The organism is Hydrogenophaga luteola (assembly GCF_042648585.1).
Taxonomy (GTDB): domain Bacteria; phylum Pseudomonadota; class Gammaproteobacteria; order Burkholderiales; family Burkholderiaceae_C; genus Hydrogenophaga; species Hydrogenophaga luteola.
The window spans coordinates 218649-274485 of sequence record NZ_JBHRXX010000007.1; the positions used below are offsets into that span (position 1 = coordinate 218649).

Sequence of the window (55837 nt, forward strand, 5' to 3'; positions counted from 1 at the left end):
CTCGCCCACCTGTGACAGCACGATGGCCAGCATGGAGCGCTGCGAGCCCGTGAGCTTGACCACCAGGCCCAGCAGCCACAGGCCCAGCGCCTTCAGAGCCACCACCAGCAGCAGGCCCACGACCACCTGCAGCGGCGCGCTGACCAGCAGACCCAGCTGCATGCTCATGCCAACCGCGATGAAGAACAGCCCGAGCAGCAGGCCCTTGAACGGCAGGATGTCGTTCTCCAGCGCGTGGCGGTATTCCGAGCTGGCCAGCAGCACGCCGGCCAGGAAGGCGCCCAGGCCCATTGAGAGGCCGACGTACTGCATGAGCGCTGCCACGCCCAGCACCAGCAGCAGGGCGAAGCCGGTGAACAGCTCGCGCACCTGCAGTCGGGCGATGAAGCGCATCACGGGGTAGGCGATGTAGCGACCCGCGACCACCACCCCGATCACCGCGCCGATCTGCAGCAGCGGCCCACCGTGCGCCGCGCCGTGGCCGGCGTCGGCGGCGGGCGCCGCGGTGCCCAGCACGGCGGCCAGCGCCAGCAGCGGGATGGCGGCGATGTCCTGGAACAGCAGCATGGCGAAGCCGGTCTGGCCCACCGGTCGCGGCATCAGGTTGCGCTCCTGCAGGATGGCGACCGCGATCGCGGTGGACGACAGTGCCAGTGCCAGCGCCGCGACCAGCGACGCCTGCCAGGTCCAGCCCAGCAGCAGGCCCACCGGCATCAGCAGCGCCGCGCAGACCAGCATCTGCAGCGCGCCGCCGCCGAACACGATGCGCCGCATCGCCCAGAGGCGCTGTGGTTCGAGTTCGAGCCCGATCACGAACAGCATCAGCACCACGCCGAGTTCGGACACATGCAGGATGGCCGTGGGGTCGTTGACCAAGGCCAAGCCCACCGGGCCGATGGCCATGCCGGCCACCAGGTAGCCCAGCACCGCGCCCAGCCCCGCGCGCACCGCCAGTGGCACGAAGATGAGCGCCGCCAGCAGGAACAGGATGGCCTGGGTCATGGGGTTCCCCGGTGTTCGATGGTGGCGAGGTGCTGTGCGAGCTGCTGAAGCAGGCCGCCGCAGTCGGCGCTGACGGCGGCCTGCGAGTTGCTGTGGCCGCCGTGCACCACGTGCGGCGGCAGCCAGTGCATGCCGCAGAAGCGCGCGGTGTGTTCGACCGGGGGCACGTAGTCGGCGAACGGCCGGCCGTGTGCGCCGCTGGGGGTGTAGTCGCCCAGCTGTCCGCCCGCGCTGGCAACCCACCAGGCGGTCTTGCCGCGCAGCGCGTCACCGCCCGGGCCGTAGGCCCAGCCGTAGGCCAGCACCTGTTCAAACCAGTGCTTCATCAGCGCCGGCACGCTGTACCAGTAGACCGGCGAGAGCCAGACCACCAGATCGGCCTCGTGCAGCGCAGTGCGCTCGGCAGCGATGTCGATGTCGAAGTCGGGATAGAGGTGGTAGAGCGGGCGGATGGTGGTGTCCGGTTGCGACGCAAGCGTGCGGCGCAGGGCCTCGGTGACGATCGAGGCGCTTGCGCGCGGGTGGGCGTGGATGACCAGGGTCCGTGGCATGGCGGTGGTGAATGGGTCACTGGCCGAAGCGCGGACCGTGGGTGAGGAATTCGGCTTCTTCGGGGGTGCTGTTGCGGCCGAGCACGGCGTTGCGGTGGGGGAAACGGCCGAAACGCAGGACGATGTCGGCGTGTTCGCGCGCAGCCTTCAGGTTGCCCTGCAGCTTCTGCTGCAGCGGGGACGGGCTCTGGCGGACCAGTGTCTCGAACTTCAGCACACACTCGTCCTGCAGCGCCGGGCTTTCGGCGTGCATCAGCGGCATGTAGAAGAACACCCGGCCGATGGTGGGCAGACCGGCGTCCTGGTCGAGCGCCAGGCTCTGCAGCACCAGCCGCTGCGCCCGGCCGTCGCCGGCAAAGGCGCGGGCCTGGCCCCGGTGCACATTGCGGGTGAACTGGTCCAGCAGGATGACCAGCGCGAGCCGGTCCAGCAGGCCGCTTTCCCATTCCACGAGCTGGCCGTCCAGCGCCTGCTCGACGCGGCTGCCGAAGCGCTCGCTGATCTGCCGGTCCAGCGCCGGGCCGCCACCGAACCAGAGCGCGCTGCGGTCGTCGCTGGGCCAGCCCATCGACAGGCCGTCGCCGAACCAGAAATCGAGAATGTCCTTGGGAGTGGCAGACATGCGGGTAAACCAGTGGGTTGTTGTTACGAATGGCTACGAGATTGACCGGCCGTGGGGTGCAGGTTACCGGGATTCGGCCTGTAATTCGGGCACCGGGTCCGAATCCAGGCCCCGACACATGGAGAACCTCACGATGAACACCCTCTCACCCAGCCTGCAACGCACCTCGGTCTGGGCCCGTGGCCTGGCCGCCGTGAGCCTGGTGGCCGGCGCCTGGGCGCTGTCCACCGCCGCCAGCCAGGCGCATGCGCGCGACGTGTACTGGTCGGTGGGCGTCAACGGCCCCGGCGTCAGCATCGGCGCTTCGAACGCGCCGGTGGTGGTGCACCAGCCGCCCGTTTACTACCAACCGCCCGCCTATTACTACGCACCGCCGCCGGTGGTGGTGCAGCCCGCCCCGGTGTACTACCAGCGTCCGCCGGCCGTGGTGTACGGCCCGCCGGTGGTCTACGCGCCCCCGCGCCCGGTGGTGATCGGTGGCCACTGGCGCGACCGCCCGGGCCGCTGGGACGACGACCGTGGCCGTGGTCATGGTCACTGGCACGACCACGGTCGCGGCCATGGCCGCGGTCACCACAAGGACCGCGACTGACGGTGGCCGCCGCGGTCTTCAGCGGGCCGCGAAGCCGCGCGCGATGCGCGCCACCAGCCGGGCGGCCACGCGCGCGGTGCGCCCTCCCTCGTCGAGCGGGGGGTTGAGTTCGGCCAGATCGGCCGCCAGCACGCGGCCACTGGCCATCACCTGGTCTACCAGCGCTTCGACATGGGCCAGCGGCAGGCCCAGCGGGGCCGGGGCCGACACGCCGGGCGCCAGCGGTGCCGGCAACACATCCAGACAGATCGTCAGATAGACCCCGTCGCAGCGCGCCAGGTCCTCGGCCAGCGCGGCCTGCGCCTGCACCAGCTGTTCGGCCGACTGCAGGTGCTCGTCCAGCCGGTGTCGCACGCCCAGCGCCGCGGCGCGGTCGAACAGCGCCTGCGTGTTGGCGAAGCGGCTGATGCCCAGCACGTGGTAGTCGAACGGCCGGCCCTGGGCCTGGCACCAGTCGGCGATCTGGCGGAACGGCGTGCCCGAGTTGCCTTGGGCGGCCATGCGCAGGTCGAAGTGGGCGTCGAGGTTGACGATCAGCAGGCGCTCACATTTGGGGCGCGCGCGCGCGAGGCCCTGGAACGTGCCCCAGGCGATTTCGTGGCCGCCACCCATCACCAGCGGCCGGCAACCCCGGGCCACCACGTCGGCGATGCGGCTGGCCAGCGCCTGTTGTGCGTCTTCCAGGCTGTGGCGGTGGCCGTCCACATCGCCCGCGTCCCACAGCGCGGGCTCGCCCAGTAGCGGCAAGTTGGCCAGCGCGCCGCGCAGCGCCCGCGGGCCTTCGGCGGCCCCGGGCCGGCCGCCGTTGCGGCGCACGCCCTCGTCGACCGCAAAACCGATCAGCGCCACGCCGTCCTGCGAGGTGCGGTCGAAGGGGCGCACCACGTGGTGCCAGCGGCGGCTGTCGCCGACTTCTTCGCTGTCGGTCCGGCCTTGCCAGACGAAGGACGTGCTGTTGTTCATGGTCGCTCCTGTCCGGCCGCCACGACGCGGCGGCAGGGGTTGTGGCCGAACCAGTAGGCCAGTTCGTTCGGGTGGTCGAGGTCCCAGGCGACGAAGTCGGCGCGCTGGCCGGCGGCGAGTTGGCCGCGGTCGCGCAGGCCGAGCGCGCGGGCCGCGTGCACAGTGATGCCGCGCACGGCTTCCAGCGGCGTGAGGCGGAAGAAGGTGCAGGCCATGTGGGCCGACAGCAGCAGCGACAGGCCGGGCGAGGTGCCGGGGTTGTGGTCGGTGGACACCGCCATCGGCACCCCGGCCTCGCGCAGCGCGGCGATCGGAGGGAGTTTGATTTCGCGCAGCATGTAGAAGGCGCCCGGCAGCAGCACGGCCACGGTGCCAGCGGATTTCATGGCCGCGATGCCTTCGCTGCTCAGGTGTTCCAGGTGGTCGCAGGAGAGCGCGCCGAACGAGGCCGCGAGCGCGGCGCCCCCTTGGTCGGAGAGCTGCTCGGCGTGCAGCTTGACCGGCAGGCCGAGCGCCCGCGCAGCCTCGAACACGCGCCGCGTCTGGGCGGGGGTGAATCCGATGTTCTCGCAGAAGGCGTCGACCGCGTCGACCAGGCCCTGGGCGTGCAGCGCCGGCAGCCACTCGCAGACGGCGCTGATGTAGTCGTCGGGCTGGCCTTCGAACTCGGGAGGCAAGGCATGGGCGCCGAGGAAGGTGGTGCGCACGTCGACGCGCCGGTCGCTGCCGAGCTGGCGCGCCACGCGCAGACAGCGCGCCTCGGCCTCCAGCGACAGGCCGTAGCCCGACTTGATCTCCAGCGTGGTCACGCCTTCGGCCATCAGCGCCCGCAGGCGCCGGGCGGCGCTGGCGAACAGCTCGTCGTCGCTGGCGGCGCGCGTGGCGGCGACGGTGGATCGGATGCCGCCGCCCGCGCGGGCGATGGCCTCGTAGCTGGCGCCGTTCAGCCGCATCTCGGCCTCTGCGGCGCGGTGGCCGCCGTAGACCAGGTGGGTGTGGCAGTCGACCAGCCCGGGCGTGACCAGCAGGCCGCCCAGGTCCACCTCGTGTGCGGGCCGGGCGTGGGCGGGCAGGCCCCGGTTCGGGCCGACCCAGGTGATCCGGTCGCCAACGGTGAGCAAGGCGCCGTCTTCGACCAGGCCCCAGCCGTCTGCGCCGTGGCTGGGGTCCAACGTGGCGAGGCGGGCGTTGTGCCAGAGGGTGGTGGTGGTCATGGGGTGATGCCTTCGGGGATGTGGTGCAGCCACCAGCCAACGGGCGCTTCGGGTGTTGCGGGGGCGTCGGGTTCGAAGCGCCAGTCGCCCGGCGGTGGTGTGTCGAACCAGAGCAAGCCGAGGGCCGGCAGGGTGAGTGCTTCCGTTCCGTTGCGCCAGCGGCCTGGCACCCGCGCGAACAGGCCGGCCTGGGCACCGACGGGGGCTTGCCAGGCGGCGCCAGGCAGCACGGCGGCCATGCCTCCCGAGCCGCCGCGGATCATCAGGTTGAGGTCGCGCACCGGGCCGCCCAGGAGGTGGCAGCTGGGCGTCAATGCGCCATCGAACACCAGCGGCGCGTTGCTGGGGCACTGTTCGATCGGCTCGCCGTCGAACGCCAGCGCCACGCCATCGCCTTCGAGCACCACAAAATGGCGGGCCACGCCGGGAAAGGCCGAGAACGGACCATCGCTGGCGATGTCCGCCACGCTGAGGCGGCAGCGCCAGTCCTGCGGCGAGGGCCAGGCCAGCAGCTCGCGCGTGAGCCCACCGCCGTTGCGCCAGGGCACCGGGGGGACTTCGCTTGTGACGACCTGCCGCATGACGCCTCAGTGGGTCCAGAGGCCGGCGAGCGCGTCGGCGTTGCCCTCGGCCGCGTGGCCCTGCAACACCAGGCCGCGCGCGGCTTCGATGTCGGGCGCGAACAGGCGGTCCTGGTCGTAGAACGGCACCTGCGCGCGCAGCGTGGCCTGCGTGGCCTGCAGGCGCGGCGAGGTGGTGAGCGGCCGGTGGAAGTCCACGCCCTGCGCGGCGGCCAGCCATTCGATGCCGAGGATGGTGGCGGTGTTGTCGGCCATCTCGGCCAGGCGGCGCCCGGCGTAGGTGGCCATGCTCACGTGGTCTTCCTGGTTGGCGCTGGTGGGCAGGCTGTCCACACTGGCCGGGTGGGCGTGCGACTTGTTTTCCGACGCCAGCGCGGCGGCGGTGACGTGGGCGATCATGAAGCCGCTGTTGAGGCCCGGGTTGTCCACCAGGAAGGGCGGCAGGCCCGAGAGCGTGCTGTCGATCAGCAGCGCGATGCGGCGCTCGGAAATGGCACCGATCTCGCTGATGGCCAGCGCCAGTGTGTCGGCCGCGAAGGCCACCGGTTCGGCGTGGAAGTTGCCGCCCGAGAGCACCTCGTGGGTGTCCACAAACACCAGCGGGTTGTCGGTGACGGCGTTGGCCTCGGTCAGCAGGGTGCGCGCGGCGTTGCTGATGAGGTCGCGGCAGGCGCCCATGACCTGCGGCTGGCAGCGCAGGCTGTAGGGGTCCTGCACGCGCTCGTCGTTGTCCATGTGCGAGCGGCGGATTTCGCTGCCCTGCAGCAGCGTGCGCGTGACGGCGGCCTGCGCGATCTGGCCCGGCTGGCCGCGCGCGGCGTGGATGCGCGGGTCGAAGGGCGCGTCGCTGCCCTTGGCGGCGTCGACGCAGAGCGCGCCGATGGCGGTGCCGGCTTCGAGCAGGCGCTCGGCCATGAACAGGCCGTGCAGCGCGAGCGCGGTCGAGACCTGGGTGCCGTTGATCAGGGCCAGGCCTTCCTTGGCGGCCAGCGTGAGCGGGACGATGCCGGCCTGCTTCAGCGCCTCGGCGGCGGGGCGGATCTCGCCGTTCACGCGCACCGGGCCTTCGCCCATCAGCGCCAGCGTCATGTGCGACAGCGGTGCGAGGTCGCCCGAGGCACCCACCGAGCCCTTGACCGGAATCACCGGCACCACGCCCGCGTTGAGCAGCGCGAGCAGGGTGTCGATGACCACCGGGCGAACGCCCGAGTAGCCGCGCGCCAGGCTGGCGGCCTTCATCAGCATCACCAGGCGCACGGTGGCGTCGCTCATGGGTTCGCCGGTGCCGACCGAGTGCGAGAGGATCAGGTTGCGCTGCAGCTGCTCCAGCTGCTCGTCGGGGATGCGGGTCTTGGCGAGCTTGCCGAAGCCGGTGTTGATGCCGTAGGCCGCGTCGCCCTTGGCGACGATGGCGTGGATCGCGGCGGCCGAGGCGGCGATCGCGGCGTGGGCCGTATCGGTCAGCGCGACGGTGACGGGCTGCTGCCAGACGGCGCGCAGGTCGGCCAGGGTCATCTGGCCGGGGTTCAGGGTGAGCGTATGGGTCATGGTGGGAAGTGTCATCCGATCATGGGGAGTTTCAAGCCTTGCTTTTTGGCGGTCGCAATCGCCAGTTCATACCCCGCATCCGCGTGGCGCATCACGCCCGAGCCGCAGTCGTTCACCAGCACGCGCGCCAGGCGCTCGGCGGCGGCGTCGCTGCCGTCGGCCACGATCACCATGCCCGAGTGTTGCGAGTAGCCCATGCCCACGCCGCCACCGTGGTGCAGCGACACCCAGCTGGCGCCGCCGGCGGTGTTGAGCAGCGCGTTGAGCAGCGGCCAGTCGCTCACAGCGTCGGTGCCGTCTTTCATGGCCTCGGTTTCGCGGTTGGGGCTGGCGACCGAGCCGGTGTCCAGGTGGTCGCGGCCGATCACGATCGGGGCCTTCAGCTCGCCGTTCTTCACCATCTCGTTGAAAGCCAGACCGGCGATGTGGCGCTCGCCCAGACCCAGCCAGCAGATGCGCGCGGGCAGGCCCTGGAAGCTGATGCGCTCGCGCGCCATGTCGAGCCAACGGTGCGTGTGCTTGTTGTTCGGGAACAGTTCCTTGATCTTGGCGTCGGTCTTGTAGATGTCCTCCGGGTCGCCGGACAGTGCCACCCAGCGGAACGGGCCCTTGCCTTCGCAGAACATGGGGCGGATGTAGGCCGGCACGAAGCCGGGGAAATCAAACGCGTTCTTCACGCCCTGGTCGAACGCGACCTGGCGGATGTTGTTGCCGTAGTCCACGGTGGGAATGCCCATGGCCTGGAAATCGAGCATGGCCTGGACGTGCACCGCGCAGCCCTGGGCGGCTTCGGCGCTCAGGCGCTGGTGTTGAGACGGGTCGCGCTGCGCGGCCTTCCACTGTTCCACCGACCAGCCCACCGGCAGGTAGCCGTTGATCAGGTCGTGCGCCGATGTCTGGTCGGTCACCAGGTCGGGCTTGATGCCACCGGCCTTCGCGCGCTTGACCAGCTCGGGCAGCACTTCGGCCGCGTTGCCCAGCAGGGCGATGGAGACGGCTTCCTTCTTCGCGGTGTGCTCTTTGATGAGTTCGAGCGCGTGGTCGATGTCGCGCGCCTGCTTGTCCACGTAGCGGGTGCGCAGGCGGAAGTCGATGCTGCTCTGCTGGCACTCGATGTTGAGCGAGCAGGCGCCGGCCAGCGTGGCGGCCAAGGGCTGTGCGCCGCCCATGCCGCCCAGGCCGGCGGTCAGGATCCACTTGCCCGAGAGATCATTGTTGTAGTGCTGCTTGCCGGCTTCGACGAAGGTCTCGAAGGTGCCTTGCACGATGCCCTGGCTGCCGATGTAGATCCAGCTGCCAGCAGTCATTTGGCCGTACATGAACAGGCCCTTGCGGTCGAGTTCGTTGAAGTGTTCCCAGTTGGCCCACTTGGGCACCAGGTTGCTGTTGGCCAGGAGCACGCGCGGGGCGTTGGCGTGGGTCTTGAACACGCCGACCGGCTTGCCCGACTGCACCAGCAGGGTCTCGTCCTCGTTCAGGTCTTTCAGCGAGGCGAGGATCTGGTCGAAGCAGGCCCAGTCGCGCGCGGCGCGGCCGATGCCGCCGTAGACGACCAGGTGCTGCGGGTTCTCGGCCACCTCGGGGTCGAGGTTGTTCTGGATCATTCGGTAGGCGGCTTCGGCGATCCAGTTCTTGCAGGTCAGCGTGTTGCCGCGCGGGGCGCGGATCACGCGGCTGGGGTCGAGGCGGGGGTCGGTGTTGGTGGTCATGTCGGTACTCCTGAAAGGTGGCGGGATCAGGCGATCCAGCCTTGGGCGAGGGCGAAGTGGCCGATGGCGGCGGCCATCAGCAGGCTGAAGACGGTGCGCACGAACCAGATGGCGACCATCTGGCGCAGCGACAGCGGGATGCGCGTGGCCAGCACGCAGGGGATCGAGCCGGAGAAGAACAGCACCGAGCTGACCGAGACCACAGCGGCGACGTAGCGCACCACCGGGTCGGCGCCCTTGAGCTGGATGGCGGGCAGGAACATCTCGGCCAGGCCCGAAGCCAGGGCCTTGGCGGTCAGCATGGGTTCGGCCAGGCCGGCGATCCAGACGAAGGGCACGAGCAGCAGGCCCAGCAGGTCGAACACCGGCGTGTAGCGCGCCAGCAGCAGGCCGATCAGGCCCACGGCCAGGATGGTGGGCACCACGGCGCTGGCCATGGCGATGCCGTCGCGCAGGTTCTCGGCGAGCACGCGCCAGATCGACGGTGCGCTGCGGGCCTGGTGCATGCCGGCGTCCCAGGCGGCCTGCCAGCGGCTGCGGCCGGCGGGCAGGTCGTCGCTCACGCCGCCCGTGTGGTCCATGCGCGAGATCGGCGGGATCCAGGCGGTGATGGCCGTGACGGCGAAGGCGATGACGAAGGTGGACCAGAAGTAGAAGTTCCACGAGTCCATCAGGTTCAGCGTCTTGGCCACGATGATCATGAAGGCGGCCGAGACGGTGGAGAAGCCGGTGGCGATGATGGCGGCCTCGCGCGCCGTGTACTTGCCTTCGAGATAGACGCGGTTGGTGATCAGCAGGCCCACCGAGTAGCTGCCGACGAACGAGGCCACGGCATCGATGGCCGAGTGGCCGGGCGTGCGCCAGATGGGGCGCATGACGGGCTGCATCAGCACACCCACCAGTTCCAGCAGGCCGAAGCCGACCAGAAAGGCCAGGGCGACGGCGCCCAGCGGCACGATCAGGCCGACGGTGAGGGCGAGCTTGTCGAACAGGAAGGGCAGCATGTCCTTCTGGAACAGCACGGCGGGGCCGGTGCCGGTGAGGTACATCAGCGCCAGCACCAGGCCCAGCACCTTGAGCACACTGAACACCGCGGTGGTGGTGCTGGCGCGCCAGCTGCCTTTGATGAAGGGCGATGCCGCGCCCCAGGCCATGAGCGCCAGCACGAAGGCAATCGCCAGCGGCCGCTGCTGCGTGGCCAGCCAGGTGGCGGCGTGGTCGAACAGGATGGTGGTTTTGCCGGCGATTTCCACCGGCAGGAAGAACATCACGAGCCCCAGGCTGCTGTAGGCCAGCATGCGCAGGACGGCGGTGGGGTTGGGGGCGTTGGCGGCGGCGACGCTGGGGTTCATGCGGTGTCTCCTGGGAGGATCTGACAGACAGCTTTTGACGCTTTCTGTTTGAAATGTATATACAACTTTATGGGCCAGAATCCGACCTGTCAAGACCATTGATCGCCAGGCGAATAAGGGAAAACCCCATGTCCGACAAGCTGCCCGCCTACGAAACCATCAAGCGCCACGTGCTGGCGCGCATCCACGACGGCACCTGGAAAGAGGGCGATGCGATTCCGGGCGAGGAGGCGCTGGCGCGCGAATTCGGCGTCTCGCGCATGACGGTGAACCGGGCGATCCGCGAGCTGAGCGAGGAGCAGATCGTCGAGCGTGTGCAGGGCTCGGGCACCTATGTGGCGCAGCAGAAGTACCAGGCCACGCTGGTGGAGATTCGCAACATCGCCGAGGAGATCGCGGCCCGCGGGCACCGGCACCTCAGCGAGCTGCACCGGCTGGAGCGTGTGAAGGCGGGCGAGGCGCTGGGGCGTGCGTTCGGCGTGTCGCCCGGCCACACGCTGTTCCACTCGGTGGTGGTGCACTTCGAGAACGACCAGCCGATCCAGGTGGAGGATCGTCACGTGAACCCCGAGGTGGCGCCGGACTACCTGACGCAGGACTTCACGTCTCAGACGCCGAACGCGTATCTGATGCGGGTGGCGCCGCTGCAGGGCGTCTCGTTCGTGATCGAGGCGGTGTTGCCGCCGACTTCGGTGGCCGAGATGCTGGCGATGCCTGCTGGGGAGCCGTGTCTGGTGTTGCGGCGGCAGACGCGGTCCATGGGCAAAGTCGCATCTGTGGCTGCCATGTGGCACCCGGCTTCGCGGTACCAGTTCGCTGGGAGTTTCTAAATACACCCCCCTGCGCCGCTGCGCGGCTTCCCCCCTCTCTGGCGCGCCTTCAGCGCTGGGAGGGGGACGCAGCCTGTGGCCCGGCTGAGCCGGTTCCACGGCTGCTCTGGATGGGAACACCGCTGTGTTGCGGCGGGGTCACATCGCCCTGAAACGCCCCGCGTACAGCCGACTGACAGGTACCCGTTCCTTCAAGCCAGCCACCTCCAGACTCAGCTTGCCCGCCTCGTCGCGAAGCGCGGTGCGGATCGCCGTGGCGCGCACCACGGTTCCGCGGTGCACCTGCCAGAACACACTCTGGTCCAGCTGCGGCAGCAGGTCCTTCAGCGGCGTGCGGATCAGCAGCTCGGCCTCACCCGTCAGCACCCGCACGTACTTGTCGGCCGCCTCGAACACCAGCACCTCGTCCACCGGCACCAGACGGATCGTGTTGCCCACGCCGGCCTGGATCACCTTCAGCGCGGGCGCGGGCGGTGCCGCGAGCAGGGCGCGCAGGCGCTCGAAGGTCGCGTCGTCTCCGCCTGCCGCCGGCACCGGTGACGCCTGCTCGCCCAGCCGCGCCTGCAGCCGCTGCACCGTGCGCGCCAGCCGTTCCGGCACCACCGGCTTGAGCACATAGTCCACCGCCTGCGCCTCGAAGGCCTGCACCGCGTACTGGTCGTAGGCGGTCACGAACACCAGCGCAGGAAAGGGGTGGTCTTCCGCCCATTCCTCGGCAAGTTCGGCCGCCGCCTCCAGCCCCGTCATGCCCGGCATGCGGATGTCCAGGAACAGCACCTGCGGCCGCAGCGCCAGCGCCTCGCGCACCGCGCTTGCGCCGTCGCACACCTGCGCCACGATGCGCAGGTCGGGCCAGGCGCGCGCCAATTCGGCCCGCAGCGCGGCGGCCAGCAGCGGTTCGTCTTCGGCGATCAGGGCGGTGGGTGTCATGGGGTGATCTGGAGGGGCAAGGTGAGACGGATCGTGGTGCCGTGGCCGGGCTGGCTGGACACCTGCACCGCACCGCTGCCGCCTGGCAGGCTGGCCATGCGCTCGCGCACCTGGGCCAGGCCGAAGCCGCCGTCGTGGTCGGTGCGCTGGGCGGCGGGCGCCATGCCCACACCAGTGTCGGTGATGTCGATTCGCAGCGTCTGGCCCTCCCGGCGGGCGACCACATCGATGCGGCCGCCCTCGACGCGCGGCTCCAGCCCGTGGCGGATCGCGTTTTCCACCAGCGGCTGCAGCAGCAGCGGCGGCACCGGATGCGGTTGCAGTTCAGCCGGCAGCTCGAAGCCGAAGGCCAGCCGCGGCCCCATGCGCACCGCCATCAGCTCCAGGTAGTCGCCCAGCCGCGCGAACTCGTCGGCCAGCGTGTGGGTGCCGGTGTGTGCGCGCGAGCCGCGCAGCGTGGCGCGCAGGTAGTCGTTGAGTCGGTCCAGCATCTGGACCGCACGCGGCGGGTCGGTCTGGATCAGCACCCGCAGGTTGGCCAGGGTGTTGAACAGCATGTGCGGTTCGAGCTGGGTTTCCAGCAGCTTGAGCCGTGCTTCGGTGGCCTGGCGCTGCAGGTCCTCGGACTTGCCGCGCAGGTAGAAATAGATCACGAAGCCCGCGCTCATGGCCAGGGTGGAGAGCCAGAAGGCCCAGAAGCGCTGCGGCGACAGCGTCAGCAGTTCCCAGGTGGAATGCCCCGAATAGGCGTCGCCCACGACGGTGCCGGCGGCGTAACCAAGGACCACCGACAGCAGGATGTGCAGCGCGGTGCGCCACGACGGCTTCCAGTAGTGCGGGCCGGTGGTGCCGAACCAGCGACGCATCAGGATGCGCAGCGGGTCGGCCAGCAGCCAGATGGAGGTGCTGATGGCATAGCTGTAGACCAGCGAGCGGTCCAGCGCGTGTTCCCCCGGGCGGGTGGCCCACTGGAACAGGGCGATCCCCAGCGCCACGCCCCAGACCACCACCGCACGCCGCGCGACCCCGGACCGGCTGTCGGCGGGCAGCCAGTGCAGCAGGGTGTCGCGAAGGGTCATGGTTGCAGGTGCTGGCGGTGGAACGCGGCGATTCTGGCATGCGCCTCGATGCGCAGCGCCGGGTCGAAGCCGGGCGTCGGCAGACCGCCGCGCACCTGCTGTGCCGCCACTTCGCGCGCCACGCTCTCGGGCCAGGGCCAGAGCACGTCGAAGTGGCCGCCGGGCAGGTCGGCGAGCCGGGTGCAGGCGCCGCAGTGCCGCAGCACATGCTCGGAGTGGAAGCGCGGCACCAGCACCTCGTCGCGCTGCGCCGAGACGATGCCGACCGGCACCCGGATGCGCGCCAGGCTCTCGGCGCTGAAGATGGCCGAGACCGGCACCGCTGCGGTGACCGAGGCAATGCGCGGGTCCGGGCGCGGGTCGGGCTGGTCGGCGCCGGGTGTGCGTCCGCCTTGCCACACCTTGATCTCGGCGGGCAGCACGAAGTCGGGCCACCACCGCGCACGGTCGAAACGGGCCTGGCGCTCGGCGCGCTTCTCCGGCGTCAGCGCGCCGTTGAAGCAGAAAGCCTCGTCGTCCCGCAGGTGCGCGTTGCAGTGGCGCACCAGGTTCAGCGTGCGCCACTGCGCACCGGCCAGCGACAGGGCCGTGACGCCGCCAGCCGACATGCCGTGCACGCCGACTTTGGACAGGTCCAGCCGCGCCGACCAGGCGGGGTCGGCCGCCAGCGCTTCGATCACGCCAACGGCTTCCTGCGGGCGCCGCTGGAACGACTCGGGACCGGCGAGGCGCTGGTCCTGGTGGTTGTCGCCATCGTGCACCAGCTGCGCCACGACGAAGCCGGCCCTCGCCAGGGTGGCGGCCAGGGCATGGTCGGGCACCGGGCTGCCGGCGGTGCCGTGCGACATCACGATCAGCCGTCGGCGGCCGGGCGATGGCGTCGCGTTCATCGCCACGTCGAGCGTGAACGGCCCGAAAGCGGTGGGGCGGGACGCAGCCTCGGTCGGGTAGACCAGGGTCACGGGTCGGGCCTGGGCGTGCCAGTGCAGCAGACCGACCTGGGCCTGGGCCGCCAGGGAGGTCATCCAGGTGGCGCCGATGGCCAGCGTGCGCAGCATGTGCGAAGGACTCATGGCCGTCTCAACCGAGGCGGCCCGCGGCCAGGCGCTGGCGCTCGGCCTCGACCATGCGCTCGCGCAGGGCCGAACCTTTGCCGGCAACGAGTACCCGCAGGCCGTGGATCGTCAGGCCCAGGCCCCAGCCGAGCGCGGCCGCCATGGGCGGGTGGCGGCCCTGCCAGAGGGTCATTGCGGTCAGTCCGCCCATGACCAGCAGGTAGACCGTGGCGTGGGTGAGCCAGCCGAGGCGGGCGCCGACGCGGCGGCGGGCCAGGCGGTCGATGTCGGTGGCGTTGGTCAACGCGGTGTTCGGTGTGGTGTTCATGAATGGCTCCTGTGGATGGAAGGGGGCTGAAGGAAGGGTGGCTCAGGCGTTCACCGCGCGGTCCTGTTGTGTGGCCATGAGCCAGAGCGCCACGGGCCGTGCCGAGAACAGGCCGGTGAGGGCGCCGTAGCCGGCGGCCATCGAGAGGGCAAAGAGCGGGTCCAGGCGCAGGCCGGGTTGCATGGCCAGCTCGACGCCGATGCCGTACTTGAGCAGGAAGATGGCGGCGATGGTCAGCAGGGGCAGGGCGCTGCCGGGCAGGGTGAACAGACCGGTGGCCGGGTCGTGGGTGGTGCCCGGCGGCAGTGCCCGCGGGCCGCGCCAGGCCAGCACCAGAGCGCCTGCGGCCAGCCACACCAGCAGGCCAGGGGCCAGCCAGGGGCCGGCGGCCAGATCGCTGCCCAGGCTGATCAGTGAGAACGCGGTCAGTCCGACAGCCGGAGCGGCCGCGCGGCGCACGCTGATGCGGCGTGTGCGCAGCTGGATCGCGCCCAGCAGCAACAGGCCGGTCAGCAGGCCCCAGACCCAGGTCGGGGTGCGTCGGAGGATTTCGACGCCGGCTTCGGGGTGGTTCATCAGCAACTGGATCAGCATGGGGTTCTCCGTCGGGTGGGGATGGGCGCACTGTGCCGGCCATCCGTGGGCCGTGCCAGCGCGACGGGACGGAACATCTGGAAACCTTCGCGAAGTGTCGCCAGGGCGGAGTGAAATGCAGGCTTCCTACAATCGCTCGAACGCCCTCCGCCCGGTGTGGCGGCCTTCGAGGACCCCGATTTCATGACGCTTCCCGTGCTTCACCGGCGCCGCCTGGCCGCCGCTTCGCTCACGCTGCTGGCCCTGGCCGGCTGCAACGCCCTGCCCACCGGCCCGCGCCAGGTGAACATCAGCGAGGCGCAGCTGCTCGAACGCATCGCCACGCGCTTTCCGGTCAAGCAGCGCTACCTGGGCCTGCTGGAAACCACGCTGGACCAGCCGCGGCTGCGCCTGCTGCCCGAAGAGAACCGCGTCGGCACTCTGGTGAACTACCTGATCGCGCTGCCCCTGCCCGGGCAGTCGGACATCAAGGGCCAGCTGGAGCTGAGCTATGGCCTGCGTTTCGAACCCTCGGACACCACGCTGCGGCTGACCCAGGCGCGGGTGGAGCGGCTGGACGTGGACGGGCTCAACGCCGCCCAGGCGGCGCAGGTGAAGAAGGTGGGGGGCCTGCTCGCCGAGGACCTGCTCAACGAGGCGGTGGTGCACCGCTTCAAGAAGGAAGATCTGGAGTCGCTGGCCGGTCGCGGCTACCGGCCCGGCGCGCTGCGCGTCGTGCCCGGCGGGCTGCAGCTCACCCTTGACCCTTTGCCGCGCTGAGGGCCACACCATGGACCTCCTGCTGCTGATCAAGGCCGCCATCATGGGCGTGGTGGAAGGGCTGACCGAGTTCCTTCCGATTTCATCGACCGGCCACCTGATCCTGGCCGGCACCCTGCTGGACTTCCACGACGAGCGCGCCAAGGTGTTCGAGATCGCGATCCAGACCGGTGCCATCTTCGCGGTGATCATCGTGTTCTGGCAGCGCATCCGCGCCACCATCGTCGGCCTTCCGTCCGAGCGGGTGGCGCAGCGCTTCGCGCTCAACGTGGTGATCGGCTGCGTGCCCGCGGTGGTGCTGGGCCTGCTGCTGGGCAAGGCGATCAAGGCCCACCTGTTCACGCCCACGGTGGTGGCGGTGGCGTTCATCCTGGGGGCCTTCGTGATCCTCTGGGCCGAGCGGCGCCCGCCCTCGTCGGCGCGGGTGCAGTCGCTGGACGAGCTGACGCCGCTGGACGCGCTCAAGGTGGGGCTGGCCCAGTGCTTTGGTCTGATTCCGGGCACCAGCCGCTCGGGCTCCACCATCATCGGTGGCATGCTGTTCGGCCTGTCGCGCCAGGTGGCGACCGACTTCAGCTTCTTCCTGGGTATCCCGATCCTGATCGGTGCCGGCGCCTACAGCCTCTACAAAGAGCGTGCGCTGCTGTCGATGGCCGACATCCCCATGTTTGCGGTCGGTCTGCTGTTCGCCTTCCTCAGCGCCTGGGTCTGCATCCGCTGGCTGCTGCGCTACGTGGCCAGCCACAGCTTTGTGCCGTTCGCCTGGTACCGCATCGCTTTCGGTGTACTGATCCTGCTGACCGCGCACTTCGGCTGGGTCGACTGGTCGGCCTGATCAGCCCTGGGGCAGGGTGAACGAAAAGGTCGCGCCCTGGCCGGGCCGGCTGTCGGCGCGCAGCACGCCGCAGTGGCGCTGCACGATGCGGCGCGCTGTGGCCAGGCCAATGCCCAGGCCGGCGAACTCGTGCGGCTGGTGCAGGCGCTGGAAGGGCTGGAACAGCTTGCTGGCGCGCGCCATGTCGAAGCCCGCACCGTTGTCGGCCACGCAGTACTCTCGCACGCCGTCGACCACGCGGGAGAACACGCGGATGCGGGCCTGTGGCACTGCGGCGGTGTACTTCCAGGCGTTGTTCAGCAGGTTCTGCATCAGCGCCTCGATCAGCGCCGGATCGGCCTGCACGAGCAGGTCGGGTTCGATCTCCCATTCGACCGCGCGCTGCGGCTCGGCCACCGACAGCTCCTCAAAGATGCGGGTGGCGACGGCGCTCAGGTTCACGTTCTGGCGCTGTACCTCGCCGCGGGCGTATTGCGACAGCTTGAGCAGCCCGTCGATCAGCTCGCCCATCTTCTTGCTCGCGCCCATGATGCGGCCCAGGTGTTCCTGGCTGCCGGTGTCCAGAGTCGGGTTGTCTTCCCGCAGGGCCTGCGCAAAGCCGTTGATGATGCGCAGCGGTGAGCGCAGGTCGTGTGCCACCGCATACGAGTAGCTCTCCAGTTCGTCGTAGGCGTCCCGCAGCGCGCGCGTGCGGTCGCGGATGCGCTGCTCCAGCGTGGCGTTGAGCTGCTGAACCTCCAGTTCGATGCGTTTGCGCTCGGTGATGTCCTGCGTCACGCCCAGCGCCCGGAGGGCACGGCCCTGGGCGTCGCGCTCGAACTCCGCCTTCACCGAATGCCAGAACTCACGCCCGTCCAGATTGACCCGGTACTCGATCTCGTAGGCCGCCTGTCCCTTGACAGCCCGCGGCCACAGCGCCATCACCCGCGGGCGGTCGTCCGGGTGGATCAGCGTCAGCATGTCGGCAATAGCGTAGTCATTGGCCGGGATCGAGAGGAACGATTCGCTCTTCGTGAGACCGGCGATCCGACCCGTCCTCAGGTCGGCCTGCCAGGCGGCGATGCTCGCCAGCTTCTGGGCCTGGTTCATGAGGTTCTGGCTGGTGCGCAGGGCGTCTTCCGCCGTCTTCTGTGCGCTCAGGTCCTGCACCACCGAAATGAGGTAGTCGGGCTCGCCGGTGGGCTTGCGCACCAGCGCCACCGTCAGCTGGACCCACACGATGTGGCCATCTTTGTGGCGGTAGCGCTTTTCCAGCGTGTAGCTGGAACGCGCGCCGGCCAGCAGTTCGTCGAGCATGCGCAGGTCCGGGCCGATGTCCTCGGGGACGGTGATGTCCTGAAAGCTCAGATGTACCAGCTCATCCTTGCTGTAGCCGACCATGCGGCAGAAGGTCTGGTTGGCTCGAAGCAGCCGGCCTGTGGTGTCGACGTGGGTGATACCTGAGGCCGCGTGTTCGAAGGTGTCCAGGAAGTGCTGCTGCGCCAGCCGGATCTGCCGGTCCGCTGCGCGCAGCTGCCGGTTGCGCGATTGCATCAGGGAAATCGCTCCGACCACCACCAGCTGGGTGAGCAGGTGCCAGGTGTTGAGCCAGAAGGCTTCCTCCATGTTCTGGATGGCGAAGGACCCGTAGGGCGGCACCATGAAGAAGTTGACCAGCACCATGCCCAGTGCGACGCTGAGCAATCCTGGGCCGAGGCCGCCGTACAGGGCCGAGAGCGCCACCGCGAGTGCCGGGGTGATGAAGCGCCCGCCGGAGTCGGCCGGCGCCAGCGCCATGCGCGCCCAGACCGCCAGCAGCGTCAGCACGATGGCGATTCCATAGCGCAGCCAGGCCGGGTGGTCGGCCCAGTCGGGGTTGGCACGGCCGGCGTTGGCCGTGTGTGGGGTGGACACAGCGCTCATGGTGCTGGCAGCATCCTACCTCCGGCGCCCGCGTTCAAGCGCCGGAATTGGCCGGATTTTTCAGCGCTTGCAGGCAGGCATCGATGGCCGCTGCGGTCTCGTGCGGGCGCTCCATAGGGAACAGGTGGCTGCCCGGCAGCATGCGCAGGCGCTCGGGATGAGGCCCCACGAGCTTGCGCGTCATGGCCATGCCGACCTGCTTCATCTCCTGCGATTCGTGGCCACCCAGGAAGCCCACGGGGCACTGCAGCGGGTGGCGGCGCAGCAGGCGGTCGAGGTTGTGCGGCAGGGTGTTGTAGATCGCGGTTTCGATGTCGCGGTCGAAGGCCAGCACGCGGCGTGGCCCCTGGGCCGTGGTCGCGTCCAGCGTGCCATGCTCAATGTAGTCGCGCAACACCTGAGGGTCCCAGGCGGCGAAGGCCTTCTTACGGGCAAAGTGGTCGAAGGCGGCCGCTGCATCGGGCCAGCTGTGGCGGCGGATGCGGCTGATCTTGCCGGGCGAGATCGAACCCACCAGCTGGGTGCGCTTGGCCAGCTCCAGCGCCCGCGCCCGCCAGCCGCCGAGCACCGGCGAGTCGATCAGCAGCACACCCTGCACACCATGGCCGCCGAGCTGCGGGTGGCGCGCGGCGCACATGATGCTCAGGAAGCCACCCAGCGAGTGCCCGACCAGCCAGGCGGGCTTGCCGTGCTTCTCGATTTCAGGGCCGGCGAAGTCGGCGAGCTGCTGCACCAGGTGCGGCCAGTTGCTGGTGACCGGGTACTTCGGGTCGTGACCGAACTTCTCCACCGCGCGCACCGCGTGCCCGCGCGCCCTCAGCGACTTGAACAGCACCGCGTAGGTGCTGGCCGGGAAGCTGTTGGCGTGGGAGAAGATGATCAGATTCATGAATACTAAAGAACTATTTTCTGATAAGCTTGCGCACCGCTTTGGTCCGTAGGAGCGGTGCGCATCGCTTCGAGACGGTGGCAACACATCACAACATCAAGGAGGTTAAGTTGGTCCGATACGCGAAACTGTTCGCTGGCGCGTTGGCGCTGGTGTCTCATGTGGTTCAGGCGGAAGCGCCCGACACCGCCAACCGGTCCCTTGAGGGATTTCCCTGTCTCTATTCTCGTCAGATCGTGCAGGCCCCTGAGCATTGCGTGGTTGGATACTTCGATCAAAACGGGCAGCTGATTCAGGAACCGTTGGATGCGTCGAACCTCGGCGACGTGCGGTATTACCGGGTGCTGCACGACCGAGACAAAAACAGCCGTTTTGTGATCCAGGCGTTTTTTGCCGACGGCCAGCGCAAGACCAATCGCATTGCGGTCGAGGCGTCGGGCGCTCTGCTGTCCAGAAGCTCCATGGCGGACCTCAAGGCAGACGGTTTTGTCGAGATGTGGGGGGCCAACGGACGCAAGCTGGCCGAGCAACAGTATTCAAGGGGCGTGCCGCACGGGCTGTTCAAGAGTTGGCATGACAGTGGGGCGCTCGCGTTCAGCGGCATGTATCGCCTGGGGGCACTGGATGGTCGCATCCTGGACTATCACCGCAACGGCGCCAGGATGCAGGAGTCGTACTACCGCGACGGGAAGCTCGACGGTCGACTCTCGCGTTGGTATGAAAGCGGCCAGCCGGAGTTGCGCGCAGAGTATGTGGATGGCGCCCTCATGGGTCGCTACGTCACCTTCCATCCGAATGGCAAACGGGCCAGCGAGTCCACCCGCTATTTCAATGCGTATGAAGGTGCCTATCGACTCTGGCATGAGAGTGGAACGCTGTCCTACGAGGCACATTACAAAGACGGTCTGCTCACCCGTGAGAGTCGCTGGTATCCCAATGGCAAACGGGCAGAGCTGTCCGGCTACGTGAGCCAGGTGCTGGACGGCGAAGTGAAGACTTGGTACATGAGCGGTGGCATCAAGTCGGTGGAGACCTATCGCAAAGGACGACGGGATGGTCCGTTCACCAGGTACTACGAGAATGGAAAGAAGTGGGTCCAGGGAACCTATGTGGATGGAGAACTCGACGGCATTCACTCGCAATGGGAGCTGCACAAGAACCAGCGGGTCGAATCCACCTATGTCAACGGCAAGAAGACGGGCCTGAAAGTGTTTCGCCCTGATGGAACCGTGGGCGAATACGACATACCGTGAGTAGGCTTCACGGGTAGCGCGCGCCTTCGGGCGCCGCGCTGCAGATGGGCGGCCCGTCAGATCAGCTTTTCCTTGGAATTCGTGATCTTCTTGAGCGGCTGGCTGCGTGTGCTGCAACCCATCAGCGGAACATTGGTCGGTGCGCTGTCCCAGGTCGGGTGCTCAATGGCGTCGAACACCTCGCGCAGCTTCTGGCCCCAGGTGTTGCGCACCATGCGGAAGTAGGGGTTGTTCTCATCGATGCAGGTGATCTTGTCGGTCTTGAGGGTGTCGGCCTCGTAGACCACGAGATCGAGTGGCAGTCCCACCGACAGGTTGGACTTGAGCGTGCTGTCCATCGACACCAGCGCGCACTTGGCCGCCTCGTCCAGCGGCGTGTCGGGTGTGATCACGCGGTCCAGCACGGGTTTGCCGTACTTGGATTCGCCGATCTGGAAGAAGGGCGTCTCGGGCGTGGCCTCGATGAAGTTGCCGGCCGAATAGACCTGGAACAGGCGCATGCCCTCGTTGCCGATCTGGCCGCCAAAGATCATGGAGACGTTGAACTCGACGCCGGCGCGCTTGAGCGCCTCGCCGTCGCGCTCGAACACGTGGCGCACGGCCGAGCCGAGCACACGCGCAGCGTCGAACATGCTCTTGGCGTTCCAGATCGTGATCGGGTCGCCACCGTCGTGGTCGGCCAGCTGTTCGACCTGCAGGATCTCGCGCACCGATTGTGAGATGGAGAGGTTGCCGGCCGAGAGCAGGCACATGAAGCGATCGCCCGGCTTCTCGTAGACGATCATCTTGCGGAAGGTGCTGATCTGGTCCAGGCCCGCGTTGGTGCGGGAGTCGGACAGGAAGACCAGGCCGGCCTTGAGTTTGACGGCGACGCAGTAAGTCATGGTTTCGTGGCGAGTTTCTTGAGGGCGTAGAGCTGGTCCAGCGCTTCGCGCGGACTCAGGGCATCGGGGTCGATGGCGGCCAGTGCGGCCAGCACCGGCGGGGTTTCGGGTTCGGGCGGGGCCGGCGGCGGGGCGAACAGGTCCACCTGCACGCGGCTGCTTTCGCTGTGGGCTTCGAGTGCGGCCAGCGCGTGTTTTGCATGCTGCACCACCGCGCCAGGCACACCGGCCAGGCGCGCAACCTGGATGCCGTAGCTGCGGCTGGCCGGGCCGGGTTCGATCTGGTGCAGGAAGACGATGCCGGCCTTGCCTCCGCCCTCGACCGCGCTGACGTGTACGTTGACCGCGCCGTGGTGGGTGGCGGGGAACTCGGTCAACTCGAAGTAGTGGGTGGCGAACAGGGTGAAGCAGCGCGCCTTGTCGTGCAGGTGGGCGGCGATGCCGCCGGCCAGCGCCAGACCGTCGAAAGTGGAGGTGCCGCGGCCGATCTCGTCCATCAGCACCAGGCTCTCAGGGGTCGCGGCGTGCAGGATCTGCGCAGCCTCGGTCATCTCGACCATGAAGGTCGACTGTGCGTTGGCCAGGTCGTCGGCGGCTCCGATGCGGGTGTGGATGGCGTCGATCGGCCCCAGGCGGCAGTTGGCCGCGGGCACATAGCTGCCCATGCTGGCCAGCAGCACGATCACCGCCACCTGGCGCATGTAGGTGCTCTTGCCGCCCATGTTGGGTCCGGTAATCACCTGCATGCGCTGCTTGCCGCCCAGCACCGTGTCGTTGGCGATGAAGCTGCCGCCGGTGGTTTCGTTCAGGCGCGCTTCCACGACCGGGTGACGGCCGCCGCGGATCTCGATGCAGGGCTCGGGCGCAAAGGTCGGCTCGTTCCAGTTCAGGGTCAACGAGCGCTCGGCCAGCGCACACAGTGCATCCAGCGCGGCCATGGCGCGGGCCAGCTTCGTGAGCGGGTCGATCCAGGCCTGCATCTCGTCGAGCAGCAGCTCGTAGAGGTACTTCTCGCGTGCCAGCGCCCGGTCCTGCGCACTCAGGGCCTTGTCTTCAAACGCCTTGAGTTCGGGCGTGATGAAGCGTTCGGCGTTCTTGAGGGTCTGTCGGCGTCGGTAGTCGTCGGGCACCTTGTCGAGCTGCCCTTGCGTGACCTCGATGTAGAAGCCATGCACCTTGTTGAACTGCACGCGCAGGTTCGCGATGCCGGTGCGCGCTCGCTCGCGGGTTTCCAGGTCGATCAGGAAGCCGTCGCAGTTGGTCTGGATGGCGCGCAGCTCGTCCAGTTCGGCGTCGAAGCCGTCGGCGATCACGCCACCGTCGCGCACCAGCGCAGCCGGCTCGGGCGCAATGGCCTGGGCCAGCAGTTCGGCGCAACCCGCGGGTGGCGTCAGGTCGGCGGCAATGCGCTGCAGCAGGGCGGGCGGCGAGGCGCCGATGCCAGCGGCCAGCACGCGCGCGAGTTGCTGCGAGCGGGCCAGCGTGGCCGTCAGGCCTACCAGCTCGCGTGGGCGCACCTGGCGCAGCGCAGTGCGGGCGGTGATGCGCTCGACGTCGCTCGATCCCTTGAGTTCGGCGCGCAGCGTCTGCCACAGCCCGCCGCGCAGCAGGCCGATGGCGGCCAGCCGCTCGCGCGCCTGGGTGCGCTCGCGGCGCGGCTCCAGCAGCCAGCTGCGCAGCGCGCGGCTGCCCATTCCGGTGTGGCAGGTGTCCAGCAGAGAGAACAGCGTCGGGCTGGTCTCGCCGCGCAGGGTGTGGGTGAGTTCGAGGTTGCGGCGGGTGTTGACCGGCAGGTCGATCAGCTCGCCGCTGCGCGCCACCTGCAGGCTCTTGATGTGGGTGAGCGCGCGGCCCTGGGTGTGTTCGGCGTAGGCCAGCAGCGCGGCGGCGGCGGCGTGCGCGTCCTTCAGCTCCTGCGCGTCCCAGGCGCCGAGGCTGGCGGCCTGCAGCTGTTCGAGCAGCTTGCGCTCGCCTAGCCCAGCGTCAAAGGCCCAGGCCGGCCGCACCACGGCCACGCAGCGCGCGCCGCTGGGCAGGGGCTGGGAGCTGATCTGCTGCAGCGATTTCTCGAATGTGGGTGTGACCTCGGCGCTGTAGAGCACCTCGCCGGGGCCGACGCGGGCGATCCAGTCGGCCAGCTCGTCGCTGGCGCACTGCGCCAGGAACACGATGCCCTGCGTCACCGACAGCCAGGCCAGGCCCAGGCCGGTGCGGGCGCCGGGGTGCACCGCCATCACCAGCGCCTCGGTCTTGTCGGACAGCAGCTCGGTGTCGGTCAGGGTGCCGGGGGTGACCACGCGCACCACCTTGCGCTCCACCGGTCCCTTGGCGGTGGCCACATCGCCCACCTGCTCGCAGATCGCGACCGATTCACCCAGCTTGATCAGGCGCGCCAGGTAGCTCTCGACCGAGTGGAAGGGCACACCGGCCATGATGACCGGCTCGCCGGCCGACTGGCCGCGCTGTGTGAGCGTGATGTCCAGCAGCCGCGCGGCCTTTTCCGCATCGGCGTAGAACATCTCGTAGAAGTCGCCCATGCGGTAGAACAGCAGCGTGTCCGGGTGCCCGGCCTTGAGGGCCAGGTACTGCTGCATCATGGGGGTGTGGCGGTCCAGCGGGGCGGTCAAGGCAAGTCCGGGAAACAGTGCACAAAAGCGATCTACTTTAGCAGTTCGGGGTCTTCCCCCGGTGCGACCCTGTGACCCACAATGGCCCACTGTTCGTTCGCAAACCCCTGTCTTTCTGAACATGCCGCCGTCCACCAGCGCGTCCCTTTCCGGAACCGTTTTGCCCGCAGCGGTCATGCCCCTGCCCTTTGAGCAGATGTTCGAAGATGCTCCGTTCGCCGCCTCGCTGTCCCGGCGGGCGGATGGTCGCCTGGTGGCGGTCAACCAGGCGTGGGAAGTGCTGTCGGGAATCGCACGTGAACAGGCCATCGGACGCACCACCGTCGAGCTGGGGCTGTGGACCGACGCCACCCAGCGCGAGGGTTATCTCGACTCGCTCAAGGAGCAGGACAAGCCCCGTTGCACGGTGATGATCGACGGCCGCGAGCGCCACCTGCGCCTGCACACCTCGGTGCTCGGCGAGGGCGAGCTGCTGCTGGTGTACCTGCTGGACATCAGCCAGGAGGTGGCGTCTGAACAGGAGCGCGACCGGACCCAGAAGGAACTGAGGGCCGCTAACCTCGACCTGCAGCACCAGGTGGAGCTGCACGCGGCCATCGAGAAGCTGGCGATGGTCGGGCACTGGACGAACTCGCCGCACGAAGAGACCGTGAGCTTTTCGCCCGGCCTGTTCGAGATCACTGGTCTTGTGCCGGTACCTTCGCTGGAGCGAACGGTAGGGCGCGGCGGCATCCATCCCGACGATATGCCGGCTTGGCTGGCTGCGCGCGAGGCGCGTGACGGGCGCGAGCTGGACTTCCGCTGGACCCGGCCGGACGGCTCTGTGCGCTGGATGCGCACCCGCATCAGCCAGACCGCTGTCAAGGGCATCCCGCAGACCGACTTTGGCGTGGTGCAGGACATCACAGGCCAGCGTGAGGCCATCGACGCCCATGTGCAGCAGCTGCAGTTGCTGCAGCACATCACGGCCAGGGTGCCCGGCGTGGTGTTCCAGTCGCGCATGCCCGTCAAGGGCTGGGGCAGCTTCGAGTTCGTCAGCGACATGGTGTGCGACTTGCTCGACTTGACGCCCGAGCAGTTGTACCAGGACGGGCGCGTCCTGTTCAGCCGGGTGCACGTGGACGACCAGCAGGCCCTGGCGCATTCCATATGGGAGTCCACGACCCGGCTGACGCTCTGGCGCATGACTTTCCGGGTCAACCACCCGGCCAAGGGCACGCGCTGGTGCAGCGCGGAGGGTTTGCCGCAGGCGCAGCCGGATGGCTCGGTGCTGTGGCACGGTTACGTCCACGATGTGACCGAGGCACGCCAGGCCGCGCTTGCGCTCGACCGGCAGCACCGGATGCTGGACGCGGTGCGGCTGGCGCAGGCCGCCTACATCGAAGCCGACGACAAGCGGCAGGCGTTTGAAGGGCTGCTCAAGGCCTTTCTTTCGGTGACGGACAGTGCCTATGGCTTCGTCGGCGAGGTGCTGTACGACCCGCAACGCCAACCGTACCTCAAGACCCACGCCATCACCGACATATCCTGGGACGAGACGTCCCGGCGCATGTTCGCCGAGCAGATGGATTCGGGCATGGAGTTCCACAACCTCAATACCCTGTTCGGGCACGCGCTGCTGACCGGGGAAACGGTGCTCAGCAACCACCCGGATACCGATGCGCGCCGAGGGGGATTGCCGCATGGTCATCCACCGATGACGGCCTTCCTGGGCATCCCTGTGGCGCTGGGCGACCAGCTGATCGCGATGGTGGGTCTGGCCAATGCGCCCGGGGGATACTTCGAGGCCGACGTCGAGTTTCTGCAGCCGCTGCTGGGCACGGTGCGCCAGCTGGTGCTGGCCCGGCGCGGGCACGAGGAGCGCCAGCGCTCCCGCCAGCAGCTGCAGGCCACGAGCGCCTTGCTGGCCGACAAGACCTCGGCCCTGCAGGTCACGCTCGACACCATGAGCCAGGGCCTGTCCAAGATGGATGCCCAGGGGCGGGTGACCGTCTACAACCGGCGCCTGCTGGAGATGCTCGACCTGCCCGACGAGCTGATGTCCCGGCAGCCCACCCAGGACGAGGTCGTCGCTTTCCAGACGGCGCGCGGAGATTTTGGTGCGGGCTACGGCCTGGTTGAGCCGGGGGCGCGCCGCTATGTCGAGGCCGATGTCGGACCTGTGCCCGACCGCTACATGCGCCGCACATCTGACGGCCGTGCGCTGGAAATACACAACCGGCTGCTACCCGACGGCGGCCTGGTGCGCACCTACTCGGATGTCACCTCCTACATCGAGGTCGAAGAGGCGCTGAGAGACGAGCGCCAGCGCCTGGAGTGGGTGCTGGAAGCCACCGGTCCCGGCATCTGGGAACTCGACATTGCCACCGGGCTGACGCTCTACAGCGACCGCTGGGCGGGCCTGCTGGGCTACCGCCTGGACGAGCTGCAACCGCCCACGCGCGAAACCTGGCAGTCGCTCGTGCACCCCGACGACCTGGTCCGGGCGCAGTCGCTGCTGCAGGCCCATCTGCGCGGCGGGACACCGGTCTACGACTGCGACCTGCGCATGCGCCACAAAAGGGGGGCATGGCTCTGGTTCAACGACCGGGGCCGGGTGCACCGGCGCGACCAGGACGGTCGGCCTCTGTACATGTCGGGCACGCTGCTGGACATCCACGAACGGGTCACGGCGCAGGAGGAGGTGCGCGCGCTCAACGCCAGCCTGGAGCGGCGCGTGGCCGAGCGCACCGCCGAGCTGGAACGCTCGATGCGCGACATGGAAGTCATCTCGTACTCCATCGCCCACGACCTGCGGGCGCCGCTGCGCTCGGTCAACGGGTTTGCATCGCTCGTCGGCGAATCCGACGGCGAGCGCCTGAGCCCGGAAGGGCGGCTGATGTTCGAGCGCATCGTCAGCGCCTCGCGCAACATGGGCCAGATGATCACGGACATGCTGGAGCTGCTGCGTGTCGTGCGGGTGGAGATCGAGCCGGTGTCGGTCGATATGAATGCGCTGGCCCGTTCGGTGGCCGAGGCGCTCGCACCGGGCGTGCCCCATGCCAGAGTCCAGTTGCATCCCCTGCCGCGGGTGATGGGCGATGCCAAGCTGCTGCGCCAGCTGCTGTCCAACCTGATGGACAACGCGCTGAAGTACTCGCGCCATCTGGAGTCACCGCTGATCGAACTGGGCTTCGATGCGGTGCGCCGGGCGTTCTATCTCAGGGACAACGGCATGGGCTTCGACATGGCGCGCGCCCAGAAGCTGTTCGGGCTGTTCCAGCGCCTGCACGCCGGTTCCAACGCACCGGGCGGCACCGGCGTGGGACTGGCCATCGTGGCGCGCACGTTGGAGCGCCACGGCGGCCGGATCTGGGCGGAGGCCCAACCGGGCCAGGGGGCCACTTTCTGGTGGACCCTCCCGATGGGCTGATGTCTGCTCAGAAGGGGGCGGAGGGCTCCGCAGGTGGCGTATCGGTGCCGGAGGGCTGGTCTTCGGCCACCTCTGGCGTCTTGGCGAGCGTCTGCCGCACCGAGGCCTTGTCGCCCGCGCTGGCGAACTTGCTGTACTTGCCGGTCAGGCCCACCAGCTGGCCGTAGATGCGCGGGTTGGCGGCCATGCACTCGCGCTGCTCCAGGAAATCGGCCTCGCCGGTGAAATTGCCGATCAGGCCGCCGGCCTCGGTCACCAGCAGGGCACCGGCGGCCACGTCCCAGGGCGAGAGGCCCATTTCAAAGAATCCGTCGGAGAAACCGGCCGCCACATAGGCCAGGTCCAGCGCGGCGGAGCCGGGGCGGCGCACGCCCGCGCACTTGGGCATCACGTCGGCCAGCATCTGCAGGTAGGTCTGGAAGGCGTCGCCTGGGCGGAACGGGAAGCCAGTGGAAATCAAGCAGTCGCGCAGCGTGGTGCGCTTGGCGACGCGGATGCGCCGGTCGTTGAGGTAGGCGCCGCGGCCGCGCGTGGCACAGAACAGGTCGTTGCGGGTCGGGTCGTAGACCACGCCCTGTTCGATGCGTCCGTTCACCATGAGCGCGATGCTCACGCAGTAGACCGGGAAGCCGTGGATGAAGTTGGTGGTGCCGTCCAGCGGATCGATGATCCAGACGTGGTTCTTGTCGCGGCCCTTGCCTTCGCGCCGTCCGGATTCTTCGGCCCAGATGCCGTGGTCGGGGTAGGCCGTCAGCAGGGTCTCGATGATCGCAGCCTCCGCCGCATGGTCGATTTCGGTGACGAAATCGTTGGTCTGCTTGGTGGTCACGCGCACGGTTTCGACATCGAGGGCGGCGCGGTTGATGATGGCGCCGGCGGCGCGAGCGGCCTTGATGGCCACGTTCAGCATGGGGTGGAGGTTGGACGACATGAATTGTGTTCCTTGACGGGGCCGCGGGACGCGGTCGTGGGCAGGGTGATGAGCAGGAGCGCGGTGCCCGGCGATGCGGGGCGGCGACAATACCCGGCATTTTACCGGGCGCGGCTGAGGCGGCGCCGAGACGGATTCCACACCATGCGCACGAGATTCATCCTGATCCAGACCAGTCACGCCGGCAACGTGGGTGGCGCGGCCCGTGCCATGAAGGTCATGGGCTTCGACGACCTGGTGTTGGTGGCACCGCGCTGGGCCAATGTGCTGCGGCGCGAGGAGACAATCCAGCGCGCCAGCGGTGCCAACGACGTGCTTGCCAATGCGCGCATCGTCGAGACGCTGGACGAGGCGCTGGAGGGTGTGAGCCACCTCTGCGCCACCGCCATGACGCCGCGCGACTTCGGCCCGCCCACACGGGCTCCGCGCGAGCATTTCGCCCAGTTCCTGGCCGAGGCCGCCGCGCCCGACGCGGTGCAGCCCGAGGGCATCGCTTTCCTCTTCGGTTCCGAGCGCTTCGGTATGCGCAACGAGGACGTCTACCGCTGCCACGCCTGCCTGTCGATCCCCACCAGCGAGGGTTTTGGTTCGCTCAACCTCGCCGCCGCGGTGCAGCTGATTGCCTACGACTGGCGCCAGGCGCTGGGCGGTTTTGCGCTGCCGCCGACCCTGCCCGAGCGGCCTGCGGCCGATGCCGCCTCGGTCGCCGGCATGCTGGGGCACCTGGAGCAGGCGCTGGTCGCGGTGGACTTTCTGGACCCTGCGGCACCCAAGAAGCTGATGCCGCGCCTGAACGCGCTGTTCAACCGGGCGCAACCCACGCCAGAGGAAATCCACATCCTGCGCGGTGTTGCCAAGGCGATGCTGCAAACGGCCGAGCGCGCGAAGCGCTAGACTGGCTCCCCGTTCACATACTCCCGGCCCCATGTTTGCCCGAATCCGATCCGACATCCAGTGCATCCTCGAGCGCGACCCCGCCGCGCGCAGCACCTGGGAAGTGATCACCTGTTATCCGGGTTTGCACGCCGTCTGGCTGCATCGGCCGGCCCACTGGTTCTGGACCCACGGGCTCAAGTGGCTGGGGCGCTTCACGTCGCACCTGGGCCGTTTTCTCACCGGCATCGAGATCCACCCCGGCGCGAAGCTGGGCGAGCGCGTGTTCTTCGACCACGCGATGGGCACGGTGGTGGGCGAGACGGCCGAGATCGGCGATGGCTGCACCATCTACCAGGGCGTGACCCTGGGCGGCACCTCGCTCTACAAGGGCACCAAGCGCCATCCCACGCTGGGCAAGGACGTGGTGGTCAGCGCAGGCGCCAAGGTGCTGGGCGGCTTTGTGGTCGGCGACGGCGCCAAGATCGGCAGCAACGCGGTGGTGATCAAGCCGGTGCCGGCGGGCGCGACGGCAGTCGGCATTCCGGCGCGCATCATTCCCAGCAAGTCGGGCGAGAGCGCCGACGTGACCGAGGCGCACCCGAAGTTCCAGGCCTACGGCATCACGCAGGAAGACGACCCGCTGTCGCAGGCCATGCGCAGCCTGATCGACAGCGCCGCCGGGCAGGAGCACCAGATCGCGCTGCTGTGGCAGGCGATCGAGAAGCTGTCGCTGGCGCAGAAGGACTGCGTGCCGGCCGACGCCGCCAAGACCGAGTGTTTCGAGGCGGAGAAGCTCAACCAGCTGGTGGGCAAGTGATCACGGCGGCGGCGCTGGAGCCAGTGTGGCGTCGAGCCAGCCGCGCAGGCTGTTGAAGAAGGCCAGGCCCTGGGCCTGTGCGAGCCGCTCCATGGGGATCACCGCCTCCTTCAGCCGACCCTGCGCCAGCAGCTCGCGCCGGTAGGTGCCGGGCAGCAGGCCGCAGTCCAGTGACGGCGTCCACCACTGCCCGTCCAGCTGAATGGCGACATTGCCGCGCGTGAACTCGGTGAGCTCGCCGCGCTGGTTGAACAGCAGGTGGTCGAACACGGCCGGGTCGGTGGGCGCGAGCGCCTCGTAGTGCGCGCGCCGCGTGGTCTTGTGCCGGATGAACTCCTGAAGCGCCTCTTCTGTGCTCAGCGGCGCGGGCGCCAGCGCCACCCGCACGGGCGAAGCGGTTTCGGTCATGGCGTGGGCCTGGGCGTCGGTCCGGCCCGAAGCGTCCAGCAGGAGGCGCACGCGCCACAGATCCTGCGGGTGGGCCTGGCGCACGGCTTCGAGCGCGCTGTCCACCGCTGCCGGGTCGAAGCGGTGGCCGAGGTGGGCCGCGCTCTCGCGCAGGCGGTCGAGGTGGTGCGTCAGCAGCCAGTAGCGGCCCTGGTCAAGGCGCAGGGTCTCCAGCAGCTCGAAGGGCTCGCCGATGCGGTGCAGGTGGCGGCTTTTGGTCATCAGTTCTCTCCATTCGGCAGCAGGGTCGGCGCACACGGTCAGGCCGCTGCCCACGCCGTAACGGGCGTGCCAGTGGTCATCGGTGGTCGCGCCCTCGCCACGGTGCAGACAGACGGTGCGGATCGGCACATTGAAGGTGGTGTGGCCTCCGGGCCGCACCACGCCGAGGGCGCCGCAGTAGAAGCCGCGCGGCGCGTCCTCCAGTGCGGCGATGTGGTGCATGGCGCGCCGCTTGGGTGCACCGGTGACGCTGCCGCAGGGGAACAGCGCGGTCAGCACATCGGTCAAGGCGGTGCCCGGACGAAGCCGGGCGGACAGGCTGGAGGTCATCTGCCACACGGTGGGCCAGGCTTCCACCTCCAGCAGGCGGTCCACCTGCACGCTGCCGGTCTGCGCCAGGCGCCCCATGTCGCTGCGCAGCAGGTCCACGATCATCACGTTCTCGGCGCGCTCCTTGGTGCTGGCGCGCAGCGCGTCGCGTGCGGCCCGGTCGAGCGCCGGATCGCTCTCGCGTGCCGCCGTCCCCTTCATCGGACGGCAGTGCAGGCGGCCGCCCTGCGAATCGGGTTGCCAGTCGAAGAACAGCTCGGGCGAGGCGCTGAGCACCTGGCGCTCCCCATCGCCCAGCCGCAGCAGGTAGCCGCTGCCCTGGTGGCGCTGCAGCGCGTCCATCCAGCCCGCGGGGTCGCCGCCCAGCGCGCCTTGAAGGGCCGTGGTGAGGTTGATCTGGTAACACTCGCCCGCCGCCATCGCCTGGCGCGCGGCATCGGCCTGGTGCAGGTAGCGCGGGCGGTCCCAGTCCGGGCGCCAGTCGACTCGGGCGGGGACTCGAGGCTGTTGGGTGGGCGCTTCTGAAGGCGTGTCGTAGACGCCGAACCACACCAGCGGCCAGCGGGGGGCGGCCGGGCACACAGGCAGTGCGGGGTCGAACGCCAGCGCCGCCTCGTAGGCCAGTCCGCCGACACACCAGCGGCCGGCCGCTGCATGCGCTTGCACCTGTTCGACGGCCGGCAACACCTGGTCCAGCGACCAGGCCTCGATCACCGCCAGCGGATGTTCAAAACCCAGCCGCAGCCGGGCGCCGGGCCGGGCTTCGGGCGCGGTGTCCGGGAAATCGAGGGAGGCGATCAGCGGGGATCGGCGACTCAATGGTGGTGGCCGTGCGCACCGTGGGCGTGGCCGTGGGCGATCTCTTCCGCAGTCGCGGCCTTGATGTCCAGCACCTTGAGCTGGAAGGTCAGCGTCTGGCCGGCCAGCGGGTGGTTGCCGTCCAGGTGCACGGTATCGCCCTTGATCTTGACGACGGTGAACACCTGGTGCTGGCCCTGGTCGTCGTGGCCTTCGAGCTGGCCACCGACCTTGACGCCGGGCGGGAAGTCCTTCTTCGGAATGGTTGTGACCAGCGACTCGTCGCGTTCGCCGAAGGCGTCGGCTGGCGCGAGCTTCACGGTGGTCTGGTAACCGGCCGCCTGGCCTTCCAGCGCCGCCTCGATGCCCGGCAGGGTGTTGCCATAGCCGCCATGCAGGTAGCTGCGCGGCGTCTTGCCGTCTTCGAGCAGCTTGCCGCTGGCGTCGCTGGCGCGGAAGGTGAGGGTGACGACGGTGTCTTTGGTGATGTTCATGGTGCTTTCCTGAGGGTCATTGGCGCGCCGGACGCACGGCGTTCTTCGGACGCCAAGCCTTGATCACGTCATCGTTGGTTTCGAGGTAGGGCCCGCCGATCAGGTCGATGCAGTACGGCACGGCGGCGAAGATGCCGTTGACGCGCACGCTGCCGTCGGCGTTCTTCGCGCCTTCCAGCGTCTCGGCGATCGCCTTCGGCTGGCCCGGCAGGTTGATGATCAGGCTGTTGTCGCGGATCACCGCGACCTGGCGCGAGAGGATGGCCGTGGGAACGAAGGCCAGGCTGATCTGCCGCATCTGTTCGCCGAAACCGGGCATTTCCTTGTGCGCCACGGCCAGGGTGGCCTCGGGCGTCACGTCGCGCCTGGCGGGGCCGGTGCCGCCGGTGGTCAGCACCAGGGCGCAGCCAGCGTCGACCAGTTCGATCAGGGTCGCGCTGATGGTCGCCTGCTCGTCGGGGATCAGGCGTTCTTCGAAGGTGGTCGGGTTCTTCAGCGCGCGGGTGAGCCACTCGCGCAGTGCCGGCAACCCCTTGTCTTCGTAGACGCCGGTGCTGGCGCGGTCGCTGATGGAGACGATGCCGATGCGCACCGGGTCGAAGGTTTCACTCATGGTCGTCTTCTGCGGAGGTGGTTTCGTCGGTGTCGTCGCGGTTCTGCGCGGCGCGCACCAGCTGGAAGATCTCGCGGTAGGCCTTGCCATGGCGCTGGGCCTCGCCGGGGCGTTCGGCCACGCCCTGGGCGTCCTTGCGGGCCTGGCGGATCAGGGCGCGCAGCTGCTGCACGTCGGTCTCGGGCGCGGTCTGCATCCAGTCGGTGAGCGCGCCGTCGTCGGAGATCAGGCGGTCGCGCCATTGTTCGGCCTGGTGCAGGGCCAGGGTTTCGCGGGCCGAAGGCTTGCGCTGTTCTTCGAGGGCGGCTTCGATGGCGGCGACCGTGTCTTCATCCAGCTTGCGCATGAGCTTGCCGATGAACTGCATCTGGCGGCGCTTGCCCTCGAAGTTGGTGATGCGCTTGGCCTCCTGCAGCGCGTCGATCAGCTTGTCGTCGATGCCCTCGTGCTGTTCACGCAGCCGGGTCATGAGGTCGCCGCGCAGCGTCAGCAGGCTCTCGCCCAACGACTGCAGGTGGTCGCTGTGCTTCTTGAGGTCGGTCTTGCTCATGTCGACCGAACCCTTGAGTTCGCGTTTGAGTTCGAGGTCCAGTTCGCTGCCGACGGCGACGAAATGGCCGCGGACGAAGTAGCCTTTTGTGGGTTTGCGGGACATGGGGCAGGGGGAAAGAGGGCGGCAAGTATCATAGCCGCCGACATGAAAAAAACCCCCACCGCCCCCGTTTCCACCCCGCCCGATCCCTCCGCACCGCTGGCCGGGTTCCAGTATTCGCGCAGCCGCTTCGAGGAGGTAGTGGACCTCGCGCTGGCCGAGGCGAAGCGCCTCGGGGCGGCGGACGCGGCCGCTGAAGTCTCGGAAGGCGCCGGCCTGAACGTCAGCGTGCGCAAGGGCGAGCTGGAGAACGTCGAGCGCAACCGCGACAAGTCGCTGGGGGTGACGGTCTACCTGGGCCGCCGCCGCGGCAACGCCTCGACCTCCGACTTCTCGCCCGAGGCGGTGCGCCAGACGGTGCAGGCGGCCTACGACATCGCGCGCTTCACCGCCGAGGACCCGGTGGCCGGCCTGCCGGACCCCGAGGACATCGCCGACCGCTACCCCGACCTGGACCTGTTCCACCCCTGGGCCATCACGTCCGACGAGGCGGTGCGCCTCGCGCTGGCCTGCGAGCAGGCGGCCTTTGCCACCAGCAAGAAGATCAGCAACAGCGAGGGCGCGAGTGTCTCGGCCCAGCAGTCGCACTTCTTCACCGCCCACATGCGGGGGGGCGAGCGCGGCCGGCCAGGCATCTTCTGCGGCGGCTATGCCAGCTCGCGCCACAGCCTGTCGGTGGCTCCGATTGCGGGCAAGGGCGCGAACATGCAGCGCGACTACTGGTACAGCTCGGTGCGGGCGCCGCAGGACCTGGCCACGCCCGAGGCCGTGGGCCGCTACGCCGCCGAGCGCGCGCTCTCGCGCCTGAACGCCCGCAAGATCCCGACCACCGAATGCCCGGTGCTGTTTGAGTCGCCACTGGCCGCCGGTCTGCTGGGCGCCTACGTGCAGGCCACCAGCGGCGGCGCGCTCTACCGCAAGACCACCTTCCTGGCCAACAGCCTGGGCAAGAAGGTGATGGCACCGCACCTCGACATCTTGGAAGACCCGCACATCGTGGGCGGCAAGGGCAGCGCGCCCTTCGACGACGAGGGCGTGAAGACGGTTCGCCGCAAGGTGCTGTCGGCCGGCAAGGTGCAGGGCTATTTCCTCTCCACCTACTCGGCGCGCAAGCTGGGCATGCGCACCACGGGCAACGCCGGCGGCTCGCACAACCTCACGCTGTCCAGCCGCCTGACGCAGTCGGGCGACGACCTGAACGCGATGATCAAGAAGCTCGGCCGGGGCCTGTTCGTCACCGAGCTGATGGGCCAGGGCGTGAACTACGTGACCGGCGACTACTCGCGCGGCGCCTCGGGCTACTGGGTCGAGAACGGCGAGATCGCGTTTCCGGTGCAGGAAATCACCATCGCCGGCAACCTCAAGGACATGCTCAAGGGTATCGAGGCCGTGGGTGCCGATGCGTACAACTATGGCTCCAAGACCGTTGGTTCGATCCTGATCAACCGCATGAAGGTCGCCGGGAGCTAGGCCGTGGCCCCCACGCTCCGCTCTGCGGGTCGCTCCCCCGGCGCAGGGAAGGGCCCCGGCGCCCGCCGGTGCCTGGGGCTGATACAGCTTGGGGCGGCCCTGCGCTGAATCGGATGCGGCCCGAGGCACTAGCGGTCGTGGCCGCCGCCAGCTGGGCGGTGTCCAGTCTCTTCTCCGCGCCACCGGCGCAGCGCCTGGGGGCGTTTGCCTTCAGCCGCTGGCGCATGCTGTTCGCCAGCGCCGTCCTCTGGACGCTGGCCCTGGCCGGCGGTGGCTGGAGCGATCTGGACGCGGTGGCCATCGGCCTGCTGGGCCTGTCGGGCGTAATCGGTATCTTCATCGGCGACACCGCGCTGTTCGCCTGCATGAACCGCCTGGGCCCGCGCCGCTCCGGCGTGCTGTTCGCCACCCATGCGATGTTCTCGGCCCTGCTGGCCTGGTTGTTCCTGAGCGAGGTGATCCGTGGCTGGGCGCTGGTGGGCAGCGCGCTGCTGGTGGGCGGCGTGATGATGGCCGTGCTCTGGGGAAAGCGCGAGGACGAGTCGCATGGCTGGGAGCAGACGCGTGGCCGCTTGCTGGTCGGTGTGGGGCTGGGCCTGGTGGCGGCCCTGTGCCAGTCGGTGGCGACGCTGATGCTCAAGCCGCTGATGGCGACCGGGATCGACGCGATCAGCGCCTCGGCGGTGCGCATGAGCCTGGCGCTGGCGGCGCATGGGCTGCTGCTGGCCTCGGGCTGGCCGGGCGCCCGGGCCAAGCAGCCGCTGCGGTTGCGCGATGCGCTGCTGACTTTCCTAAGCGCTGCCGTGGCGATGGCGCTGGGCATGACGCTGATTCTCTACGCCATGCGCCACGGCCAGGCCGGCCTGGTGGCGATCTTCTCCTCGGTGACGCCCGTGCTGCTGCTGCCGCTGCTCTGGGCGGTCTACCGACGCCGGCCGGCGGTGGGGGCCTGGGTCGGGGCGGTGCTGGCAGTGACCGGGACTGCGCTCATCCTCGCGCGAGCTTGATGGCCCGGCGGCGCATCGCCGGTCACTTCTTCCTCTGGACCACCAGGTTGCGGCGTGCGTCTTCCGGGTAGGCGAAAGTCACCGCGCCGCTCTTGACCTTGCCCATGACCAGCATGTTGGGCGTGACCGCATCCTTGTCGTCGGCGCTGAAGGGCTTCTCGTAGGTCGAGACGACGCCGTAGTACACGCGGGGGATGTTCTCCAGTGCCGCCTTGACCGCGGGGCCGGTGAACTTGCCGTCGCGGATCGAGAACAGTGCGTAGGTCAACAGGTAGGTGCTGTCGTAGGACTGAGCCGCCGCCATGGGCACAGCGATCTTGTGCTTGTACTTGCGCTGGTAGGCGGTCAGGAAAGCGGCACGGCGCTCGTTGCTGGGTTCGGCGATGAAGGTCTGGGCCATCAGCGCGCCGTCGGCAGCGGCCTTGGCGCCTTCAATAAAAAACGGGAACGACAGTGTCCATGCGCCAACCTGCGGCACGTCCCATTTGAGATCTCGCAGGCCGTTGGCGATGGTGGCGTTCTCCGGGCCGACGGTGTAGCTGAACACCACGTTGGCGCCGGCGTCGCGCGCGGCGGTCAGCTCCTTGCCCAGGTCCTTGACGCCCAGCGCGAAGCGGGCCACATGCACCGGCTTGAGTTGCTTGGCCGCCAATGCCGCTTCGACGTCTTTCAGACCGGCTTCACCGTAGCCGGTGGTGTCGGCAAAGATGGCGACTTTGGTCCAGCCGCGTTTGACCAGGTCGTCGACCACGAAGGGCGCCTGGATCGCGTCGCGCGCGGAGGTGCGGAAGATGTAGCTCTGCGGAGCCGGGAATTTCGCGGTCAGCGGGGTGCCGGTGGCACAGGGAATGATCAGCGGCAACTGGCCGTTCTGGAACACGTCCAGCGATTTGGCGGCCACTCCGGTGTTGCAGAAGCCGATGGTGGCTATCACGCCCTCCTTGGCCAGCTCCTGCGAGCCCTTGAGGCCCACATCCGGGTTGCCCTGGTCGTCCTTGACCACCAGCTCCAGCGGACGGCCCAGGTAGCCGCCAACCGCATTGATCTCTTCGACCGCCAGCTGCACGCCGTGCAACATGGGGTTGCCGAAGTCGGACGAGGGACCACTGAACGGGCCGATGACGCCGATGCGGACCGGCTGTCCGGTTTGCGCCTGGGCCGGCGCCAGGCCGGCGGCACACAGGCCGAGGGCCAGGGTCAGACGGGAGAACAGAACTCGCATGGGGCACCTCCGGAAAAGTGCCGCGAGTGTAGGAACGCAGCTGTCGCCAGCCTGACCCGGTTTACCCTGACCCCCCGCGGGGTGTTCAGCGTCCTGTCAGCTTGCCAGTGCGGCCTTGACGGCGGCGGAGACTTGGCCCATGTCGGCCTTGCCGGCCAGCTTCGCCTTCACCGCGCCCATGACCTTGCCCATGTCGCCGGGGCCCTTGGCACCGAGTTCGGTCACGATGGCCTTGACCTCGGCGGTGATCTCGTCGGCCGACAGTCGTGCGGGCAGGTAGGCCTCCAGTACCACCAGTTCGGCGGCTTCCTTGGCCGCCAGGTCGGCGCGACCACCCTGTTCGAAGGCGGTGATGGAGTCCTTGCGCTGCTTGACCATCTTGTCGATGACGGCGATCACGGCCGCGTCGTCCAGCTCGATGCGCTCGTCCACTTCCTTCTGCTTCATGGCGGCGGTCAGCAGGCGGATGGTGCCCAGGCGCTCGCTGTCCTTGGCGCGCATCGCGGCCTTCATGTCGTCGGTGATCTTCTCTTTGAGGCTCATGGTGTTCTCGCTGTGATGTTCTGGAAAACCTGCGATTTTCTCAGACCTCTTCGAGAGCCAACAGCTCCTCCACCGTCTGGCGGCGGCGGATCAGGCGGTGGCTGTCGCCATCGACCAGCACCTCGGCCGCCAGCGGGCGGCTGTTGTAGTTGCTGGACATGGACGCGCCGTATGCGCCGGCGTCGTGCAGCACCAGCAGGTCACCCACTTTCGCCTGCGGCAGCGCGCGTGTGAGCACCACGCCGCCTTCGGCCTGGGTGAACACGTCGCCCGATTCACACAGCGGGCCTGCGACCACGGTTTCCACGGTGGCACGAGGCGTGTCGTCGGCCGGGATCAGGCCCATGCCGTGGAAGGCGCCGTACATGGACGGGCGCATCAGATCCGAGAAGCCGGCGTCCACCAGGGTGAAACGGTTGGCTCCCATGGGTTTGCTGGCGCGCACCTCGGTCACCAGCACGCCGGCCTCGGCCACAAGGAAGCGGCCGGGTTCCAGCTCCAGATGCACCGGGTGGCCCAGGTGGTGGGCAATCTCGCGGCGGGCATCGTCCCAGAGGCTGAAGTAGTGCGCGGTGTCGATGCGTGGCTCGCCTTCGCGGTAGGGGATGGACAGGCCGCCGCCGGCCGAGATGGCCGCCAGGTCCGTGCCGGCACGCTTGACCAGTTGCACCATGGCGTGACACACCTCCTGCAGGTGCGCGTAGTCCACGCCGGAGCCGATGTGCATGTGCAGGCCGATGAGCTTCAGACCGTGCTGCTGGACGGCAGCCAGCGCGTCGTCCAGCTCGGCGTGCCAGATGCCGTGCTTGCTGTGTTCGCCGCCGGTGTTGGTCTTGTTGCTGTGGCCGTGGCCGAAACCGGGGTTGATGCGCAGCCACACGGCATGGCCGGGCGAGACCGTGCCCAGCTGGTGCAGCATGTCGATGGAGCCGGCGTTGACCGGCACACGGTGTTCGACCACGGTGGCCAGTGTGGCGTGATCGAACAGGTCGGCGGTGAAGACGATGCCTGAAGCGCCCTGCGCGTTCACATCGGCGGTGAAGCCGGCCACCAGCGCGCGCAGGATCTCGCCGCGCGAGACCGCGTCGACCACCACGCCCTGCTCGCGCATCAGGCGCAGCAGGTGGATGTTGGAGTTGGCTTTCTGCGCGAAGCGGATGGTGTCGAAAGCGCGCAGCTCGCCGATGCGGGCGCGGATGGTGGCAGCGTCGTAGACCCACAGCGGGGTGCCGTGCTGGCGGGCGAGGGACTGGAGGAGGGTGTCGGAGAAGGGATTCATGGGTTGCGATGATCCCGGTTCTGATCATATTGAGCAATGCCAGATAATCTGTTTTTCATTCATTTCTGATATGAATCTGAGCCACCGCCAGATCGATTTCTTCCGCGCCGTCATGGGCACCGGCCACGTCACACGCGCGGCCGAGTTGCTGCACACCTCGCAGCCCACGGTCAGCCGCGAGCTGGCGCGGCTGGAGCAGGTGCTGGGCTTTGCCCTGTTCGAGCGCGTCAAGGGGAGGCTCAAGCCCACGGTGCGTGCCCTGGCGCTGATGGAAGAGGTGGAGCAGTCCTATGTGGGGCTGGAACGCATCGCCGCCACGGCCGTGGCGCTCAAGGGCTACGCCCATGGCCGGCTGCAGCTGGCCTGTCTGCCCGCGCTTTCGCACGCCTTGCTGCCCGACGCGGTGCGCCGCTTCGCCCTGAAACAGCCCGAGGCGGCGGTGGGCCTGACGCCCATCGAGTCACCTCAGCTGGAGGCGGCGCTGTCCGAACAGCGCTTCGACTTGGGCCTGTCCGAGCGCCACCAGGCGCCAGCTGCCTGCACGCTGGACACGCTGCTGGTGGCCGACGAGGTGGCGGTGCTGCCGGCCGGGCATGCGCTGGCGCAGAAGACTGTGCTGTCGCCCGCCGATTTCGCCGGTCATTCCTTCATCAGCTTCGCACCGGCCGACCCCTACCGGCAGCAGGTCGATGCGCTGTTCGACGCGGCGGGCGTGACGCGCGTCCTGAGGCTGGAAACGCCCAGCGCGGTGTCGGTCTGCGCCCTGGTGCGTCAGGGCCTCGGCCTGGGGATCGTCAACCCGCTGACCGCACTGGAACTGGCGGGCACCGGGGCCGGGGGCGGGCTGGTGGTGCGGCCGTTGGACGTGAGCATTCCGTTCCATGTGGCGCTGATCCGCCCCAGCTGGCGCACCGCGCACCCGCTGCGGGCCGACTTCGAGGCTGCGCTGGCGGAGGCGGCCGCGGCCCTGAAAAGCCGCCTGACATCCGCCGCACAGGCGTAAAAAAACCCGCGCGGCGTCCCGGGCGGGTTTTTGTCGAAGCGACTGAGGCGATCAGTACAGCTTCTTGGGCAGCTGCATGCTGCGCACGCGCTTGTAGTGGCGCTTGACGGCGGCGGCCTTCTTGCGCTTGCGCTCGGCGGTCGGCTTTTCATAGAACTCGCGGGCGCGCAGGTCGGTCAGCAGACCCAGTTTTTCGATGGTGCGCTTGAAGCGACGCAGAGCAACGTCGAACGGCTCGTTGTCTTTAACACGGATGGTCGTCATTGAAGAAGAAATTCCAGAATGCACAGAAAGAGGATGAACGGGAAGATCGGGCCCAGGCATCGTTTCTGCAAAGTTCCCCCGCCTGTTAACTAGTATTGGCCGGCGAGGGTTTGCCAGCAAAGCCCGAGATTATAGCGTTACGCCAGAAGAATGCCAGCCTTTGATGAAGGGGCCTGAACGGCGTTCAAATCGACGTTTAGAGAGCGATGGCGCAGGCCTGTGCGCTGGCCCAGGCCCACTGGAAGTTGTAACCGCCCAGCCAGCCGGTCACGTCGACCACCTCGCCGATGAAGTACAGGCCCGGCTGTTTCGACTCCATGGTCTGCTGCGACAGATCGCGGGTGTCGACGCCACCGAGGGTGACCTCGGCTTTCTTGTAGCCCTCCGTACCGGTGGGCACCAGTTCCCAGCGCGCCAGCCGCTCGGCCAGCCGGGCCAGCGCCTTGTCGCTGCATTCGGCCACCGGGCGCTGCCATTCCTTGTCTTGCGCCACCCAGGCCTCGGCCAGGCGGCTGGGCACCCACTGCGCCAGTTCGTTGACCAGCAGCTTGCGCGAGCGCTGTTTGGCGTCGGCCAGCGCGGCCGGCAGGTCGACCTCGGGCGCGAGGTTGATGCGGATCGGGCTGCCGGGCTTCCAGTAGCTGGAGATCTGGAGCACCGCGGGGCCGGAGAGGCCGCGGTGGGTGAAGAGCAGGTCTTCGGCGAATACGGTCCTGTTCTTCTTGTCGCCTGTTTCGATCAGCACCGGCAGCGCCAGCCCAGCCAGACCCGCGTAGGGCGCCCAGCCGGCACCGTCAAACGTCAGCGGAACCAGACCGGGGCGCGGCTCGACGGTGCGCAGGCCGAACTGCTTGGCCACGCGGAAACCGAAGTCGGTCGCACCGATGGCCGGGATGGACAGGCCGCCGGTGGCGATCACCACCTTGCGCGCCTGCACCTGCCCCCGATCGGTGTCGAGTTCGTAGCCGCCGTCGCCGGTCGCGCGCAAGGCTTTCACGCCGCAGGGCTGCCAGCGCGTCACGCCACCGGCCGCGCATTCGGCCAGCAGCATGTCGATCAGGTCGCCCGCCGAGCGGTTGCAGAACAGCTGACCCTTGTGCTTTTCATGGAAGGGGATGCCGTGTTTCTGCACCAGGGCGATGAAATCGGCCGGCGTGTAGCGCGAGAGCGCCGAGCGGCAGAAGTTCGGGTTCTCGCCGACGAAGTGCTTGTGCGGCTGGCGCACATCGATGTCGCGGTTGGTGAAATTGGCGCGGCCGCCGCCCGAAATGCGGATTTTTTCGGCCACCTTCTCGCTGTGGTCCAGCAGCAGCACCTTCAGTCCGCGCTGACCGGCCACCCCCGCACAAAACAGGCCGGCTGCACCGGCGCCAACGATCACCACATCGAAAGACTGCACTGGGTCAGCCCTTCCAGACGAAGGGGAACTTCACCTGCTTCCAGAAACCGTTGGGCACGTAGTCGCCCAGCACGCCGTACTGCGCGGGCCATTCGCGATCGCTCTTGACAGCGGTGCCGAACAGATGGTCGAGGAAGGCAAAGTGGGCTGCGTAGTTCTTGTCCAGCGCTTCCTGGTCCTGGCTGTGGTGCCAGTGGTGGAAGTTGGGCGTCACAATCAAATGGCGCAGCGGGCCCAGGCGCACGCTGACGTTGGCGTGGTTGAACACCGCCTGGAAGCCGACCACGATGATGTAGGCGTCGATCACGTCCTTGGAGAAACCCATCATGTAGACGGGGACCAGCACCAGCGTGCGGGTGATGAGAATTTCGATGACGTGCTGGCGCGAGCCGGCGAGCCAGTCCATGTGCTTGGCGCTGTGGTGCACCGCGTGCAGGCGCCACAGCAGCGGCACCTCGTGGTAGGCGCGGTGGGTCCAGTACTGCACCAGATCGGCCGCCAGGATGATCAGCGGCAGCGCCACCCAGAACGGCAGCGCACCGACCCAGCCGCGCACGCCATCGACCGCGGCCCAGCCGAACAGCTTGTGCACCAGCAGGTTGGTGGCCAGCAGCATGAAGCCGATCAGCATGTGGTTGACGATGAAGTGGTGCAGGTCGGTCTGCCACTCGGGCCGGAACACCGGCTGGTCTTTACGCAAGGCGAACAGCTTCTCGATGAAGATGAAAATCAGCGCCGAGCCCAGCAGGTCGAGGATGAACCAGTCCAGACCGATGTAGGGCGTGTGGTCGGGGAAGTTGGGGTCGACCTCGACCTTGTGGCCACCCATCACCGCCGACAGCAGGACCAGCGCGAACGCGGCGGCGGCCAGCCAGGGGGCGCGCCGGAACACCAGGTTGACTAGGCTCAGCCCGCCGGCGACCACCAGCGACCAGAACATCAGCTGGCGGATCATCGCCACGTCGTAGCTCCTTCGCAGCTCGGGCGTGGTCAGGTACTCGGGGAAGTGGAAGGCCAGCACGCCCAGAAAGCACAGGAAGGCCAGGCTGAGCGCCAGCACGCCGGTCACCAGCCCGCGCCCGGGCTTGAGCGCGCCGTGACCTTCGGCAAGTTCGTTGAGTTTGTCGAGCACGCCGATCCTTCTCGCGCCGCCGTGGGCGGCCTGTTGTGGTGACGGAGCGGGAGTGTAGCGGGCGGCCCCGCCAGCTCAGGCCATTCGGCGCTGCGATTGCGGTTGGGCCACCGCCGCGATGCCGCGCACCACGTCGCCGACCACGATCACCGAGGGGCTGCCCAGTCCTTCCTGCGCCAGCGTGGCGGTGAGGGTGCCCAGCGTGCACACGGCGTGGCGCTGCTGCGGCAGGCTGGCGTGCTGGATGATGGCCAGCGGCGTGTCGGGAGGCAGGCCGGTGAGCAGGTCGGACTGAATCTGTGCCGCGCTGGAGACGCCCATGTAGATCACCAGGGTCAGCTTCGCATCGCGCGCGGTGGCGGCGAGCTGTTTCCAGTCGGTGCCGCTGTCACCGGGCTTGGCGTGGCCGGTGATGAAGACGACGCCATGTGCGTGGTCGCGGTGGGTCAGTGGCGCGCCGAGCGAGGTCAGACCGGCCAAGCCGGACGTGATGCCGTTGAGCACCTGCACCTCGATGCCGGCTTCGCGCAGATGTTCGACCTCTTCACCGCCGCGGCCGAAGATGAAGGGGTCGCCGCCCTTGAGACGCACCACGACCTCGCCCTCGCGCGCGGCCATGATCATCAGCTTCTCGATGAAGGCCTGCGGCGTGCTCTTGCAGCCGCCGCGCTTGCCCACGTACACGATGCGCGCGGTCGGCGACGCATGTGCCAGCACACCGTCGCCCACCAGATCGTCCACCAGCAGCACGGTGGCCGCGGCAATTGCCTTGGCGGCTTTGATGGTCAGCAGTTCCGGGTCGCCCGGACCGGCGCCCACGAGGGTGACGGTGCCGGGGTGGAACTGACTTTGTGAGGTGATGACGGTGGCGGGCATGTTCATGGTGTGTTGACCGCCGTGGGGCGGTTTGTCTCTGGTGTGGCGGGTCGAGAGACTTCTTGCAGGATGTGTGCCACCTGCAGGGCAATCGGGGCCGGTACGGGCAGGCGACCGTCCAGCACGTCGCGGATGTAGGCCGCGGTGGCTTCGGCCGAGATGTCTCTGGGCAGCTCGGGCAGGCTGGCGAGCGAGCCTTCCTGCGCGGGCTGCAGCAGGATGCGTTCGCCATCGCGGAAGGCGTCCATCTGCGGCGTGCGGCGCGCATCGGCCACGGGTTCGCCCTCGGTGCCGCGCAGCAGCAGGGCGTGGGCGCCCACCAGGGCGAAGGTCTGGGCCATCGACACGGCGTATTCCGGGTGGGTGTAGCTGCCCACGATCAGCGCGCGGCCTTCGCAGGAGTTCATGAGCTTGACCAGGCTGTGCGCCGGGTTGCGCAGGCCGACGGCACGGCGCACATCGAGCAGGCGCTTGAGACCGGGTAGCAGCACCTCGGTGGGCACGAAGGCACATTCGCCTCCCCCCAGAGTGCCGACGGTCGACCAGGCCGGCTGCCCCAGCGCGGCGAACACCGCCTCGCTGGTCACGCGCTTGTCCTCCGTGGCCGTGCCGTGCACCAGCACCGCCGCGCCGGCGCGCGCCAGCAGCAGGGCCAGCAGGGGCGTGAGCACCGGCAGCTTGCGCGCACCGTTGTAGCTCGGCAGCACCACGGTGGTGAGGCCGTTGTCAGGGGCGCGCTGCAGGCGCGCGTGGGTGGCGTCCAGGAAGCCGGCCATCTCGTCGGGCGTTTCGCCCTTGATGCGCATCGCCAGGCAGAAGCCACCGACTTCCAGATCGGTCACGGCACCGTCCAGCACCTGACCGAACAGGTCGGTGGCCTGCTCGCGCGTGAGCGAACGGGCACCGTCCTTGCCGCGCCCGATTTCCTTGATGTACTGGCTGATGCTCATGGGCCGCCATTGTCCGCGAGGTCAGATCACTTTTTGTTATATGGCTACCAGGGAAGCGGGCACCGCCTTGACCAGCCGCCGCAGCTCCGGGATGCAGGAACCGCAGTTGGTGCCGCATTTGAGCTGGCCCTGCAACTGGGCCAGGCGCTGGTCGTCGGGGCCATCGCAGCGCGGCAGCGCGCCTCGGATCGCGTCTTCTCTGACGTTGAAGCAGGTGCAGACCTGGGGGCTTTTCGCCACCACCGCCACCGGCGCTGCGGCGCCGGGCATCAGCAGCAGGCGGCCGTAGCTCCCGGCGGGCAGTTCGTCCTGCAGCAGGGTCTTGATCCAGGACTCGGCGCTGGTGTCGCCGGCCAGCAGGAAGGCGTCGAGCGTGATGTCGTCACTGTTGCGCTGCAGCCGCGCGCTGCGGCGCTGCTGGCGGCGCTTGTCGGCGTAGCGCAGTGTGTCGGACGTGTTCAGGCCCAGCAGTGCTTCGATGCGCTCGACCAGCGCCGGCTCGGGCACCTCGTGCGCGGCAGCGCGGAACAGCACACCGGTGCGCTCGCGGCCGAAAGGCACGCAGGAGGCGAACTCGAACGACGGCATCAGCGCGCGCAGTTCGGTCAGCGTCGTCAGCGCCGTGGTCTCGGGCAACCAGGCCACGCCCAGCAAGGTCCAGGGCAGCTCGGCCTTGAGGATTTTGACCGCCGCGTGCTTGAGTTCGGGTTGCTTGGACGTTGGGCAGTAGGCCGAGGTGGTGAGGGCGTTGACGCCGGCCAGCGGTTCGCCCTGGCTGCTGCGGCCGCTCAGGTACTCCGGTCCCCAGTGCATGGCGATGAAGGCCTGTGCTGTGTGCACCGTGCGTGAGCCCTGCACCGGCAGCACGACGGAGCCGCGCTTGCTGGTCACGTGCACGAGTTCGCCGTTCTTGAGACCGCGGCGTTCCATGTCCTGCGGGTTCATCTGCACCGACGGCTCTGCCACGTGGCCGAACAGCCGGCCGATGGTGCCGGTGCGCGTCATGCCGTGCCAGTGGTCGCGCAGGCGGCCGGTGGTCAGCGAGAAGGGGAAGCGCGATTCGCGCTGCTCGGCCACGGGCTTGTAGGGCAGGGCGGAGAAGCGGGCCTTGCCGTCGGCGGTCGGGAACACACCGTCGGCATACAGGCGCTCGCGTCCAGTCTTCTCACCCTCGCGCAGCGGCCACTGCTGCGGCCCCCGCTGCTCCAGCATGTCGTAGGACAGGCCGGTGATGTCGAGGTCGCGACCGCGGGTCGACTCGCGGTGTTCGTTCCAGATCGATTCGGGTGTCTCGTAGGGGAAGAGGGTGGGCAGGCCGGGGCGCAGCTGCGCTTCCAGCCGGCGCGCCACATCGACAGCAATGCGCCAGTCGTGTCGTGCCTCGCCGGCCGGCGGTACGGCGGCGCGCACGCGGCTGATGCGGCGCTCGCTGTTGGTGACCGTGCCTTCCTTTTCACCCCAGGTGGTGGCGGGCAGCAGAAGATCGGCGAAGTCGCAGGTGGCGGCGGTCGCAAACGCTTCCTGCACCACCACGAACTCGGCGCGTTGCAGCGCGCGGCGCACTGTCGCCTGGTCGGGCATGGACTGCGCCGGGTTGGTGCACGCGATCCACAGCGCTTTGATCTCGCCGTCGGCCGCGGCCTGGAACATTTCGACTGCGGTCTTGCCGGGTTTCGATGGCACATCGGCCACGCCCCAGAGCGCAGCCACCTCGGCGCGGTGCGCGGGGTTGGCCAGGTCGCGGTGGGCGGACAGCAGGTTGGCGAGGCCACCGACTTCGCGCCCGCCCATGGCGTTGGGCTGGCCGGTCAGGCTGAACGGGCCGGCGCCGGGTTTGCCGATCTGGCCGGTGGCCAGGTGCAGGTTGATCAGGGTCGCGTTCTTGGCTGTGCCGCTGCTGCTCTGGTTCAGGCCCTGGCAATACAGGCTGAGCGTGGCTGGCGACTGCGCGAACCACTGTGCCGCCGTGAACAGGTCTTCTTTCTTCAAGCCGCAGGTCTGCGCCACCACGTCGGGCGTGCATTCGCGCACCAACGCCTTGAGTTCGTTGAAGCCATTGGTGTGCGCGGCGATGTAGCTGGCATCTGTCCAGCCCTCCCACAGCATGATGTGCAGCAGGCCGTGGAACAGCATCACGTCGGTGCCCGGCAGCAGGGGCAGGTAGAGGTCGGCCTGCTCGGCGGTGTCGGTGCGGCGCGGGTCGGCCACGATCACCTTCATGCCCGGGTTGTTCTGTTTCGCGGCCTCGATGCGGCGGAACAGGATAGGGTGGGCGTAGGCCGCGTTGCTGCCGACGATGAACAGGCACTGGGCGTGGTTCACGTCGTCGTAACAGGCGGGCGGCGCGTCGGCGCCCAGCGTGAGCTTGTAGCCAGCCACCGCGCTGCTCATGCACAGGCGCGAGTTGGTGTCGACGTTGTTGGTGCCGATGAGGCCCTTTGCGAGCTTGTTGAAAACGTAGTAGTCCTCGGTCAGCAACTGGCCGCTGATGTAGAAGCCCACCGCGTCCGGGCCGTGCTCGCGCACGATGCGGCCGAACTCGCTGGCCACGCGGTCCAGCGCGGCGTCCCAGCCCAGGGCCACCGGCGCCTGGCCGCGCTGCTGCCGCAGCAGGGGCTGCAGCAGCCGTGTCTGGCGGGTGATGGCGGGCGTGGCCGTCAGGTGCAGCGTGCTGCCCTTGGTGCAGAGCTTGCCGAAGTTGGCGGGGTGATCCGGGTCGCCGCGCACACCGGAGATCTGCGGGCCATCGCTTTCGATGATGACGCCGCAGCCCACACCGCAGTACGGGCAGGTGGAGCGGGTTTCGGTCATGGGCTCAGGCCTTGACGGTGCGGCGGGCGGGGCCGGCGATCGGGCGTTCCAGATCGGTCGCATGAGACGCGAGCTGCGTGGCGTCCAGGAACACCTGACCGTTCTCCACCTTCACGCTGAACTTGGGTGTGCAGCCCTCGTCGGGCGCCGAGGCCTGGCCGTCGCACAGACCGATGGTCCAGTTGTGCAGCGGGCAGGCCACGTGGGTGCCGAAGACGATGCCCTGGCTCAGCGGGCCGCCCTTGTGCGGGCAGCGGTCGAGCAGCGCGAACACCTCGTCCTGGTCGTTGCGGAAGATCGCGACGTCCAGACCCTGCTCGCGCGCCACGCGGCGCGAGCCGAGCACGGGAATGTCGTCAACCTGGCAGATGGGGGTCCATTGGCTCATGTTCATGGGGCTTTCTCTGTAATCAGGACTTCAGGTTGGCGTAAAGCTCGGTGACGCGGTCCATCACGCTGAGCAGGTTCTCGCTGGTGACAAACACGTCCGACATCGGCTTGGCGGAGGCGGCAGCGCCCGACTGGACGCGCTGCAGGGCCTGGTCGAAGAAGAACCACTGGCTGTCGGCCAGGCTCAGCTCGTCGCGGATGCGGGCGTTCGCTTCGGGCGCGTCGCGCAGCGTGGTCATGGCGGCCAGAAACTCGGTGCGGGCCTTGCCGATCTCGGTGATCGCCATCGAAGCATCGACCGGCAACGTGGCGGCGTAGTAGAACTTGGCCATGCGCTGGGACAGCATGCGCTGGCGGCCGGCGATGTTGACCAGCTTGCCCACGGGGCGCCCCATGGCCGCCTCGTACTGCTGGGTGCCCTGGTGGGCCAGCGCCAGCACGCGGGCGTCTGCCTTGAGCAGCGCTGCGGCACCGGCCTTGCTGGGCGTGGCTCCGACGAGCGCGGTCTTGTAGTCGCTCCAGGCGGCGTCCAGCGCGGTGTAGGTCTCGCGGATCTCGGGGGACGGTGCGAAGGCCTTGAGTTCGACCAGCTGGCGGTCGAACAGCGCCATCGACTTGTCAAGAACGGCCTGGGCCGACCGGCCCTCGGTGTTGTGCACCATCGCCAGCCAGGCCTTGCCCATGCGCTGCGAGAGCATGCGCTGGCGGCCAGCCTTGTTGATCGCGTCGGCCAAGTCGCTGACCTGGGCGTTCACGCCCAGGGGCAGGGCGCCGGCCAGGATGAGCACGTCGCGTCGTTTCATGACCACTCCTCAGGCTTTGACCACAGCCACGGGTTCGAACTGGCGCGTGTCCACGGCCGCGTCCTTGAAGTCGAACCAGGGATCGGGCTCGCCGTCGAGCGCGAACTGCAGCTGTTCCCACAGCGCCTTGCGACCGGCCGCGTCGTCCAGGATGCGCTTCTTGATGTAGTCCAGGCCCACGCGGTTGACGTAGTGCACGGTGCGCTCCAGGTACCAGCCTTCCTGGCGGTACAGCTCGCAGAAGGCGCCGGTGTATTCCATCACTTCCTCGGCCGTCTTCACCTTCACCAGGAAGTGCGCCACCTCGGTCTTGATGCCGCCGTTGCCGGCGATGTACATCTCCCAGCCCGAGTCGACGCCGATCACGCCCACGTCCTTGATGCCGGCCTCGGCGCAATTGCGCGGGCAGCCCGACACGGCGAACTTCACCTTGTGGGGCGCGTACATGCGCCACATGGCCTTCTCCAGGTCCTTGCCCATCTGGGTCGAGTCCTGCGTGCCCATGCGGCACCATTCGCTGCCCACGCAGGTCTTCACCGTGCGCAGCGCCTTGGCGTAGGCGTGGCCGCTGGGCATGCCGATGTCCTTCCAGACATTGACCAGGTCTTCTTTCTTCACGCCCAGCAGGTCGATGCGCTGGCCGCCGGTGACCTTGACGGTCGGGATCTTGTACTTGTCCACCGCGTCGGCGATGCGGCGCAGCTCGTCGGCCGTGGTCTCGCCGCCCCACATGCGCGGGATCACGCTGTAGGTGCCGTCCTTCTGGATGTTGGCGTGCGAGCGCTCGTTGATGAAGCGGCTCTGCGGATCGTCCTTGGCCTGCTTGGGCCAGGTGCTGATCAGGTAGTAGTTGATGGCCGGGCGGCAGGTGGCGCAGCCGTTGGGTGTCTTCCAGCCCAGGGCGCTGAAGGTGTCGGCGATGGTCAGCAGCTTGTCGTTGCGGATCGCGTCGCGCACGTCCTGGTGGCTGTGGTCTGTGCAGCCGCAGATGGCCTTCTTCTTCGGCGTGGCAGAGTAGTCGCCGCCGGCGGTGAACATCAGGATCTGTTCCACCAGGCCGGTGCAGGAACCGCAAGACGCGCTGGCCTTGGTGTGCTTCTTCACCTCGTCCAGGGTGAACAGGCCCTTTTCCTTGATGGCCTTGCAGATGGTGCCCTTGGTCACGCCGTTGCAGCCACAGACCTCGTCGCTGTCGGCCATGGCAGCGGCCTTGTTGTGGCCCTGGTGACCGGTGTCGCCGATGTTCGATTCGCCGAACATCAGCTTGTCTCGGATGTCATGCACCTTGCGGCCTTCGCGCAGCAGCTTGAAGTACCAGCTGCCGTCCACCGTGTCGCCGTACAGGCAGGCGCCCACCAGCTTGTCGTCCTTGATCACCAGTTTCTTGTAGACACCGCCGAAGGGGTCGCTCATCACGATCTCTTCGGTGCCTTCGCCGCCCATGAACTCACCGGCGCTGAACAGGTCGATGCCCGTGACCTTGAGCTTGGTCGAGGTGAGCGAGCCGGTGTAGCGGCCGATGCCGAACTCGGCCAGGTGCGTGGCCAGCACCTTGCCCTGCTCGAACAGCGGCGCCACCAGGCCGTAGGCGATGCCACGGTGCGCCGCGCATTCGCCCACTGCGTAGATGCGCGGGTCGGTGATGGTCTGCATGGTGTCGCTGACCACGATGCCGCGGTTGACGTGCAGGCGCATGCTTTCGGCCAGCGCGGTGTTGGGCCGGATGCCCACGGCCATCACCACCAGGTCGGCCGGGACCTCGCTGCCGTCCTTGAATCGGATGGCTTTCACACGGCCATCGTCACCGCCCACCAGCTCCTGCGTCTGCGCGCCGATCAGGAACTGCATGCCGCGCTCTTCCAGCGACTTCTGCAGCAGCTTGCCCGCCACGTCGTCGAGCTGGCGCTCCATCAGCCAGGGCGCGACGTGCACCACGCTGACCTGCATGCCGCGCTTCATCAGGCCGTTGGCCGCTTCCAGGCCCAGCAGGCCGCCGCCGATGACGACCGCGTGCTTGTAGGTGGCGGCGGCGTCGATCATGGCCTGCGTGTCGGCGATGTCGCGGTAGGCAAGTACACCCTTCAGGTCTTTGCCGGGAATTGGCAGGATGAAGGGGTTGGAGCCGGTGGCCATGATCAGGCGGTCGTACTCGGCGGAGACTTTTTCGCCGTTGGGGCCGGCCGCGTGCACGACGCGCCTGACGCGGTCCACCTCGGTCACCTTGAAGCCTGCGTGCAGCGTAATGCCGTTGTCCGAGTACCAGGACCAGTCGTTGAGGATGATCTCGTCGATGGTCTGTTCGCCCGCCAGCACGGGCGAGAGCAGGATGCGGTTGTAGTTCGGGTGTGGCTCGGCGCCGAAGACAGTGATCTCGTAGAACTCCGGTGCGATCTTCAGCAGCTCTTCGAGCGTGCGCACACCGGCCATGCCGTTGCCCACCATCACGAGTTTCATCTTTTTCATTGCGGCGACTCCTGTCTGAAGATCACGGGGTTGTTGCTGGTTCCGGCGGACGCACGCGGGCGGTCGCACAGCGGCGGGTGGGCCGGAACATGGTTATTGGGAACATCGAGCACCCGGCAGAGTTGCCGGGGTGGAACGGGCACATAGGCCGGTTCCGGTTCAGTCACTGCGCACGTCGTTGTGTGCAGGCCCCGACGCTGCGGTCGGGGTGGGACGCGTCGTCACGTCTGGCCTGTTCAATGCAAGAGGTGTGCCATATGATCGGCGCCCCATTCGCGGGCCTTTGCCACACCCCTCGGGCCGCCCCGTCCGCCGCTGCAATGGGCAGGGCGTCCGCAGACCACAAGTGCTTGATTCATATGACTTCTGTGCTGCTGTTCCGTCCCGGCTCCCGGGCCCTTCTGCCGCTGCAAGACGACCTGGCGGCAGCGGGATGCCAGGTTCTGGCCACCGTCGAGGACTGCAGCAAACTGGTGCAGGCCGCCGTGCAGCACGCACCAGATCTGGTGGTCGGCGAGGTCGCGCGCCCTGATGACGCCCTGTTCAAAGCCACGCAGACGCTGGCGGAGGTGCTGCCCCGGCCGGTGCTGCTGTTCACGTCCGATTCCGACGCCGCCCACATCGAGCGCGCCACGGGCACCGGTGTGCACGCGTGGGTGGTGAACGGCTATGGTGCGGCGCGCCTGCGGCCGCTGGTGCAGCTGGCGCAGGCGCGTTTCGAGCGCGAACAGGCCTTGCTGGAGCAGCTGCGCGACGTGTTGCAGCGCTTCGAGGAACGCAAGCTGGTCGAACGGGCCAAGGGCATTCTCATGCGCGCCCGCGCGCTGACCGACGACGACGCCTTCCAGATCCTGCGCACCGCCTCCATGCACACCAACCAGCGCCTGGGCCAGGTGTCGGAACAGATCATCCAGTCGGCCCATTTCGCCGAAGCCGTCAACCGCGCGGGCCAGCTGCGCATGTTCTCGCAGCGCCTGGTAAAGCTGCACCTGCTGCGGCTGGCCGACGTGCAGTCGCGCCAGCAGCAGGCCCTGCTGGACGAGTCGATCCATCGGGTGGACGCCAACCTGGCCTGGCTGGGCAAGGGCCTGTCGCAACCCAGCTTCGGCGACCTGCTGGGCCTGCTGGACGCCACCTGGCAGGCGCTCAAGGCCGCACTGAAAGGCAGGCCTGCTTCGGCGCAGGTGCCCCGGGTGGACGAACTGGCCGACCGCCTGCTTCAGGACGCCGAGCGTCTCACCGCCAGCATGCAGCACGCTGGCGCCGTGGCCTCGCTGCAGGTGCTCAACGTGGCCGGCCGCCAGCGCATGCTTTCCCAGCGCTTTGCCAAGATGGCGCTGATGGACCTGCTTGGTCTGGAAGAAGGGGCCGCCGGCCGCAGCGCAGCGATGACCGACGTGCAGCAGGATTTCGAGCGCGCGCTGGCCTACCTGAACGGCCTGCCGCTGTCCACGCCCGACATCCGCTCCGCGCTGGACGAGGCGGCGCTGGGCTGGCAGCAGATGCTCGCCGCCACGCCGCAGAACCGCCGCCCCGCCGGCCGAGACCGGCTGGCGCGCATGGAGACGGTGGCCCATGCCAGCGAGGGCCTGCTGGCGCAGTTTGAAAGTCTTTCGACCCACTACGAGCGCAGCATGCAGATGCTGATGGGATGACCGGATTTGTGCGATGCACCAATTTCGGGCGCTGTTCTTGCTAGAGGTGGTGCATGGCTTTTGACATCGACATCGGCTACGCCAGCCAGGCGGGGCGCAAGGACATCAACGAAGACTTCTGCGCCGCCATGCTGCCGCCGCCGGGGCAGACGGACATGGGCTCCATCGTCGCCATCGCCGATGGTGTGAGCGCGGGTGGTCTGGGGCGGGAGGCGGCGCAGACCACGGTGACCAGCCTGGTGCGCGACTACTACGGCACTCCCGAGACCTGGGACACCACGGTGGCCATGGACCGCGTCATCGGCGCGCAGAACACCTGGCTGGCGGGCGTCAACCGGCGTCGCCATCCGGCCATGGGCCTGACCACGCTCACGGCCATGGTGCTGCGCGGCCACAGCTACACCCTGGCCCACGTGGGCGACACGCGCGCCTGCCTGCTGCGCAACGGCGTGCTCACCCAGCTCACGCACGACCACGTCGCCGATCACCCGGACCTGAGCCACCAGCTGCTGCGCTGCATCGGCGTGGAAGACCGGGTGGTGGTGGACTACAGCCAGGGCGACCTGCTGGTGGGCGATCTGTTTTTGCTGATGACCGACGGCGTGCACAACGTGTTGAACGAGGCGCGCCTGAAGGCACTCATCGACGAACAGACGGACACTGCGGATGCTCAGGCCCTGTGCGAGGCCTTGGTGGTCGCGGCCCTGCAGCGCGGCAGCAACGACAACGTCACCGCACTGGCCGCGCGCGTGCGCGGGCTCGACAGCGCCACCCTGCAGGACCAGAACCGCCTGGCCGCGCAACTGCCCATTCCGCCCAAGCTCAAGCTCGGTGAACAGATCGACGGCCTGGTCATCACCGCCGTGGTGGCTGACAACGGCATCAACCTCGTCTATCAGGCGCGCGACCCGGCCACGCAAAAGCTCTACGCCCTCAAGACCCTGCACCCCCAGCGCGCGCACGATGCCGAGGAGCGCGCCATGCTCGCGCACGAGGCCTGGCTGGCGCGCCGCATGGCCACCAGCCGCGCGGCCGAGCACCTCGTGGCCGTGCTCGACGCGCCGCCCACGCGGCCGGCGGAGCAGGGCACCAGCGCCTTCTACCTGCTGTACGACTGGTACGGCGGCGAGTCGTTGCAGCACATGCTGGACCGCCAGCACCGCCCCGGCGTGGCGCAGACCATCGCCATGGCCACCCAGGCCGCCCGGGCCCTGGGCCACCTGCACCGCCAGGGTGTGATCCACCGCGACGTGAAACCCGCCAACCTGCACCAAGGCGAAGACGGCGTGTTGCGCCTGCTCGACCTGGGCGTGGCGCTCAGCGGGCGCGAGCCCGAATCCGCGCGCGCGCTGCATGCCGGCACGCCCAGCTTCATCAATCCCGAACAATGGGGCTTCCGCCTGCGCGGCGGCGGCGTGGACACCGACGCACCGCCCGAACCGGCCGACGCGCGCAGCGACCTGTTCGCGCTCGGCGTCACGCTCTACCAGCTGCTGACGGGCAAGCTGCCCTATGGCGAGGTGCTGCCCTACCAGGCCGGCCGCTACTACCGCGACCCGGTCACGCCCAGCCGCCACCACCCCGAGGTGCCGATCTGGCTCGACCACATCGTGCTCAAGGCCGTGAGTCGCGATCAGAAACAGCGCTTCGAAACTGCCGAAGAACTGCTGCTGGCGCTGGAACGCGGCGCCTCGCGCCCGCTCACCGAACCGCCCGCCACCCCGCTGATCCAGCGCGACCCGACCATGCTCTGGAAGCTGCTGCTGGGGTTCAGCGTGCTGCTGAACCTGATGTTGGTGTACTGGTTGGTGTTCCTGCCGCGCTGAAGGTCAGCGGTCGGGCTGAGTTCAACCCCTGGTTCATTGAGAACTGGGTGACCACGCTCAGCGAGCGCGGTCCAGCCTGTCGTTCCAGGCGCCAGGGTCAAAACCCACGGTGATCGACCCGTTCGTCCAGTCGACCACCGGGCGTTTGATCAGGCTGGGGTGCTGCAGCAACACGGCGTGCGCGCTCGGGTTGTCCACCACGGCAGAGCGGGTGACCTCGTCCAGCCCGCGCCAGGTGGTGCCTTTGCGGTTGACCAGCGTTTCCCAACCTGCGGCGGCCAGCCACCGGTCCAGTTCGACTTCGGGTACGCCTTGCTTCTTGAAGTCGTGGAAGCTGTGTGCCACGCCGTGCTCGCTCAGCCAGGTGCGGGCCTTTTTGACGGTGTCGCAGTTGGGGATGCCGTAGAGTGTGGTCATCCCCGGATTCTGTCACGCAGGCCTCTGACCAGGCCGTCGTACCCATGACCCTCCGCAGCTTCTATCCCCCCATCGAACCCTTCCAGACCGGCCTGCTCGACACCGGCGACGGCCATCAGATCTACTGGGAGCTCTGCGGCAACCCGCGGGGCAAGCCGGCGGTGTTCCTGCACGGCGGACCGGGTTCGGGCTGTTCGCCCGACCACCGCCGCCTGTTCGACCCGCAGAGGTACTGCGTGTTGCTGTTCGACCAGCGCGGCTGCGGCCGGTCGAAGCCGGCGGCCTCGCTGGAGAACAACACCACATGGCACCTGGTGGCCGACATGGAGCGGCTGCGCACGCTGCTGGGCTTCGAGCGCTGGCTGGTGTTCGGCGGTTCCTGGGGCAGCACGCTGGCGCTGGCCTACGCACAGACGCACACGGACCGCGTGTCCGAGCTGGTCGTGCGCGGCATCTTCACCCTGCGCCGCGACGAGGTGAGCTGGTACTACCAGGAGGGCGCTTCGTGGCTCTTTCCCGACTTGTGGGAGGGCTTCCTCGCGCCGATCCCCGAGGCCGAGCGCGGCGACCTGCTCACTGCCTACCGGAAGCGGCTGACCGGCACCGACCCGGTGGCGCAGCTGGAGTGCGCCCGTG

Annotated in this window: 50 protein-coding genes (2 of these 50 only partly in view); 14 read left to right on the forward strand and 36 right to left on the reverse strand. The window is 68.4% G+C overall.

Translation table 11 applies throughout. The features are described from left to right. The 3 genes in view from ACFOPI_RS15775 to ACFOPI_RS15785 are tightly spaced (at most 16 nt apart) and all read right to left on the reverse strand, a layout consistent with a single transcriptional unit that may run on beyond the window. Nucleotides 1-1002: the 5' portion of a monovalent cation:proton antiporter-2 (CPA2) family protein gene (locus ACFOPI_RS15775; protein ID WP_382175687.1), read on the reverse strand. Its footprint begins 807 nt before the window's first position; only the first 1002 of its 1809 coding nucleotides appear in the window; it begins with the start codon at nt 1000-1002; its stop codon lies beyond the left edge, outside the window. Further along, nucleotides 999-1553 (reverse strand): glutathione-regulated potassium-efflux system oxidoreductase KefF, encoded by a 555-nt coding sequence (gene kefF, locus ACFOPI_RS15780; RefSeq protein ID WP_382175690.1) that lies wholly within the window; start codon nt 1551-1553, stop codon nt 999-1001. The genes ACFOPI_RS15775 and kefF overlap by 4 nt, the downstream gene beginning before the upstream one ends. Before the next feature lie 16 nt (nt 1554-1569). Next, complete coding sequence (locus ACFOPI_RS15785; RefSeq protein WP_382175693.1) at nt 1570-2175, reverse strand: DUF924 family protein; 606 nt, start codon at nt 2173-2175, stop codon at nt 1570-1572. Between the two features lie 133 nt (nt 2176-2308). Here ACFOPI_RS15785 and ACFOPI_RS15790 point away from each other — a divergent pair, with 133 nt between their 5' ends. After that, nucleotides 2309-2767 (forward strand): hypothetical protein, encoded by a 459-nt coding sequence (locus tag ACFOPI_RS15790; protein WP_382175695.1) that lies wholly within the window; start codon nt 2309-2311, stop codon nt 2765-2767. An 18-nt stretch (nt 2768-2785) separates the two neighbouring features. Here ACFOPI_RS15790 and hutG read toward each other — a convergent pair whose 3' ends face one another. Genes hutG through ACFOPI_RS15820 form a run of 6 tightly spaced genes read right to left on the reverse strand, consistent with a single transcriptional unit; the run spans nt 2786 to nt 10134 of the window. Continuing rightward, nucleotides 2786-3730 (reverse strand): formimidoylglutamase, encoded by a 945-nt coding sequence (hutG, locus tag ACFOPI_RS15795; protein ID WP_382175698.1) that lies wholly within the window; start codon nt 3728-3730, stop codon nt 2786-2788. Continuing rightward, the gene (hutI, locus tag ACFOPI_RS15800) at nt 3727-4944 is read right to left on the reverse strand and encodes an imidazolonepropionase (protein ID WP_382175701.1); all 1218 of its coding nucleotides are present in this window, start codon (nt 4942-4944) and stop codon (nt 3727-3729) included. The genes hutG and hutI overlap by 4 nt, the downstream gene beginning before the upstream one ends. Then, nucleotides 4941-5525, reverse strand: a complete 585-nt coding sequence (locus tag ACFOPI_RS15805; protein ID WP_382175704.1) for a HutD/Ves family protein — start codon at nt 5523-5525, stop codon at nt 4941-4943. Before ACFOPI_RS15805 ends, hutI begins: the two co-directional genes overlap by 4 nt. Nucleotides 5526-5531: 6 nt before the next feature. Next, a complete protein-coding gene (gene hutH / locus ACFOPI_RS15810) occupies nt 5532-7088 on the reverse strand; it encodes a histidine ammonia-lyase (protein WP_382175707.1) in 1557 nt (518 codons plus the stop codon). After that, nucleotides 7085-8782, reverse strand: a complete 1698-nt coding sequence (hutU, locus tag ACFOPI_RS15815; protein ID WP_382175710.1) for a urocanate hydratase — start codon at nt 8780-8782, stop codon at nt 7085-7087. The genes hutH and hutU overlap by 4 nt, the downstream gene beginning before the upstream one ends. Nucleotides 8783-8808: 26 nt before the next feature. Continuing rightward, nucleotides 8809-10134: a YjiH family protein gene (locus ACFOPI_RS15820; protein ID WP_382175713.1), complete on the reverse strand. Its 1326-nt coding sequence runs from the start codon at nt 10132-10134 to the stop codon at nt 8809-8811. Between the two features lie 128 nt (nt 10135-10262). Here ACFOPI_RS15820 and hutC point away from each other — a divergent pair, with 128 nt between their 5' ends. Beyond that, the gene (gene hutC, locus ACFOPI_RS15825; protein WP_382175716.1) at nt 10263-10964 is read left to right on the forward strand and encodes a histidine utilization repressor; all 702 of its coding nucleotides are present in this window, start codon (nt 10263-10265) and stop codon (nt 10962-10964) included. Between the two features lie 138 nt (nt 10965-11102). Here hutC and ACFOPI_RS15830 read toward each other — a convergent pair whose 3' ends face one another. The 5 genes from ACFOPI_RS15830 to ACFOPI_RS15850 are packed head-to-tail and all read right to left on the reverse strand — an operon-like array spanning nt 11103 to nt 14950. After that, nucleotides 11103-11894, reverse strand: coding sequence for a LytR/AlgR family response regulator transcription factor (locus ACFOPI_RS15830; protein WP_382175719.1), 792 nt, complete (start codon nt 11892-11894; stop codon nt 11103-11105). After that, complete coding sequence (locus ACFOPI_RS15835; RefSeq protein ID WP_382175722.1) at nt 11891-12973, reverse strand: sensor histidine kinase; 1083 nt, start codon at nt 12971-12973, stop codon at nt 11891-11893. Before ACFOPI_RS15835 ends, ACFOPI_RS15830 begins: the two co-directional genes overlap by 4 nt. Continuing rightward, nucleotides 12970-14046, reverse strand: a complete 1077-nt coding sequence (locus ACFOPI_RS15840; protein ID WP_382175725.1) for an alpha/beta hydrolase family protein — start codon at nt 14044-14046, stop codon at nt 12970-12972. The genes ACFOPI_RS15835 and ACFOPI_RS15840 overlap by 4 nt, the downstream gene beginning before the upstream one ends. A 7-nt stretch (nt 14047-14053) precedes the next feature. Continuing rightward, nucleotides 14054-14356: a 2TM domain-containing protein gene (locus ACFOPI_RS15845; protein WP_382175727.1), complete on the reverse strand. Its 303-nt coding sequence runs from the start codon at nt 14354-14356 to the stop codon at nt 14054-14056. A 42-nt stretch (nt 14357-14398) separates the two neighbouring features. Then, entirely contained in the window at nt 14399-14950 is a 552-nt protein-coding gene (locus ACFOPI_RS15850; RefSeq protein WP_382175729.1) for a DUF6622 family protein, read from the reverse strand. Between the two features lie 183 nt (nt 14951-15133). Between ACFOPI_RS15850 and ACFOPI_RS15855 the strand changes: the two genes are divergently transcribed. Together ACFOPI_RS15855 and ACFOPI_RS15860 are read left to right on the forward strand one after the other, a co-directional pair. Further along, nucleotides 15134-15709 (forward strand): hypothetical protein, encoded by a 576-nt coding sequence (locus ACFOPI_RS15855; protein ID WP_382175732.1) that lies wholly within the window; start codon nt 15134-15136, stop codon nt 15707-15709. Between the two features lie 10 nt (nt 15710-15719). Beyond that, entirely contained in the window at nt 15720-16544 is an 825-nt protein-coding gene (locus ACFOPI_RS15860; protein WP_382175734.1) for an undecaprenyl-diphosphate phosphatase, read from the forward strand. On the opposite strand, the gene ACFOPI_RS15865 is transcribed toward ACFOPI_RS15860, so the two are convergent. Both ACFOPI_RS15865 and ACFOPI_RS15870 read right to left on the reverse strand, forming a co-directional pair. Then, on the reverse strand, nt 16545-18446 hold the full coding sequence (locus ACFOPI_RS15865; RefSeq protein ID WP_382175737.1) for a PAS domain S-box protein: 1902 nt from the start codon (nt 18444-18446) through the stop codon (nt 16545-16547). A 34-nt stretch (nt 18447-18480) separates the two neighbouring features. Then, nucleotides 18481-19335 carry an alpha/beta fold hydrolase gene (locus tag ACFOPI_RS15870; protein WP_382175738.1) on the reverse strand — a complete coding sequence of 285 codons (855 nt, stop codon included), beginning with the start codon at nt 19333-19335 and terminating at the stop codon, nt 18481-18483. 29 nt (nt 19336-19364) lie between these two features. Here ACFOPI_RS15870 and ACFOPI_RS15875 point away from each other — a divergent pair, with 29 nt between their 5' ends. Beyond that, nucleotides 19365-20588: a toxin-antitoxin system YwqK family antitoxin gene (locus ACFOPI_RS15875; RefSeq protein WP_382175741.1), complete on the forward strand. Its 1224-nt coding sequence runs from the start codon at nt 19365-19367 to the stop codon at nt 20586-20588. 56 nt (nt 20589-20644) lie between these two features. Here ACFOPI_RS15875 and ACFOPI_RS15880 read toward each other — a convergent pair whose 3' ends face one another. Both ACFOPI_RS15880 and mutS read right to left on the reverse strand, forming a co-directional pair. After that, nucleotides 20645-21472 carry a peptidase gene (locus tag ACFOPI_RS15880; RefSeq protein ID WP_382175744.1) on the reverse strand — a complete coding sequence of 276 codons (828 nt, stop codon included), beginning with the start codon at nt 21470-21472 and terminating at the stop codon, nt 20645-20647. Next, nucleotides 21469-24069 (reverse strand): DNA mismatch repair protein MutS, encoded by a 2601-nt coding sequence (gene mutS, locus ACFOPI_RS15885; protein WP_382177196.1) that lies wholly within the window; start codon nt 24067-24069, stop codon nt 21469-21471. The genes ACFOPI_RS15880 and mutS overlap by 4 nt, the downstream gene beginning before the upstream one ends. Nucleotides 24070-24274: 205 nt before the next feature. Between mutS and ACFOPI_RS15890 the strand changes: the two genes are divergently transcribed. Then, on the forward strand, nt 24275-27511 hold the full coding sequence (locus ACFOPI_RS15890) for a PAS domain-containing protein (RefSeq protein WP_382175746.1): 3237 nt from the start codon (nt 24275-24277) through the stop codon (nt 27509-27511). 7 nt (nt 27512-27518) lie between these two features. On the opposite strand, the gene ACFOPI_RS15895 is transcribed toward ACFOPI_RS15890, so the two are convergent. Next, nucleotides 27519-28442 (reverse strand): inositol monophosphatase family protein, encoded by a 924-nt coding sequence (locus tag ACFOPI_RS15895; protein WP_382175749.1) that lies wholly within the window; start codon nt 28440-28442, stop codon nt 27519-27521. 144 nt (nt 28443-28586) lie between these two features. Between ACFOPI_RS15895 and ACFOPI_RS15900 the strand changes: the two genes are divergently transcribed. Continuing rightward, nucleotides 28587-29336, forward strand: a complete 750-nt coding sequence (locus tag ACFOPI_RS15900) for an RNA methyltransferase (RefSeq protein ID WP_382175751.1) — start codon at nt 28587-28589, stop codon at nt 29334-29336. A gap of 31 nt (nt 29337-29367) precedes the next feature. Continuing rightward, a complete protein-coding gene (gene cysE / locus ACFOPI_RS15905) occupies nt 29368-30135 on the forward strand; it encodes a serine O-acetyltransferase (RefSeq protein WP_382175753.1) in 768 nt (255 codons plus the stop codon). On the opposite strand, the gene ACFOPI_RS15910 is transcribed toward cysE, so the two are convergent. The 4 genes from ACFOPI_RS15910 to yjgA are packed head-to-tail and all read right to left on the reverse strand — an operon-like array spanning nt 30136 to nt 33694. Continuing rightward, nucleotides 30136-31953: a chorismate-binding protein gene (locus ACFOPI_RS15910; protein WP_382175756.1), complete on the reverse strand. Its 1818-nt coding sequence runs from the start codon at nt 31951-31953 to the stop codon at nt 30136-30138. It lies immediately after the preceding gene. After that, the gene (locus tag ACFOPI_RS15915) at nt 31950-32426 is read right to left on the reverse strand and encodes an FKBP-type peptidyl-prolyl cis-trans isomerase (protein ID WP_382175758.1); all 477 of its coding nucleotides are present in this window, start codon (nt 32424-32426) and stop codon (nt 31950-31952) included. Before ACFOPI_RS15915 ends, ACFOPI_RS15910 begins: the two co-directional genes overlap by 4 nt. 16 nt (nt 32427-32442) lie before the next feature. Continuing rightward, on the reverse strand, nt 32443-33039 hold the full coding sequence (gene mog / locus ACFOPI_RS15920; protein WP_382175761.1) for a molybdopterin adenylyltransferase: 597 nt from the start codon (nt 33037-33039) through the stop codon (nt 32443-32445). After that, nucleotides 33032-33694 carry a ribosome biogenesis factor YjgA gene (yjgA, locus tag ACFOPI_RS15925; RefSeq protein WP_382175764.1) on the reverse strand — a complete coding sequence of 221 codons (663 nt, stop codon included), beginning with the start codon at nt 33692-33694 and terminating at the stop codon, nt 33032-33034. The genes mog and yjgA overlap by 8 nt, the downstream gene beginning before the upstream one ends. A 42-nt stretch (nt 33695-33736) precedes the next feature. Here yjgA and pmbA point away from each other — a divergent pair, with 42 nt between their 5' ends. Together pmbA and ACFOPI_RS15935 are read left to right on the forward strand one after the other, a co-directional pair. Then, nucleotides 33737-35161, forward strand: coding sequence for a metalloprotease PmbA (gene pmbA, locus ACFOPI_RS15930; protein WP_382175767.1), 1425 nt, complete (start codon nt 33737-33739; stop codon nt 35159-35161). A gap of 137 nt (nt 35162-35298) precedes the next feature. Then, the gene (locus ACFOPI_RS15935) at nt 35299-36168 is read left to right on the forward strand and encodes a DMT family transporter (RefSeq protein ID WP_449272025.1); all 870 of its coding nucleotides are present in this window, start codon (nt 35299-35301) and stop codon (nt 36166-36168) included. Nucleotides 36169-36190: 22 nt separating this feature from the next. On the opposite strand, the gene ACFOPI_RS15940 is transcribed toward ACFOPI_RS15935, so the two are convergent. From ACFOPI_RS15940 to lysA, 3 genes are all read right to left on the reverse strand, one after another. Continuing rightward, a complete protein-coding gene (locus ACFOPI_RS15940) occupies nt 36191-37390 on the reverse strand; it encodes an ABC transporter substrate-binding protein (protein ID WP_382175772.1) in 1200 nt (399 codons plus the stop codon). Between the two features lie 96 nt (nt 37391-37486). Continuing rightward, a complete protein-coding gene (locus ACFOPI_RS15945) occupies nt 37487-37933 on the reverse strand; it encodes a GatB/YqeY domain-containing protein (RefSeq protein WP_382175774.1) in 447 nt (148 codons plus the stop codon). A gap of 40 nt (nt 37934-37973) precedes the next feature. Further along, complete coding sequence (gene lysA / locus ACFOPI_RS15950; RefSeq protein ID WP_382175776.1) at nt 37974-39212, reverse strand: diaminopimelate decarboxylase; 1239 nt, start codon at nt 39210-39212, stop codon at nt 37974-37976. Between the two features lie 70 nt (nt 39213-39282). Here lysA and ACFOPI_RS15955 point away from each other — a divergent pair, with 70 nt between their 5' ends. Beyond that, nucleotides 39283-40215: a LysR family transcriptional regulator gene (locus ACFOPI_RS15955; RefSeq protein WP_382175779.1), complete on the forward strand. Its 933-nt coding sequence runs from the start codon at nt 39283-39285 to the stop codon at nt 40213-40215. 51 nt (nt 40216-40266) lie between these two features. Here the strand turns inward: ACFOPI_RS15955 and rpsU are convergent, their stop codons facing one another. The 9 genes from rpsU to nirB form a co-directional block, all read right to left on the reverse strand. Then, a complete protein-coding gene (rpsU, locus tag ACFOPI_RS15960; RefSeq protein WP_056273869.1) occupies nt 40267-40479 on the reverse strand; it encodes a 30S ribosomal protein S21 in 213 nt (70 codons plus the stop codon). Between the two features lie 196 nt (nt 40480-40675). Beyond that, nucleotides 40676-41878, reverse strand: a complete 1203-nt coding sequence (locus ACFOPI_RS15965; protein WP_382175781.1) for a BaiN/RdsA family NAD(P)/FAD-dependent oxidoreductase — start codon at nt 41876-41878, stop codon at nt 40676-40678. Between the two features lie 4 nt (nt 41879-41882). Then, the gene (locus tag ACFOPI_RS15970; RefSeq protein ID WP_382175784.1) at nt 41883-43010 is read right to left on the reverse strand and encodes a sterol desaturase family protein; all 1128 of its coding nucleotides are present in this window, start codon (nt 43008-43010) and stop codon (nt 41883-41885) included. 75 nt (nt 43011-43085) lie between these two features. Then, complete coding sequence (gene cobA / locus ACFOPI_RS15975; RefSeq protein WP_382175786.1) at nt 43086-43892, reverse strand: uroporphyrinogen-III C-methyltransferase; 807 nt, start codon at nt 43890-43892, stop codon at nt 43086-43088. Next, the gene (gene ybiB / locus ACFOPI_RS15980; protein WP_382175788.1) at nt 43889-44836 is read right to left on the reverse strand and encodes a DNA-binding protein YbiB; all 948 of its coding nucleotides are present in this window, start codon (nt 44834-44836) and stop codon (nt 43889-43891) included. The genes cobA and ybiB overlap by 4 nt, the downstream gene beginning before the upstream one ends. Nucleotides 44837-44872: 36 nt before the next feature. Beyond that, on the reverse strand, nt 44873-47647 hold the full coding sequence (locus ACFOPI_RS15985; RefSeq protein WP_382175791.1) for a nitrate reductase: 2775 nt from the start codon (nt 47645-47647) through the stop codon (nt 44873-44875). A 4-nt stretch (nt 47648-47651) separates the two neighbouring features. Next, nucleotides 47652-48035 (reverse strand): nitrite reductase small subunit NirD, encoded by a 384-nt coding sequence (gene nirD, locus ACFOPI_RS15990; RefSeq protein WP_066262115.1) that lies wholly within the window; start codon nt 48033-48035, stop codon nt 47652-47654. A gap of 22 nt (nt 48036-48057) precedes the next feature. Continuing rightward, entirely contained in the window at nt 48058-48840 is a 783-nt protein-coding gene (locus tag ACFOPI_RS15995; RefSeq protein ID WP_382175794.1) for a type IV pili methyl-accepting chemotaxis transducer N-terminal domain-containing protein, read from the reverse strand. Between the two features lie 9 nt (nt 48841-48849). Further along, on the reverse strand, nt 48850-51303 hold the full coding sequence (gene nirB / locus ACFOPI_RS16000; RefSeq protein WP_382175796.1) for a nitrite reductase large subunit NirB: 2454 nt from the start codon (nt 51301-51303) through the stop codon (nt 48850-48852). Between the two features lie 359 nt (nt 51304-51662). Between nirB and ACFOPI_RS16005 the strand changes: the two genes are divergently transcribed. Next, complete coding sequence (locus ACFOPI_RS16005; RefSeq protein ID WP_382175798.1) at nt 51663-52958, forward strand: type IV pili methyl-accepting chemotaxis transducer N-terminal domain-containing protein; 1296 nt, start codon at nt 51663-51665, stop codon at nt 52956-52958. A 53-nt stretch (nt 52959-53011) separates the two neighbouring features. Next, entirely contained in the window at nt 53012-54784 is a 1773-nt protein-coding gene (locus ACFOPI_RS16010) for a protein kinase domain-containing protein (protein WP_382175800.1), read from the forward strand. Nucleotides 54785-54841: 57 nt separating this feature from the next. On the opposite strand, the gene ACFOPI_RS16015 is transcribed toward ACFOPI_RS16010, so the two are convergent. After that, on the reverse strand, nt 54842-55201 hold the full coding sequence (locus ACFOPI_RS16015) for an arsenate reductase (protein WP_382175803.1): 360 nt from the start codon (nt 55199-55201) through the stop codon (nt 54842-54844). Nucleotides 55202-55245: 44 nt separating this feature from the next. Between ACFOPI_RS16015 and pip the strand changes: the two genes are divergently transcribed. Next, a protein-coding gene (pip, locus tag ACFOPI_RS16020) for a prolyl aminopeptidase (protein ID WP_382175805.1) crosses the window boundary here: on the forward strand, nt 55246-55837 show its 5' portion. Its footprint extends 356 nt past the window's final position; 592 of the gene's 948 nt are visible here — the first part of the coding sequence; the start codon lies at nt 55246-55248; the stop codon falls past the right edge of the window.

Bases quoted from the DNA above. Each gene is read 5' to 3' on its own strand.
- ACFOPI_RS15850 (WP_382175729.1), bottom strand. From the start codon at position 14,950: ATGCTGATCCAGTTGCTGATGAACCACCCCGAAGCCGGCGTCGAAATC.
- ACFOPI_RS15805 (WP_382175704.1), bottom strand. From the start codon at position 5,525: ATGCGGCAGGTCGTCACAAGCGAAGTCCCCCCGGTGCCCTGGCGCAAC.
- ACFOPI_RS15955 (WP_382175779.1), top strand. From the start codon at position 39,283: ATGAATCTGAGCCACCGCCAGATCGATTTCTTCCGCGCCGTCATGGGC.
- cysE (WP_382175753.1), top strand. From the start codon at position 29,368: ATGTTTGCCCGAATCCGATCCGACATCCAGTGCATCCTCGAGCGCGAC.
- hutG (WP_382175698.1), bottom strand. From the start codon at position 3,730: ATGAACAACAGCACGTCCTTCGTCTGGCAAGGCCGGACCGACAGCGAA.
- ACFOPI_RS15870 (WP_382175738.1), bottom strand. From the start codon at position 19,335: ATGAATCTGATCATCTTCTCCCACGCCAACAGCTTCCCGGCCAGCACC.
- ACFOPI_RS15940 (WP_382175772.1), bottom strand. From the start codon at position 37,390: ATGCGAGTTCTGTTCTCCCGTCTGACCCTGGCCCTCGGCCTGTGTGCC.
- ACFOPI_RS15790 (WP_382175695.1), top strand. From the start codon at position 2,309: ATGAACACCCTCTCACCCAGCCTGCAACGCACCTCGGTCTGGGCCCGT.
- ACFOPI_RS15995 (WP_382175794.1), bottom strand. From the start codon at position 48,840: ATGAAACGACGCGACGTGCTCATCCTGGCCGGCGCCCTGCCCCTGGGC.
- ACFOPI_RS16010 (WP_382175800.1), top strand. From the start codon at position 53,012: ATGGCTTTTGACATCGACATCGGCTACGCCAGCCAGGCGGGGCGCAAG.
- hutI (WP_382175701.1), bottom strand. From the start codon at position 4,944: ATGACCACCACCACCCTCTGGCACAACGCCCGCCTCGCCACGTTGGAC.
- hutC (WP_382175716.1), top strand. From the start codon at position 10,263: ATGTCCGACAAGCTGCCCGCCTACGAAACCATCAAGCGCCACGTGCTG.
- ACFOPI_RS15985 (WP_382175791.1), bottom strand. From the start codon at position 47,647: ATGACCGAAACCCGCTCCACCTGCCCGTACTGCGGTGTGGGCTGCGGC.
- rpsU (WP_056273869.1), bottom strand. From the start codon at position 40,479: ATGACGACCATCCGTGTTAAAGACAACGAGCCGTTCGACGTTGCTCTG.
- hutU (WP_382175710.1), bottom strand. From the start codon at position 8,782: ATGACCACCAACACCGACCCCCGCCTCGACCCCAGCCGCGTGATCCGC.
- ACFOPI_RS15855 (WP_382175732.1), top strand. From the start codon at position 15,134: ATGACGCTTCCCGTGCTTCACCGGCGCCGCCTGGCCGCCGCTTCGCTC.
- ACFOPI_RS15915 (WP_382175758.1), bottom strand. From the start codon at position 32,426: ATGAACATCACCAAAGACACCGTCGTCACCCTCACCTTCCGCGCCAGC.
- ybiB (WP_382175788.1), bottom strand. From the start codon at position 44,836: ATGAGCATCAGCCAGTACATCAAGGAAATCGGGCGCGGCAAGGACGGT.
- ACFOPI_RS15860 (WP_382175734.1), top strand. From the start codon at position 15,720: ATGGACCTCCTGCTGCTGATCAAGGCCGCCATCATGGGCGTGGTGGAA.
- cobA (WP_382175786.1), bottom strand. From the start codon at position 43,892: ATGAACATGCCCGCCACCGTCATCACCTCACAAAGTCAGTTCCACCCC.
- hutH (WP_382175707.1), bottom strand. From the start codon at position 7,088: ATGACACTTCCCACCATGACCCATACGCTCACCCTGAACCCCGGCCAG.
- lysA (WP_382175776.1), bottom strand. From the start codon at position 39,212: ATGAATCCCTTCTCCGACACCCTCCTCCAGTCCCTCGCCCGCCAGCAC.
- ACFOPI_RS15880 (WP_382175744.1), bottom strand. From the start codon at position 21,472: ATGACTTACTGCGTCGCCGTCAAACTCAAGGCCGGCCTGGTCTTCCTG.
- ACFOPI_RS15865 (WP_382175737.1), bottom strand. From the start codon at position 18,446: ATGAGCGCTGTGTCCACCCCACACACGGCCAACGCCGGCCGTGCCAAC.
- ACFOPI_RS15830 (WP_382175719.1), bottom strand. From the start codon at position 11,894: ATGACACCCACCGCCCTGATCGCCGAAGACGAACCGCTGCTGGCCGCC.
- nirD (WP_066262115.1), bottom strand. From the start codon at position 48,035: ATGAGCCAATGGACCCCCATCTGCCAGGTTGACGACATTCCCGTGCTC.
- ACFOPI_RS15895 (WP_382175749.1), bottom strand. From the start codon at position 28,442: ATGTCGTCCAACCTCCACCCCATGCTGAACGTGGCCATCAAGGCCGCT.
- ACFOPI_RS15835 (WP_382175722.1), bottom strand. From the start codon at position 12,973: ATGACCCTTCGCGACACCCTGCTGCACTGGCTGCCCGCCGACAGCCGG.
- yjgA (WP_382175764.1), bottom strand. From the start codon at position 33,694: ATGTCCCGCAAACCCACAAAAGGCTACTTCGTCCGCGGCCATTTCGTC.
- ACFOPI_RS15890 (WP_382175746.1), top strand. From the start codon at position 24,275: ATGCCCCTGCCCTTTGAGCAGATGTTCGAAGATGCTCCGTTCGCCGCC.
- ACFOPI_RS15820 (WP_382175713.1), bottom strand. From the start codon at position 10,134: ATGAACCCCAGCGTCGCCGCCGCCAACGCCCCCAACCCCACCGCCGTC.
- ACFOPI_RS15845 (WP_382175727.1), bottom strand. From the start codon at position 14,356: ATGAACACCACACCGAACACCGCGTTGACCAACGCCACCGACATCGAC.
- kefF (WP_382175690.1), bottom strand. From the start codon at position 1,553: ATGCCACGGACCCTGGTCATCCACGCCCACCCGCGCGCAAGCGCCTCG.
- ACFOPI_RS15945 (WP_382175774.1), bottom strand. From the start codon at position 37,933: ATGAGCCTCAAAGAGAAGATCACCGACGACATGAAGGCCGCGATGCGC.
- mog (WP_382175761.1), bottom strand. From the start codon at position 33,039: ATGAGTGAAACCTTCGACCCGGTGCGCATCGGCATCGTCTCCATCAGC.
- ACFOPI_RS15900 (WP_382175751.1), top strand. From the start codon at position 28,587: ATGCGCACGAGATTCATCCTGATCCAGACCAGTCACGCCGGCAACGTG.
- ACFOPI_RS15840 (WP_382175725.1), bottom strand. From the start codon at position 14,046: ATGAGTCCTTCGCACATGCTGCGCACGCTGGCCATCGGCGCCACCTGG.
- pmbA (WP_382175767.1), top strand. From the start codon at position 33,737: ATGAAAAAAACCCCCACCGCCCCCGTTTCCACCCCGCCCGATCCCTCC.
- mutS (WP_382177196.1), bottom strand. From the start codon at position 24,069: ATGATGCAGCAGTACCTGGCCCTCAAGGCCGGGCACCCGGACACGCTG.
- ACFOPI_RS15785 (WP_382175693.1), bottom strand. From the start codon at position 2,175: ATGTCTGCCACTCCCAAGGACATTCTCGATTTCTGGTTCGGCGACGGC.
- nirB (WP_382175796.1), bottom strand. From the start codon at position 51,303: ATGAAAAAGATGAAACTCGTGATGGTGGGCAACGGCATGGCCGGTGTG.
- ACFOPI_RS16005 (WP_382175798.1), top strand. From the start codon at position 51,663: ATGACTTCTGTGCTGCTGTTCCGTCCCGGCTCCCGGGCCCTTCTGCCG.
- ACFOPI_RS16015 (WP_382175803.1), bottom strand. From the start codon at position 55,201: ATGACCACACTCTACGGCATCCCCAACTGCGACACCGTCAAAAAGGCC.